We start from the raw sequence: 57,416 nt of genomic DNA on the forward strand, positions 1-57,416 counted from the left end.
GCACTGTGCCAAGCTTCGTTCACAAGCGGACGACAGGCTTGCATTTCGCCATCGGACATGCCGATGTTGCGTTGCACAAATACGATCCCCGAAGACAAGGGGCACGCAAGCCCTGGGCAGACGGGGCAGGAACGTCGGAGACAACGCGGACATGACGCAGATTTCCCATTTGGGCGGGGAGGCCCTGACCGCCCACAGGCCACCAGCCGCCCCTGCGGTGGATGCCCCGTTGGCCCATCCGACAGCCAACGGCACCTTTCCCGAAGCGCGCTGGAACCCACGGCAGGGCCCGCCGGAAGCGCCCGCCGGGGCTCCCCCCCTGCCCTCCCTGCTGACGGCGATGGGGCGCGGGCTCCGCAACCGCTGCCCGGTCTGCGGCGAGGGCCGCGTCTTCCAGGGCTTCCTGGCCGTGGCGCCCGCCTGCAGTCATTGCGGCACGCCGCTGGGGCGCATCCATGCCGACGACGCCCCGCCCTATTTCACCATCTTCATCGTCGGCCATCTGCTGCTGCCGCCGGTTTTCTGGGTGGAAAAGGCCTACCACCCGCCGATGTGGTTCCACATGGCGCTTTGGCTGCCGCTCTTCGCCGTCGTGACGACGCTGCTGCTGCGGCCGGTGAAGGGGGCCACGGTGGGGCTGATGCTCAAGCTGGGCTTCGGCGGGGCCGAGGACATCCCCCTGGAGAACCAGGACCATCTCCGAAGCGGGCGGCACGATGTCTGACGGCCGGACGCCGATGGGCCACGTCACCGAGGCGTCCCAGGCCGAAAGCCAGCGCCTGGTCCGGATCGAGCTGCCGGAAGGGCTGACGCCGCACAGCCCCTATGCCGAGGCCGACCGCGCCCAGGCGGTGGCCGACCTGCTGGCCGGCAACCGCTTCGACCCGCCCGGCCTGCCGCCCGGCCCCTATGGCCTGCACCTGGACCTGCGGGAGAACCGGCTCTGGCTGGACATCCGCGGCCCCAACGGCGCGCCCCTGCACGGCTTCGCCCTGTCGCTCAGCCCCTTCCGGCGGCTGATCAAGGACTACCTGATGGTCGTCCAGGCACATGAGGAGGCGGTGACCCAGGACAGCCACGACGCCCGCATCCAGGCCATCGACATGGGCCGGCGCGGCCTGCACGACGAGGGCGCGGACCTGCTGCGGGAGCGGCTGGAGGGCAAGGTCGCGGTGGACCTCGTCACGGCCCGCCTGCTCTTCACCCTGGTCTGCGCCCTGCACAGCCGCGTGTAGCCGAAATTTCATGGGTCCCGGCGCGATCATGGGCCATATCCCGCCCCCATGAAGATCGCCGGTGTTCCCTATCGCAGCATCTGGGTGGACGAGGAGGACGGCTGGTCCGTCCGCATCTTCGACCAGACCCGCCTCCCCTGGGCGGTGGAGACCCTCCGCCTGACCGACGAGGAGCAGGTGGCCCAGGCCATCCGCTCCATGCAGACGCGCGGCGCGCCGCTGATCGGCGCCACCGCCGCCTATGGGCTCGCCCTCGCCCTGCGCCGCGACCCTTCCACGGAGAACCTGGAGCGGGTGGCCGCCATGCTGGGCGAGACCCGTCCCACGGCGATCAACCTGCGCTGGGCGCTGGAGCGGATGCTGGAGGCGCTGCGCAACCAGCCGCCGGAGCGACGTGCCGAGGCCGCCTATGCCGAGGCCAAGGCCATCTGCGACGACGACGTCGAGACCAACCGCCGCATCGGCGAGCACGGGCTGGAGCTGTTGCGCGGCATTGCCGCCCGCAAGCAGGCCGAGGGCCGCGGCGGCGAGCCGGTGAACGTGCTCACCCACTGCAATGCCGGCTGGATCGCCACGGTGGACTACGGCACCGCCCTGTCGCCGATCTACCAGGCCTTCGACGAGGGCATGAAGGTCCATGTCTGGGTGGACGAGACCCGCCCGCGCAACCAGGGCGCCGCGCTGACCGCCTGGGAGCTGGGCGCCCATGGCGTGCCGCACACGGTGGTCTCCGACAATGCCGGCGGGCACCTGATGCAGCACGGGCAGGTCGATATCGTCATCGTGGGCACCGACCGCGTCACCCGCAACGGCGACGTGGCCAACAAGATCGGCACCTACCTCAAGGCCCTGGCCGCGAAGGACAATGGCGTGCCCTTCTGGGTCGCCCTGCCGCATTCGACCTATGACCCGCGCGTGGCCGATGGCGTGCGGGAGATCCCGATCGAGGAACGCTCCGCCGCCGAGGTCACCGACATCACCGGCCGCGCCCCGGACGGCTCGCTGGTCACGGTGCGCGTCGCCGCCGAGGGCAGCGACGCCGCCAACCCGGCCTTCGACGTGACGCCGGCGCGCCTCGTCACCGGGCTGATCACCGAGCGCGGCCGCTGCGACGCCAGCGCCGAGGGCCTCGCCGGACTCTATCCCGAGCACGGGTGAACCCCTCCGGCCCCGGCCCGCCCGCTCTCCGGGGTGGGCCGGGGCCGGAATCCCCCTTTCCGCCGCTTCAGCGGACCTGCCCGCCCTCCTCCCCCACCATCCCGTCCGGCATGGCCATCAGGCCCTGCATCGCGCGGGCAGCCAGCACGGCCAGGGCCTGGGACGGAAAGGCCATGCCGTCGAAGCCCGCCGCATCGACCGTCCGCACCGGCTCCTCCAGCACCGCCGCCAGGGCCCGCCGCAGGGCGGCGTTCACCCTGCCCCGCCCGGCCAGCAGCCACTGCCGGGGCGGCCCGGGCAGATGGCGCGCGGCCTCGGCGACGCAGAGCGCGGAATAGGCCACCACCACCGCCGCGCCATCGGCGGGCGGCAGCGCCATGGCCCCGGCGCGTCGCAGGGCCCGTTCGAAGCCAGCCCGGTCGAAGCGCGCCCGGCCGGGGTCACCCTCCCCGGAACCGGCTCCTCCGGCATCGCCGCCGCCGGGCCCGCCCTGTTCCGGCGGGCCGGCCGCCCCCAGCCGCAGCCCGGGATGCGCGATCAGCCTCGCCAGCACCGCGCCATCGGCCCGCCCCGCCATGGCGAGCCGGCCGCTCATGTCCTCGCCCGAGGCTTCCAGCGACCACTCGGCCCAGCCCTCGGCGGGGCCGCCCGCCGGCCCGGCCTCGAAACGCAGCATCTCGCCGCTGTCCCACCGGTCGCCGGGGCCGAGCCAGGTCACGCGCGCCACGCCGTCCAGGTCCAGGATCGCCAGGGGCCGTGGCAGCCCCGCCGTCAGGGCCGGATAGGCCGATGGCAGGATCACCCGCCCATCCTCCCCCGCAGCCAGCCCACCACCAAAGCCGCTGGCCACCGGCAGGCCGAGGCGGCGCGCCAGGAAGCCGCCCTCCATCAGCGGCACGGGCGCCCCGTCCCGCCCGCACCCTGCCAGCCCCGGCCCGTCGAAGCCCAGGGCCACAACCCCAGGAGCGATGATCCCAGAGGTCGCCACGCCATCGGGCCCCGCCACTGCCGCCACGGCCTCGGCGCAACGCTCCACCAGACGCTCCACCGCCGGGCCGAGCCCGCCCCAGGCCTCCTCCGGCCCGGCCTCCAGCGCGGCGCGCAGCACCCGCCGCAGGGCCGGCGGATGCGGCAGCAGGCGGAAGGGACCGGCCTGGGCCACAACCGTCCCGTCGGTTTCGAGCAGAGCGGCCTCCACGCCCTCCAGCGAGGCGGGACAGCGCAGCCCGATGGTCCGCAGCCCCGTTCCTTGCAGCCTCGTTCTTCGCACCATGGTGTCACTGTGCTAACGCCCGGCCCACTGACAAGCACACTTCACTGCGGAACCCCGCCAGATGGACGATTTCCTGCATGCGGCGCGCGAGCGCGGCTTCATCCACCAGGTCACCGACGAGGAATCCCTCGTCGCGCGCCTGAAGGCGGGGCCGCTTCCCACCTATGCGGGCTTCGACCTGACGGCGGACAGCCTGCATGTCGGCCACCTGCTGCCGATCATGCTGCTGCGCCTGTTGCAGCGCTGCGGCCACAAGCCCGTCGTGCTGATGGGCGGCGGCACCACGCGCATCGGCGACCCGTCCTTCCGCGACGAGGTCCGGCCGTTGCTGAGCGACGAGACCATCGCGCACAACAAGGCCGGCATCCGCCGCGCCTTCGAAGCCTTCCTTGCCTTCGGCGATGGCCCGACCGACGCCATCGAGCTCGACAATGCCGAGTGGCTCGACAAGCTCGAATACATCCCCTTCCTGCGCGATGTGGGGCGGCACTTCTCGGTCAACCGCATGCTGACCATGGACAGCGTGCGCCTGCGCCTGGACCGCGAGCAGCCGCTCTCATTCCTCGAATTCAACTACATGCTGCTCCAGAGCTACGACTTCCTGGAGCTGAACCGCCGCTACGGCGTCGGCCTGCAGCTCGGCGGGCGCGACCAGTGGGGCAACATCATCATGGGCACCGACCTCGTCCGCCGCGTGGCGGGCCAGGAGGCCTTCGGCGTCACCACGATCCTGCTCACCACCGCCTCCGGCGCCAAGATGGGCAAGACCGCAGCCGGCGCGGTCTGGCTGAACGCCGACCGGCTTTCGCCCTATGACTACTGGCAGTTCTGGCGCAACACCGAGGATGCCGACGTGGCGCGCTTCCTGGCCCTCTTCACCGACCTGCCGATGGCGGAGGTCCGCCGCCTCGGCGCCCTCGCCGGGGCCGAGGTGAACGAGGCCAAGAAGATCCTCGCCACCGAGGCCAGCGCGATCCTGCACGGCCGCGCCGCCGCCGAGGCCGCGGCCGAGACCGCCCGCGCCACCTTCGAGGCCGGCACCCTGGCCGAGGACCTGCCTACGGTCTCTGCCCCGCTGCCCGCCGCGGTTCTGGACCTGCTGGTCGCCGCGGGCTTCGTCGCCAGCAAGGGCGAGGCCCGCCGCCTGGTGCGCGGTGGCGGCGTCCGCCTGAACGACGAACCGGTGGGCGACGAGACCCGCCAGGTCACCGGGGCCGACCTGCGCGACGGCACCGCCAAGCTTTCCGCCGGCCGCAAGAAGCACGCCCTGGTACGGGCCGGCTGAGACCGGGCGCGGCCCGCTTCCGGCGCTTCGCGTCCCGGGATCGGGGTCAGGGGCCGGCCTGACTGCCCCGCTCCAATGGCGGGCGGGGCCCGGGGGCAGCCACGGGCGCGGTGCCCCGTTCCGGGGCCGCGGCGCTTGCAGGCTGGCGGGGCGTCGCCACTTGCGGGGACCATGGCGCGGAATGGCATGCTGCCCGCTTACCTTTTCGATCCCCGGATCATCTTCCTGGAACCCGCCATACGCGAGGGCGAGAGGGGGCGCGAGATCCTGGCGCGCTTTCCGGAGGCGCGGCAGGTGGAGGTGGCCTCGCACTGGTCCATCCCGGCATTGCGGGAAGGGGCGGCGGCGGACTGGCTGGCGGCCAAGCGCGACGTGCTGGTGCTGGGGGTGAAGAAGACCCTGGCCTGCCGGCCGAACGGGCGCAGCGCGGATTTCATCGCGCCCTCGGTGTCCAACGGCTGCGCCATGGCCTGCGCCTATTGCTACGTGGCGCGGCGCAAGGGCCATGCGAACCCGGTAACCGTCTTCACCAACATCGACGCCATCACCGGCTTCATCGCCCGCCACGCGGCACGCCAGGGCATGAAGCTGGAGCCCAACCAGGTGGATGCGCGGGACTGGGTCTATGACATCGGGGAGAATGGCGACCTGTCGGTGGATGCCGCCATTTCCGGCAATGTCCGCGACCTCGTGGCCCTGTTCCGCGACCTGCCGAACGCCAAGGGCTCCTTCGCCACGAAATTCGCGAATCCGGCGATCCTGGACTACGACCCGCGCGGACGGACGCGGGTGCGGGTCTCACTGATGCCGGAAGCGCGGGCGCGGCTGCTGGACGTGCGGACCTCGCCGGTGGCGGAGCGGATCGCCTTCGCGGGCCAGGTGTTCCGCGCCGGCTACGAGCTGCACCTGAACTTCTCGCCCGTGGTGGTGCACGAGGGCTGGGAGGCGGAGTGGCGCGAGCTGTTCCGGCAGATCGACGGCCAGCTTCCGGAGGCGGCGAAGCAGGGGCTGGCGGCGGAGGTGATCATGCTGACCCACAGCGCCGAGCTGCACGGGGTGAACCTCGCCTGGCATCCGAGGGCGGAGGAGCTGCTCTGGCAGCCGCGCTGGCAGGAGGAGAAGACGAGCCAGAACGGGGCGCGCAACCTGCGCTACCGGCACGGGGTGAAGGGCAGGCTGCTGCAGCGCTTCACCGCGATCCTGGGCGAGGAGATGCCCTATTGCCGCATCCGTTACGCTTTCTGATGGCATTGTCCATTTTTTAAGATAAATCCGCGATTTGTAACTTGCTTGTTGCAGCGCGGCATGGGATGGCGGCGGACATGCTCCGCGCCCTCTACAACTGGATCATCGCCCTTTCCGCGCACCCCCGGGCCCCGGCGGCCCTGGGAGCGGTGTCCTTCGCGGAAAGCAGCTTTTTTCCCATCCCGCCCGACGCCATGCTCATTCCCATGTGCCTGGCGCGGCCCGACCGGGCCTACCACTACGCCTTCATCTGCACCGTGACCTCGGTGATCGGCGGGCTGCTGGGCTATGCCATCGGCACCTACCTCTTCGAGGCGGTGGCGCTGCCGGTGCTGGCCGCCTATGGCCATGCCGACGCGCTGCAGACCTTCGGCGCCTGGTTCGAGCGATGGGGCGCGGCGGTGATCCTGATCAAGGGGCTGACGCCGATCCCCTACAAGATCGTCACCATCGCCGCCGGCGCGGCGCATTTCTCGCTGCCGATCTTCTTCGTGTGCAGCGTCATCACCCGTGGCGCGCGCTTCTACATGCTGGCCTGGCTGCTGCGCGCCTATGGCCCGCCGGCGCGGGAGTTCATCGAGAAGCGGCTGAACCTGATCGCGGGCGCGACCGCCCTGGCGATCGTCGGCGGCGTGCTGGCGCTGCGCTACATCTGATCCGGGGACCGGGGGGACCTACGCCGCTCCCCCCGGCGGGCGCTTCACAGCGCCTCGACCGCCTTGCGTACCAGCGCCGCGTGCTCGGCCGGCTTCACCTTGCGCCAGACCTGCACGACCTTGCCGTCCGGCCCGACCAGAAAGCTCGTGCGCTCCATGCCCATGTACTTGCGCCCGTACATCGATTTCTCGACCCAGGTGCCGTAGGTCTCGGCGATGGCGTGTTCCGCGTCGGAGGCGAGCGGGAAGGTGAGGCCGTACTTCGAGGCGAACTTCTCGATCGCCTTCATCGGGTCGGGCGAGACGCCGATCACCGTCAGTCCCAGCCTGCCCAGCGCCGGCAGCGCCTCCTGGATGCCGCAGGCCTGCTGGGTGCAGCCGGAGGTGTCGGCCTTCGGGTAGAAGTAGAGCAGGAAGGGCTTCCCGCCGAGGGCCGCCTTGCTCATCGTGCGGCCGCCGCTGGCCGGCATGGTGAAGGGCGGCGCGTCCATGCCCGCTTCGATCACGTGGCGATCCTTTCCCGCTGTGCTGCGCCTCCGCCCGGCGGAGGGAGGGAGCCGAGATGGCGCTCGAAGAGGGTCCGGACCGTCTCGGCGGTTCCCTGCATCTCCGCGCGCAGGGCGCCCAGGTCAACCGGGGCGGCGGAGTCGGCGGCGCGATCCGTCATGAAGGGCGCGCAGGCACGCAGCAGCGCCGTGCCGGCGGCGGCGGGCAGCGCCTCGGTCCGCGGCCGCCCGACAGTCAGGCGCAGCATGGCCTGGATGCTGCGCCAGAACCGGTCGGCGCGGATCAGGGCGGCGGCGTCCTCGGGCGGCAGCAGCCGGGCCTTGGCCAGCCGGGCCAGGGCCTCGCGCGTCGTCGTCGCCAGGATGCGCGGATGGCTGGCGGCATGGGCGCATTGCAGGGCCTGGGCGATGAACTCAACCTCCACCAGCCCGCCGCGCATGGCCTTCACGTCCCAGGGCCCCTCGGGCGGCAGGTCGCGCAGCATCCGGGCGCGCATGTCGCGTGCATCGGAGAGCACCTTCGGCCCGGCATGCAGGGCCAGGGCGTGGCGCACGGCGGCGGCGATGTGACGGCGCAGCGCCGGCGGCCCGGCCAGCGGGCGGGCGCGGGTGAGGGCCATGCGCTCCCAGCTCCAGGCCCCTTCGGCGTGGTAACGCTCGAAACCCGCGAGACCGGTCGCCATGGGGCCCTTGTTGCCGGAGGGACGCAGCCGCATGTCCACCTCGTAGAGCTTCCCCTCCGCTCCCGGGGCGGTGATGGCGGCGATGAACTGCGCGGCCAGCCGGGCGAACCAGGTGGGCGCCGGCAGGCTGCGCGGGCCGCCGCTGCTGTCCTGCACCCCCGGCGGGTGGTCGTAGATCAGGATCAGGTCCAGGTCCGAGCCCGGCTGCATCTCCCGCCCGCCGAGCTTGCCCATGGCGACCACCGCCATGGAGCCGCCCCTGATGCGGCCATAGCGGGCCGAGAACTCGCGCAGCACTTCCGGCAGCAGGGCGCCGATGGCGGCATCGGCAAGCTCGGAGCGCGCCTGCCCGGCGGTGTCGGCGTCGATCAGCCCTTCCAGCGCATCGGCATCGATCTCGAAGCGCCCTTCGGTGACGAGCCGGCGGGCGCCCTCCAGCGCCTCCTCATAGTGCCGCGCCGCCCCGACCAGGGCTGGCAGGGCTGCGGCGGCCGAGCCGGCACCGCCGGCCAGCAGCCCCTCCAGCGCCGAGGGATGGCGGGCGAGGTGGTCGGCGAGCGCCGGGGCGGCGCCCAGGATTCCTGCCACCCGTTCCAGCAGGTGCGGATTGCGCAGGAAAAGGCTGAGCAACTGCACGCCGGTCGGCAGCTTTTCCAGCAGCGTATCGAAACGCGCCAGCGCCGCGTCGGGCTCGCGCTGCCGCGCGAAGGCGGCCAGGAGGGTCGGCATGAGGAGCGTCAGCAGCTCGCGCGCCCGTTCGCTGCGGGTGGCGCGACGATGGCCGTGGTGCCAGCCGCGGATCAGGGCGGAGATGCCGGCCGGGTTGGTGAAGCCCATCTCCCGCAGCGTGCGCGTGGTTTCGGGATCGTCCTCGGTGCCGGTGAAGACGAGGTTGCCGCCCTCCCCGCTCAGGTCGGGTGCGCTCTCGAACAGGCGGCCGTAGTGATGCGCCACGCGGTTGAAGCAGGCGGTGAGCGCGGCGGAGAAGGCATCCAGGCTGCTGAAGCCGCTGAAGGCGGCGATTCGGCGCAGCCCGTCCTCGTCCTCCGGCAGCCGGTGGGTCTGGCGGTCCGCCACCATCTGCAGCCGGTGCTCGACGGTGCGCAGGAAGGTATAGGCATCGGCCAGGTCCGCCGCCGCGCGCCGGTCGAGCCGCCCGGCCCCGGCGAGCGCCGCCAGGGCGCCCAGGGTGGTCGGGTCGCGCAGGCTGGGGTCGCGGCCGCCCCAGATCAGCTCCAGCACCTGCACCGTGAACTCGATCTCGCGGATGCCGCCACGGCCGAGCTTCACGTCATGGCCCGCGACCGCTATCTCCGTCCCCGCCCCACGATGGCCATGCGTCGCGTGGATCTGCCGCTTGATGGAATGGATGTCCGCGATCATCGCGAAATCCAGGTGCCGCCGCCACACGAAGGGACGGATCTCATCCAGGAAGCTCTGACCCAGCACCTTGTCCCCGGCCACCGGACGGGCCTTGGTCATCGCCGCGCGTTCCCAGTTCTGCCCCATGCTGCCGTAGTAGGAGACGGAGGCCGGGATGCTGACGGCGAGCGGCTGCGCGGCGCCGTCGGGGCGCAGGCGGAGATCGGTGCGGAAGACGTAGCCCTCCTCGGTGCGCTCCTCCATCAGCTTCACCAGGTCGCGGGCGAAGCGCACGGCGGTGGACTGGGCGCGGTCCGCCTCCGGCATCGCCTCCGGATCGAAGAGGATCATCAGGTCCACGTCGGAGGAATAGTTCAGCTCCCGCGCGCCCAGCTTGCCCATGCCCAGCACGGTGATGCCGGCGCCGCGGCCGTTGCGGGCGGGCCGCAGGTCGCCGCGTGCCGCGCCCTCGCGCAGCAGCTGGCTGGTCGCCGCCTCCAGCGTCGTGTCGGCGAGGCGGGACAGCGCCTCCGTCACCTGGTCGAGTCCCCAGAGCCCGGCGAGGTCGGCGGCGGCCACGATCAGCGCGCCCTGGCGCTTGGCCCGGCGCAGCGCGGCGCCGAGCTGGGCGCGCCCGGCATCGGGCAGGACACGGCCGATCGGGTCGAGCGCCGTGGCGAAGGCCGCGTCGGGGCCTCGCTCGGCCATGCGCAACAAGGTCTGCGCCTCGCGCAGCGCGAGGTCGGAGAGGAAGGGGCTGTTGCCGCCGAGCGCGGCGAGCAGGGCCTGGCCCTCGCCGGTGGCATAGGCGCGTTCCGCCGCCCCGCGTTCCGCGAAGCTGGCGATCAGCCGTTCCGCCGCCTTCGGATCGAAGGGGTCGGGGGGGCGTTTCATCCCGGGCGCTGTCATCGGCCTTTCGTCCCGTGACGCGGCGGGGCGGTCAAGTCACGACGGTTCCAGCGCGCGATGCCGCCGACCCCGCGGCGCGCGCCGGGATGCCCCCGCCCGGGCCGGGCCGCCGGCTGCGCCGCGCGCTGAGGTGGCTGTTCCGGCGGAGAATCCTGCCGCTGCTGGTGTCGCTGACCCATGCGGCGATGACGCTGGCGGCGGCAGGGGGGCTGGTGGCCTGCGCCCTGCTCTGGCGGCTGCAGGCGGGGCCGCTGCCGGTGCCGATGCTGGCCACGGCGCTGGAACAGCTGATCTCGTCCGACGGGGTGGAACTGAGGATCGGCGCCGCCGCCCTGAGCTGGCTGCCCCCGGCCGAGTCGGGCGGGTCGCCCGCCTTGTCGCTGCGGCTCTACGGGCTGCAACTGCCGGATGCCTCGGGCAAGGCGCGGCTGGAACTGCCGGAGATCGCGGCGCAGCTGCCGGCGCGGAACCTGCTGCTGCGGGGCGCCTATGTGCCCGAGACGCTGACGGTGGATGGGCCGCTGCTGGTGCTGGAGGTGGGACCGGACGGGTTGCCGGACATGCCCCGCGCCACGCGCGGCGGCGCGGCGGCCGGGGACGGCTCGCGCGGGCCGGCGCGTCCGCTGCCGGACGAGAATCCGCTGCAGTACCTGCTGCGCCGGAGCGGCGCGCGCGACCGGCTGGCGGCGCTGCACGAGGTCCGGGTGAACGCGGCGCGGCTGGAGGTCCGGGACCATGACGGTGAGCTGCGGGCGGTGATGCAGGGCGGCGACCTGCTGCTGCGCCGCGACCGCCAGGGCGAGAATGTCGGCTTCCGGGGCGGCGGCAGCCTGCGGGTCGGGGCCGCCGAGGGCACGCTGCGTTTCCTGGGGCATATCGGGGCGGAGCCCGCCACCCTGGACCTGCACATCTCGCTGCCCGCGATGCGGCCGGCCGAGATCGCCGCGGAACTGCCGGTGCTGGCGCCGCTGGCCGGGCTGGACGCGCCGGTCGCGCTGGAGGCCCGGCTCCGCTACAGCCGTGACGGGGTGCGCGGGCAGCTCGACATGCGGGCGGGCGGCGGCACGCTGTTGCTGCCGGATGGGGGAAGCGCGGTGATCGGCGGCGGCCCGGATGCGGCGAGCCTGTCGCTGCGGCTCGACGGCGTGGATGCGGAGCGCCGCCCCTGGGGGCATGTGGAGATCGGGCTGCGCCAGGGGCGGCTGGACGTGCCGGGGCTGGGCAAGGTGCAGGTGGGCGATGCCCTGCCGGTGGCGGGGGCGTCCGGAGGCCCGCCATCCGGCACCCCGCAGCCTGGCGCCCCGCAGCCTGGCGCCCCCCAGCCTGGAGCCCCGGGAGCAGCAGGGACCGCGGGCGTGGTACCGGCGCTGCGGCTCTCCGCCAGCCTCGGGGCGCCGGACGCGCAGGGGCGCTCCTCCGGCGCGGCCGAGCTGACGCTGGGGCGCCTGGCCGTGAGCGCCGCGACCGGGGAACAGGTGTCCTTCGGCGCGGCCGCACCATCCCCGCCTTCCCGCAGGAGCGGGGGCATGGCACGCCCCCCTGTCCAGGGAGAGGCGGGAAGCAAGGCGCCAGGTCCGGATGCCGGGGCCGCGAGGCCCGTGCCGCCGGCCTCCACCGCCCCGGTTCCGCCCCCGGCGGCGGGCCCGGCCGGCGGGGAAAGCAGGATCGCGCTGCGCTTCTCGGGGCTGGACCTGCTGCGGTGGAACGTGCCCAGCGCCGGGCTGGACCTCCACCTGGGCAGCGGGCAGGTGGCGCAGCCGGACGGCACGCGCATCGGCTTCCGCCGCGTCGAGGCGGCGGTGGAGGCCGCACCCGACCGCGTGGCGCTGCAGCGGCTCCGCCTGGTCCTGGCCGAAGGCGCCGGGGCGCGCGGCAACGCGCCGGTGGCCCAGGCCCAGGGCGAGGCGCTGCGCCACGCCGAGGGATGGCGCTGGCGCCTCGGCCTGGGGGTGGACCGGACCTTCCTGCCGGACCTTGCACTCTACTGGCCGGCCTCGGTGGCGCCGGGCGGCCGTTCCTGGATCGTGGAAAACCTGACCGCCGGCACGGCGCGCGACGGGCACTGGGATTTCGGCGGGCTGCTGCCGGCGAATGGCGGCACGCCGAAGCTGGAAACGATGACCGGCATGCTGACGGTGGAGGATGCGACGGTGCACTGGCTGCGCCCCGTTCCGCCCGTGGAGCATGTGAGCGGCACGATACGCTTCCTGTCCCCGGCGGAGATCCTGGTCGAAGGGCAGGGCGGGCGGCAGCAGGGCACGGCGCTCGCCGCCCAGGAAGTGCGGGTCCGGCTCTACGACCTCGATATCGGCCAGGAGAAGACGGAGATCTCGGGCCGCGTCGCCGGGCCGCTGAACGACATGCTCCGGGTGGTGGACCATCCGCGCCTGCACCTGTTGCAGACCGTACCGATCGACCTGTCGCGGGCGAGCGGCAAGGCGAATGCCACGCTGCATCTCGCCTTCCCGCTGCTGGCCGACCTGCCGGCGGAGCGCATCGCCGTGGCGGTGAAGGCGCAGGTGACGGATGCGGCCCTGCCGGACCTGCTGCTCGACCAGTCCCTCCGCAAGGGCCGGGCCTCGCTGGACCTGACCGAGGCGGGGATGCGCCTCGACGGCACCGCCGATCTCGGCCCGCTGCGCGCGGCGCGGATGGGGATGCAGGTGGATTTCCGCGACGGCCCGCCGGGGCAGCTCGTGGTGCAGGGGCAGGTCGAGGGGCCGGCGGAGCTGGCGGCGCTGCGCGGCACGCGGTTCGACATCCTGGGCGACCGGATCGGCGGGCAGGCTGCGGTCAGCGCCCGCTTCGAGCAGCACCGCGGCGCCGACACCCAGGTGGAGGCGAAGGCGGACCTGGCTCAGGCGCGGCTGTCCCTGGCGCCGCTCAACTGGCGCAAGGCACCGGGGCCGGCGGCGCGGGCGGAGATGTCGATGCGCCTGCGCGACGGGGCGCTGCGCAGCATCGACGGCCTGCGCATCGAGGCGCCGGACATGCTGCTGCGCGGCGCGGCCGAGTTCGCGCCCGGCTCCCGGATCACCCGGCTGACCCTGGCGGAAGGGCGGGCCGGCGCCTCGCGCGTCAGCGGCCAACTGGGCTTTCCCGAAGGACCGGACGGGTTCTGGCGGATCGTGGCGCGCGGCCCGGTGCTGGACCTGCGCGGCGCCGATCCGGATTTCCTGGGCGGGCCGGAGGATGAGAAGGGTTCGGCGGAGCGCAGCGCCCTGCCGGGCTTCGACGCCGATATCGCGCTGGGCCAGGTGCTGACCTCGGACGGCCCCTATGAGCGGGTCGAGGCCCTGATCCGGCACGATGCGCGGGGGGTGCTGCGGCAGATGCAGGCCTCCGGCCGCTCCGGCGGGCAGGAGGCCTTCGCCGCCGCGGTCACGCCGCGCGCCGGCGGCGGGCGGGACCTGTCGGTGCGGGTGGCGGATCTGGGACGGCTGCTGCGGCTCACCGGCACCACGGGCGACGTGCAGGACGGCCGGCTGCGCGTCCAGGGCCGCTGGGCCGCCGACACGCCATCCTCGCCGCTGCTGGGCGAGGCGGAGCTGGAGGATTTCGGCCTGCGCGGACGGGCACGGCTGGGCAAGCTGCTGCAGGCTCTGTCGCTCTACGGCATCCCGGAGGCGCTGACCGGGCCGGGGCTGCGCGTGAGCAGCCTGCACGCGCCCTTCGCCCTGACGCGGGAGGCGCTGGGGCTGGAGGATGTGCGGCTCAGCTCCGCCTCGCTCGGCGCCACCGCCAAGGGGCGGGTGATGCGCCGGGACGGACGGCTGGAGCTGGAGGGGACGATCGTGCCGTCCTACCTGCTGAACAGCCTGCCCGGGCGCCTGCCCCTGGTCGGGCGGCTGTTCAGCGCCGAGCCGGGCGGCGGGCTGCTGGCCGCGACCTTCACGGCCACCGGCACGCTGGGCGATCCGCGGATCACCGTGAACCCGCTCTCCATGCTGGCCCCGGGGATGCTGCGGAACCTGTTCGGCAGCGGCACGCCGCCCCGGGCAGGCGCCCGGGAGCGCTGACAGGGACGGTGGCCCTGCCCGCCGGCCCCTCAGACCGGCAGCGTCACCACCGCCCGCAGGCCACCCTCGGCGCGGTTCTCCAGCGTCACGTCGCCGCCATGGGCGCGCAGGATGTTGCGGGCGATGGGCAGGCCGAGCCCGGTGCCGCCGGTCTCGCGGTTGCGGCTGGTTTCCAGCCGGCGGAAGGGCTGGAACACCGCCTCCTGCGATTCCTCCGGCACGCCCGGCCCGTCATCCTCGACAAAAAGCCGCACCACCGGGTTCTGCCGGCCGCTGGGCGGCTCCAGCCGGATCCGGGCGGCCTGGCCGTATTTCAGCGCGTTGCCGACGAGGTTCGTCAGCGCCCGCTTGAGCGCTATGGGCCGGCCCCGCACCGTCAGCCGCAGCGGCCCGGCATAGGTCAGCGCCTCCTCCGCCTCCGGCCGTGCATCCGCCTCCTCGTCCAGCACGGTGCGGCAGAGCGCGGCGAGGTCGAGGGGCACCGAGGGCTCGTCCGCCGCGTCGTCGCGGGCGAAGGCCAGGGTGGCGTTCACCATGGCCTCCATCTCGTCGAGGTCGGACAGCATCCGCCGCCGCTGCTCGTCATCCTCCAGGAACTCGGCGCGCAGCCGCAGCCGGGTGATCGGCGTGCGCAGGTCATGACCGATCGCCGCCAGCATCTGCGTCCGGTCGCCGACGAAGCGCCGGATGCGCTCGGCCATGGTGTTGAAGGCATGCGCGGCGGTGGCGACCTCCAGCGGACCGGTTTCCGGCAGGGGCGGCGCGTTCACGTCGCGCCCCAGCGCCTCGGCGGCCCGCGCCAGGTCGCGCACCGGCCGGATCAGCCGCCGCGTCGCCGCGACGATCAGCAGCGCCGCCGCCACCGTCATCACCCCGAAGGCGATCAGGAAGGTGGGCGAGTGCCAGGGCCGTGGCGGCGGCACGCGCAGCCGCAGGTTCAGCCACAGGTCGCTGTTGGGCAGGCGCAGCGAGATCAGCAGCGCCTGCCCCTTGCCGGTGCCCACCACCATCTCCCGCGGCTGCAGGCGCGGCGGCAGGTTCAGGATGGCCTCGGGCGGCAGCAGGCTGAGCAGGTCCTCGCCGGGCGTGGCGAGGCTGTGCCGGGCGGTCGGCGCGTCGTCCAGGCTAGCGGTCAGGCCCTCGGGCAGGTCCACCTCGTTCACGATCATGTCGCGCCGGTCGGGCGGCGCGATGATCAGCGTGCGCCACAGCCCCATGGCGCGGCCGGAAATCTCCCGCCGCTCGACGAAGCGCTGCAGGTCCACCCGGTCCAGCGCATGGATCAGCAGGCCCGCCGCCTGCACCAGCATCAGCGCCAGCAGCAGGAAGATCGCCGTGCGCGCCGCCAGCGAACGCGGCAGCCAGCCGATGCGCCAGACCCCCCGCCCCGGCGCCGGCGCGCCGGAAGGGGCGTCGGCGCCGGGCCTGCCGGGGACCGGCATGGCGGCGGGCGGCACCGCGGGGACCGGCGGCGCGGCGGCCGGGCCGGGGCTCAAGGCACGGGCCTCACGCCGCGCGCTCGACGCTCGCCGCCAGCACGTAGCCGCCGCCGCGCACGGTCTTGATCAGCGTCGGGTTGCGCCCGTCATCCTCCAGCTTGCGCCGCAGCCGGGACACCGCCACGTCGATCGCCCGGTCGAAGGGCCCGGCCTGCCGCCCGCGCAGCAGGTCCATCAGCATGTCCCGGGTCAGCACGCGGTTCGGCCGCTCCACCAGCACGGTCAGAAGCTCGTACTCGCCGCCGGTCAGGGAGACCTCGGTGCCGGAAGGGTCGAGCAGGCGGCGCCGGGCGGGCTCCAGCGTCCAGCCGGCGAAGCGCACCGCCTTGGGCGGCGGGTCCTTGGGTGCCGCGCCTTCGCCCGAGGCACGGCGCAGCACGGCGCGGATGCGGGCCAGCAGCTCGCGCGGGTTGAAGGGCTTGGCGACATAGTCGTCGGCACCCAGCTCCAGCCCCACGATGCGGTCCGTCTCCTCGCCCATAGCGGTCAGCATCACGATCGGGACATCGGACTGGCTGCGCAGCCAGCGCGCAAAATCCAGGCCCGACTCCCCCGGCAGCATCAGGTCCAGGATCACCAGGTGATAGCGGCCAAGTGGCCAGACGCGCCGCGCCTCCCGCGCTTCCCGCGCAGCGGTGACGCGAAGCCCTTGTTTCTCCAGGAAACGGGACAAGAGATCGCGGATTTCTCGATCGTCGTCGACGATCAGGATGTGAGGGGCAGGCTCCATGGCTGTTACATAAGCCGGGTTGCCGGGATTCGCCCGCATCTCTTGCAACGATCTGTTGCGATGCGCCCGCCCGTTGCCAGCCGTTGCACTTTCGCATGCATCATGACTTGGGTTCCGGGCCCGCAACGCCCATCTTCGGGATACGCCGCTGCCCTTCCCCCCCTCACGGGGCAGTGGTGATAGCAGGCGGCGGGTGAGCCGTACTTCCCCCTCAGGCTCCCCGCCGCCTCTTCTCTGTTCCCTGTTCTCCCCATCGGGCATATGCGTTCGCAGATCCGATACGGGTCCGTCCGTGGCATGACCCTCCAAGGAGCTCTCCATGGTGGATGTTCCGGAACAGGACAGACAGCCCTGACGCCTCTCTCTCCCATCGTTCCGCCACCGGTTTCGCCCCTGCCACCCTCCGAGCAGTTCGATGCCGACGCCCCACCCGGGCTCGATGCGGCGCGCCGCCTGCTGCTGCTGGCCGATCCGGCCCTGTCGCGAGTCGAGGAGGTTGCCGGCCCGCTGCCCTGGCGCACCCGGCCGCGCGGCTTTCCGGGCCTGCTCCGGGCGATCTGCGGCCAGATGATCAGCGACCGCGCGGCCACCGCCATCTGGCTGCGCCTCGCCGCGCTGCCCGGCGCGCTGACGCCGGAAGGGCTGCTGCGCCTCGACGATGCCGCGCTCTGCGGCACCGCCGGCCTGTCGCGCCCCAAGGCGGCCCATGCGCGCGCCCTGGCCCTGGCCGTGGTGGAAAGGCGGCTCCGCCCCGAAGAACTGCCCGGCATGGGGGATGCCGAGGCGCTGGCGCACCTGACGGCCATCCCTGGCCTCGGGCGCTGGACCGCCCAGGTCCACCTGCTTTTCGCGGAGGGGCGGGAGGACATCTTTCCGGATGGCGACCTCGCCCTGGCCGCCGGCCTCGCCCATCTGCGCGGCCTGCCGGCCCGCCCCGCGCCAAGGGAGCTCGCCCGGCTCGCCGCCTCCTGGGCCCCGCAGCGTTCCCTGGCCGCCCGGCTCATCTGGCACTGGTGGCGCCACGCCACCTATCCGCCCGCCCTTCTCCGGCCTCCGGGCTGACCGGGGGCAGCGGACCGGCCCGGCACAGGCCGGCGCCCCCTCGCCACGAACCCCTTCTCCGTGAGAAGGGATAGACCATGTCCGCCGCCACTGCCCTGCCCCCGATGCTGCCTCTTTCAGCCCGGCTGCGCGCCACCGCCGCCCCGCCCATCCCCGCCGCGCGGCGCTGGGCCGCCGCCTATGACGGCGCCGCCGGGCCACTGCTGGACCTGACCCAGGCGGTGCCCGGCTATCCGCCCCCGCCCGCGCTGCTGGCGCGGCTGGCCGAGGCGGCGGGGGAGGCCTCCAGCGCCACCTATGGCCCGATCGAAGGGGACGAAGCGCTGCGGGAGGCGCTGGCCGCTGATGTCGCCGCGACCTATGCGGCGGCGGTGACGGCGGAGGATGTGGTGATCACCGCCGGCTGCAACCTCGCCTTCTCCCTGGCCATGCCGGTGATGGCGGGCAGCGGCGAGGCGGTGATGCTGCCCACCCCCTGGTACTTCAACCACCGCATGGCGCTGGAGATCGCCGGGATCGGCGCGGTGCCCCTGCCCTGCGCGGCCGCGGACGGCTTCGTGCCCGATCCGGACCGCGCCGCCGCCTTGCTAGAGGCCAACCCGCAGGTCCGCGCCCTGGTGCTGATCACGCCCAACAACCCCACCGGCGCGATCATCCCGCCGGAGACCCTGGCGCGCTTCGCCGCCCTCTGCCGCGCGCGCGGCGTCTGGCTGGTGCTGGACGAGACCTATCGCGACTTCCTGCCGGGGAAGGAAGCGCCGCACGGGCTCTTCGCCGACCCATCCTGGCGGGACGGCATCGTGCAGCTCTACTCCTTCTCCAAGTCCTATTGCGTGCCGGGCCACCGGCTGGGCGCCATCCTGGCGGGGCCCGGCTTCCGGGCGGAACTCGCCAAATCCGTGGACACTCTGCAGATCTGCCCGCCCCGCGCGGCGCAGAAGGCCATCGCCTGGGCGGTGCCCGCGTTGCGCGACTGGCGCGAGGGCAACCGCGAGCTGATGGGCCGCCGCGCCGACGCCTTCGCCCGGCTGATGGCCCCGATCGGCCATCGCTGGCGCGTGGACGCGCTGGGTGGCTACTTCGCCTATCTGCGCCTGCCCGACGGCGCGCCGGATGCGCTGGAGGCCGCGGAGACCCTGGCCTCCCGCCATGGGCTCCTCACCCTTCCCGGCCCCTTCTTCGGCCCGGGCCAGGAACGCCACCTGCGGCTCGCCTTCGCCAATGCGCCCGAGGAGGCGCTGGCCGACCTGCCGGCGCGGCTTTCCGGCCTGGGCTGAGGCAGCATGGCCCCCGGGCGGGGCGGTTCCGGGCTCTCCCGCCGCTCCCCGCCCCGACGCCATCCCCATGGCCGGGGACCGCGCCCCTATCGCGGCAAAGCGAAGGCCATCACCTCGTCGCCGTTGCGCGAGCGCAGGCCGCCATGCCCACCCGCTGCGATCACCACATACTGCCGCCCGTCCTGGCCGGTATAGGTGAGCGGCGTGGCATTGCCGCCGGCGGGCAGATGGGTCTCCCAGAGGGTGCGCCCGGCGCGGCCATCCAGGGCGCGGAAGGCCTGGTCCGTGGTCGCGCCGATGAAGACCAGCCCGCTGCGCGTCGCCACGCTGCCGCCCATGCTGAAGATTCCGAAGGGCAGGCCGACGGGCGCGCGCAGCCCGGCCGGGCCCATGTCCCGCGTCGTGCCGATCGGACGCTGCCAGACCACCTTGCGGGTCAGCAGGTCGATCGCCTGCATCTGCCCCCAGGGCGGCCGGACGCAGGGGATGCCGGCCGGGTTCAGCCAGGGCTCCACCACGATGGACCAGGGCGTGCCGTGCTGCGGGTTGTTGGCGAAGGGCGGCTGCGGATAGGGCTGCCCCCAGCCCGCCCAGGGCTTCACCAAGCCCTGCCGCACCGCCTCCTCATAGGGCAGCATCCGCAGCTTGAAGGGCATGAAGGTGGTGTTGATGTAGAGCAGCTTGCGCCCGGGATCGATGGTCGCGCCGTACCAGTCGGCCACGCCGTCGAAGGCAGGCCAGCCGATCGTCGGCCGCTGGCCCGGCGGGGTGAAGAGGCCGTCGTCGCGCATCCGGTGGAACTCGATGCGGCAGAGCAGCTGGTCGATCGGCGTGGCGCCCCAGATATCCGCCTCCCGCAGCTTCGGCGGGTTCAGCTGCGGCATGCCCACCGAGAAGGGCTGCGTCGGCGCGTAGCGCTCGCCCGGGATGGTGCCGCCCGGCACGGGCTGTTCCCGCACCTCCGCGAGCGGCTTGCCGTCCCGCCGGTCCAGCAGGAAGAGGTGCCCCTGCTTGGTGGTCTGCACCAAGGCAGGGATGGTCGCCCCGTCCGGTCCCGGCAGGTCCACCAGCGAGGGCCCGATCGGCAGGTCGAAATCCCACAGGTCGTGATGGACCGTCTGGAAGTGCCAGCGCTCCTCGCCCGTGCTCATGTCGAGCGCGACGAGGGAACTCGAATAGCGTTCGTCGAAGGGCCGCCGCTCCGCCCCGTAATAGTCGGGCGTGGCATTGCCCAGCGGTACATAGACGAGGTTCAGCGCCGGATCGGCGGTATAGACGCCCCAGCCGTTCGGTGTGCCGCGGGTATAGACCTCCCCCGGCGCCAGCGGCTTCGTCGCCGGCTCGCGCCCCATGTCCCAGGCCCAGGAAAGCTGCCCCGTCACCGCATCGAAGGCGCGGATCACGCCCGAGGGTTCGCCGACGCTCTGGTTGTCGTAGACCCAGCCGCTCAGCATGATCCGCCCGTTCATCACCAGCGGCGGGGACGAGATGAAATGGAAGCCCGGCGGCACCGGACCCATATCCTGCCGCAGGTCCACGAAGCCGCCCTCCCCGAAGCCCTGGCAGGGCTGGCCGGTCTCGGCATCGAGCGCGAAGAGGCGCGGCAGGTCGGAGGCGGTGGAGACGATCCGGTGCGGGCAGGCCGTGCCCGGCGGCGCATCGAAATAGGAGACGCCACGGCAGGCCTGGTACACGTTGTGGCTCATGTCGCCACCCGGCGTGAAGCGCCAGCGCAGTGCGCCGGTGGTCGCATCCAACGCGATCACCTCGCGATGCGGCGTGCAGAGATAGAGGCTGTTCCCGACCTTGATCGGTGTCGCCTCGAAGGAGAACTCGTGCCCGTTGCTGTTCTCCCCCTGCCGCGGCATGTCGCCGGTGGAGAAGGACCAGGCCTGCTTCAGCCCCGCGACATTCTCCGGCGTGATCTGCGTCAGCGGCGAGAAGCGGTCGCCGGCCGGGGTGCGGCCATAGAAGCGCCAGTCGTCACTGGCGGCCGCCGCTTCCGTTCCGGCGCCGGCCTGCTGCCAGCCTGTCGGATCACCGAAGGTCAGGTGGCGCTCCGCCGTGATGCGGTAGCCCGCCGCGAAGACCAGCCCGATCAGCATGGCGCAGGCGGCCATGCCACCCCAGGCATGGCGGCGGGCGGCGCGGGGCTCCATCCCGGCGGCCCGGTGCAGGCGCCCCGCGACCCAGGGACTGCAGATCCATAGCCCCAGCACGGCGGGCGCGACGAGGCGTGGGATCAGCGCCCAGCCGTCGAACCCAACCTCCCACAAGGCCCAAAGGGTGGTCCCCACGAGCAGCAGCACATAGAGCCAGAGACCGGCGACGCGGGCGGTGGCGATCAGCATGCCGCTCAACAGCATCGCCAGCCCGGCCACGAGGTAATAGGGGGAGCCACCCAGCACGAGCAGCCATCCGCCCAGGCCGCCGATCCCCAAGCCCAGCAGGCCGAGGACAATGCCGGTGACGGTCAGCAGGGCCGTGCCACGCCGGGGCGTATCGGACCTCATCGGCCGATCCCCGCATCGGCTTCCCGGGTAGGGCGCCACGATCCGGGCTGGAACGATGGGGTGGGAGGCTGGGGCATGGGAAGGTCCTGGACTGGAGCCGGCATGCGCATGCCGGCCGACCGGAGGCGGTAGCGGCGTAAGCACAAGCCCCGCCCGTGGTTTCCGGATGGACCAAATGTATGGTGGCCGGCCCCGGGGCCGGGCGAAACCACTCCGCGGCTCCTCCCTTCAGCGGAGCCGCACGCCCTCGCCGCCCGCCGCGTCGCGTTCCAGGATGACGATCCCCGCTTCCTCCAACGCCCGGCGGATGGCCGTGCCGGTGGAACGCTGGAGTTCGTGCTGCCCGCCCTCGAAGCCGCGCACGGTGCTGCGGCTGACCTCCGCCCTTTCGGCGAGGTCATCCTGCGTCCAGTCTAGCAGGGCGCGCGCGGCACGGCATTGCCCGGAGGTCAGTGTCATCCCAACTTGTAGATGGGATGCGGATTTGCCGCGTCAATATCACCCAAAAAGGTTGAAACGGCTTACAATCACTCCATCTTGTGACCATCCGCGCCATTCAACCGGAAGGGGGAGAGCCGTGCCGCACCACACGCCGCTCATCGCGACGATCAGTGTCGGCCTCGTGCTGGCCTTCGCCTTCGGCCTCCTCGCCCACCGGCTGAAGATCTCTCCGCTGGTGGGCTACCTGATGGCCGGCGTCGCCGTCGGCCCCTTCACCCCCGGCTTCGTCGCCGATGCCGAGCTGGCCGCGGAACTCGCCGAGATTGGCGTCATCCTCCTGATGTTCGCGGTGGGGCTGCATTTCTCGCTGAAGGACCTGATGTCGGTCCGCAACATCGCCGTGCCCGGCGCCGTGGTGCAGATCGCCGTCGCCACGCTGATGGGCATGGCCTTGGCCTGGGCCCTGGGCTGGAGCCTCCAGGCCGGCATGGTCTTCGGCCTCGCCCTGTCCGTCGCCAGCACCGTGGTGCTCACCCGTGCCCTGGGCGAAAGGCGCCTGCTGGAGACCGAGCGCGGGCGGATCGCGGTCGGCTGGCTGGTGGTGGAGGATCTGGTGATGGTGGTGGCGCTGGTGCTGCTGCCGGTGGTCGGCCAGATCTCCGCCGGCGGCAGCGTCTCGGCCGGCGAGGTGGCCACGATCCTCGGCATCACCCTGGCGAAGGTCTCGGCCTTCGTCGCGGTGATGCTGCTGGTGGGCCGCCGCGTCATTCCGATGATCATGCACTACGTCGCCCATACCGGCTCGCGCGAGCTGTTCCGGCTCGCCGTCTATGCGCTGGCGCTCGGCGTGGCGGCGGGCGCGGCCTCGCTCTTCGAGGTTTCCTTCGCCCTGGGTGCCTTCTTCGCCGGCATGGTGATGGCGGAAAGCCAGCTTTCCCAGCGCGCGACCGAGGAGGCGCTGCCCTTGCGCGACGCCTTCGCGGTGCTGTTCTTCGTCTCGGTCGGCATGCTGTTCGACCCGAAGGTGCTGGTGGAGGCGCCCTGGGCGGTGCTCGGCACCATCGCCATCATCGTGCTGGGCAAGTCCGCCGCCGCCTGGATGATCGTGCGCGCCTTCGGCCATCCCAACGGCACCGCCGTCACCATCTCCGCCAGCCTGGCGCAGATCGGCGAGTTCTCCTTCATCCTGGCCGGCCTGGGCGTCAGCATGAAGCTGCTGCCGGAGGAAGGGCGCGACCTGGTCCTGGCCGGCGCCATCCTCTCGATCTTCCTGAACCCCTTCATCTTCGCCCTGGCCGAGCGCCGCCCTGCCCGCCGCTATCCGAAGGAGGAGGTGGCCGTTGCCGCCCCGGCCGACGCCTCGGCGATGGAGCGGGTGCAGGAGGAGATCCCCGGCCCCGGCGAGCAGACGGCGACCACCCTGGCCGACCACGACGTGCTGATCGGCTATGGCCGCGTCGGCCGGATCGTCGGCGACGGGCTGCTGGAGGCGGGCCGGCCGGTCCTGGTCTTCGACGACCGGGAGGATTCGCTGGAGCGCGCCCGCGCCGCCGGGGCGGAGGTGATCGAGGGCAATGCCGCCGACCCGCAGGTCCTGGCCCTGGGCAACATCGCCGGTGCCCGCCGCCTCTTCGTCACCGTGCCGGAGGCCTTCGAGGCCGGCCAGGTGGTGGAACAGGCCCGCGCGCTGAACCCGCGGCTGGAGATCGTGGCCCGGGCGCATTCCGACGCCACGGTGGAGCACCTGTCCCGGCTCGGCGCGAACCTCGCCGTGATGGGCGAGCGCGAGATCGCGCGGCGCATGCTGGAGGCGGCCCTGCCGGAGGATTCCGAGCTCGCCGCCGCCGAGCAGGCGGCCGGGCTGCTCCCCGTCCCGCGCCAAGCCGTGGCCCAGACACTGGACGAGGCCCTGAACCGGGCGCCGGACCGGGATGCCGGGCCGGCCCCGGACCGCGCCGCGAACCAGACGGCCGGGTGACACGACGCGGGGTTCACATCCGCTCCTTGATGCCGCGCCGGATCAGCCACCAGTTCACCGGATAGGTTGTGGCGAAGCCCACCACCATGGCGCCCTGCATCATCAGCCAATAGGCCCAGGCGGAAGGCTCCAGCCCCGGCAGGGCCTGGGCCGCCAGCGCCATGACCGCGAACATGCCGGCCTGATAGGCCAGCAGGGACAGCGTATCGATCTTCACCGCCGCCACCAGCCCGTCCCGGAGCCCCAGCCCGCGCATCGGCGCGACGGCGAGGTACTGGAACAGGATGCCGAAGAGATAGGCCAGCACGAAGGAAAGCCCGAGTCGGCCGAACAGCAAGGAGCCGAACAGCGTCACCCCGACGGCGGCGGCCAGCCCTTCCGCCAGGATGTCGCCCAGCGCGCAGCCCGCCCCGCAATGCGTGGCGCCCTTGAACACCGCCTGCCACATCGGGCTTCGAGAGGCCCCGTGAGAGCCGTGCCGCATGGCGTGGTGGTCCATCGGGCGGTGTTCCGCCCGTGACCCACCCGGGGAATGATGCGCGGCGGCCTCCCCGCCCCGGGCCTCTCCCTGCGGCCGCGCCCGCCCGAACCAGCCGTAGAAGACCAGCCCCAAGGGACCCCAGTAGAGCATGGTGAGCGGCCAGACCGCCTCCATCACCCCCATGGGCTGGCGCCGACCGAGGAGCAGGATGTCCAAGAGAACCGCCAGCGCGGCCAGCACCGACAGGCCGATATGGAGTGCGGCGAGGGTATTCAGCCAGTCCGGGACCACGATGCCTCCTTGGCGTGCCGGAATCTGGCCGTTAGCTCCCACCCCCCAGGGGAAGGTTTCAGGAAGGCTTCAGGAAGGTTCCGGGGAGGGTCGCGCGGGGTGGAGCCGCACGGGTGGCCCGGCTGCCCACGAAATGACCGATCTGGCCATGCCGGCGGCGTATGGGCGGCGGGAAGGGCGTGTTCAGTAGCCCTGGATCATCAGCGCCAGTTCCGCCAGACCCCAGGATGCCAGCAGGCCGAGCAGCCCGGCCATGACGGCCTCCTGGAACACCAGCGGCAAGGGGCGGCGGCGGGTCGCCGAGACACAGGGGGGAAGAGGCTGGGCCATGCCCCGATCATGCACGAACAAAACGTGAACACAATGGAAAAATGCCGGAAGGGCACCTGGCCTCCAGCCCGGTTCCCGGCTCCGGAAGCGGCGCCGGGCCGATGATGATGCGAAATATCGTGCTGCCGGCCAGGAACACGCACCGTCCCACTTTTCCGGCACGTGCCTTGCTGTACGCTCATACCATGGTCGCCAAAGCCTTCGACGAAATGAACGCTGACGGGGAGATCAGGCCGCCCTATGCGGGCCTGGCTCGCTACCTCGACAAGCACGGGCCCGGAGCCCTGGACGCCAAGAGACGGGAAGCCGAGGTGCTGTTCCGCCGCATCGGCGTCACCTTCGCCGTCTATTCGGACGGCGGCGACCCCGAGCGGCTGATCCCCTTTGACGTCCTGCCGCGCATCCTCGCCCGCGCCGAGTGGGACCGGCTTGCAGCCGGGCTGGAACAGCGGGTCAAGGCGCTGAACGCCTTCCTGCAGGACATCTACAACGGGCAGCGCATTCTGGAGGAAGGCGTGATCCCCTCCGCGCTGGTGCTGGAGAACGAGGGCTACCGGAAGGAGATGACGGGCTTCACCCCGCCTGCCGGGGTCTGGACGGTGATCTCCGGCATCGACCTCGTGCGCACCGGCCCGGACGCCTTCTTCGTACTGGAGGACAACTGCCGCATCCCCTCCGGCGTCTCCTACATGCTGGAGAACCGGGAGGCGATGATGCGCCTCCTGCCGCAGCTCTGCGCCGCGCACCGCATCGCGCCGGTGAGCCACTACCCCGAGGAGCTGCTGGAAACGCTCAAGGCCATCGCCCCGGAGGATGCCGGCGACAGCCCGACCGTGGTGGTTCTCACCCCCGGCCCCTACAACAGCGCCTATTACGAGCACTCCTTCCTGGCCGACGAGATGGGCGTGGAACTGGTCGAGGGCCACGACCTCTTCGTCAAGGACGACACGGTCTTCATGCGCACCACCGCCGGGCCGCAGCGGGTGGACGTGATCTACCGCCGCGTGGACGACGAGTGGATCGACCCCGAGGTCTTCCGCCCCGACAGCGCGCTGGGCGTGCCCGGGCTGATGCGCGCCTACCGCGCCGGCACGGTGGCGCTGGCCAACGCCCCCGGAGCCGGGGTGGCCGACGACAAGGCCGTCTATCCCTATGTGCCGGAGATGATCCGCTTCTACCTGAACGAGGAGCCGATCCTGCAGAACGTGCAGACCTTCATGTGCTCCCGCGACGATGACCGCGCCCATGTGCTGACCAACCTCGACAAGCTGGTGGTCAAGCTCGCCCGCGGCTCCGGTGGCTACGGCATGCTGGTCGGCCCGCATGCGACCGAGGCGGAGCGCGAGGAGTTCGCCGCGCGCATCCGCGCCCGGCCGGAGGACTACATCGCCCAGCCGACGCTCGCGCTGTCCACCGTGCCGACGGTGACGGAGGATGGCCAGCTCGCTCCCCGCCATGTCGATCTCCGCCCCTTCGTCCTGATGGGCAAGGAGGTCCGCATGGTGCCCGGCGGCCTGACCCGCGTGGCGCTGCGCGAAGGCTCGCTCGTGGTCAATTCCTCCCAGGGCGGTGGCACCAAGGACACCTGGGTGGTCGAGGACCGGATGGTGCAGCAGATGGGGCCGCGCGGCATGACCCAGTCGATGGGAGGCATGACGCAGTCCATGGCGCCGATGCCACCGCTCTTCCCGCCGCCCGCGCCTCCGGGCGCGACGGAGGATCAGGCCTGATGCTCGCCCGCACCGCCGACAGCCTCTTCTGGCTGGCCCGCTACAACGAGCGCGCCGGCAACCTCGCCCGGGCGCTCGCCTCCAGCCTGCGCATGGCCTCGCTCACCACCATGGACGGGGAGGACGGCGAATGGCGGCACCTCCTCGTCGCCTCCGGCACCGACACCAGCTTTCGCGGCCGCTACGAGGAATGCTCCGGCCGCGCGGCGGTGGAGTGGCTCACCCTCGACACCGGCAACCCCTCCTCCATCGCCTCCTGCCTGGAGGCCGCCCGCCGCAACGCCCGCACCGTCCGCACGGCGCTGACCGTGGACATGTGGGAAGCGGTGAACGACACCTGGATCGCGCTGCACCGCCTGGGCTCGGACGCCGTGCAGGACGACCAGCTCCCCGGATTCCTGGACTGGGTGAAGTCCCGCACCCTGGCCTTCAACGGCGCCGCGGCGGACACCATGCTGCGCGACGACGCCTGGCGCTTCACCCATCTCGGCACCATGCTGGAACGCGCCGACAACACCGCGCGCCTGCTGGACACCCGCCACATCCTCTTCGGCCCACAGCATCCGGAACACCACCTGCAATGCCAGGCGGTGCTGCGCTCGCTCTCCGCGCTGCGCGCCTACCAGTACATGTACCGCTCGCGGATCGAGCCTTCCCGCGTCGCCGAGCTCCTGCTGCTGCGGCGGGAGATGCCGCGCTCGCTGCGCTTCTGCTACATGCGGCTCGACCGCACGCTGGCGGATATCGAGGCGGAGGAGACGCTGATCTGCGGCGATTGCCGCACCATCTCCTCGGGCCTTCTCGCCCGCGTCAGCGGCAGGCCGGTCGCGGACATCCTGACGCCCGGACTGCACGGCTTCCTGACCGCCGCGATCAACGAGCACACCCGTCTCGGCGCCGAGATCAGCCGCTGCTTCCTCAACGGCTGATCAGGAAGGACGCGGGAGCATGACCTATTGCGTCGGGCTTTTCCTCCGCCAGGGGCTGGTCATGCTCTCGGACACCCGCACCAATGCGGGCGTCGATAACATCGCCACCTTCTGCAAGAACTACGCGGTCAGCGTGCCGGGGGAGCGCATGCTCTGCCTGCTTTCCTCCGGCAACCTCGCCATCACCCAGGCGGTCTGGAACCGGCTGCAGGAAGGCGTCTTCCTGGAGGGCCAGCGCCAGACCCTGCTCACCGTCTCCTCCATGTTCCAGGCGGTGCAACTGGTCGGCGCCGCCGTCCGCGCCATCTACGCGACGGACGGGCCCAGCCTCTCGGCGCACCGGGTGGGCTTCTCCGTCTCCCTGATGCTGGGCGGGCAGATCGCGGGCGGGCCGATGCGGCTCTACCTCGTCTATGCCGCCGGCAACTTCGTCGAGGCCACGCCCGACACGCCCTTCCTGCAGATCGGCGAGACCAAGTACGGCAAACCCATGCTGGACCGGGTGCTGACGCACGAGACCGGGCTGGTGGACGGCATCAAGCTGACCCTGATCAGCATGGACGACACGCTGCGCTCCAACCTCACCGTCGGCCTGCCGCTGGACCTGTTGGTCTATGCGGAAGGCAGCCTGCGGATCGGGCTGCAACGCCGGATCAACGAAGACGACCCCTATTTCCGTGCCCTGCGCGAGAACTGGTCAAGCCGCCTGCGGGACACCTATGCCAGCCTGCCGGTGCCGGACTGGCTTCCAACCGGCGAGCCGCCGCCCATCCCGAGCTGAGGCGCCACGAGGCTCCCCGGGCGCGCGGCAGCTTTTCTTCTTTGTTTCGCAACCACCGGCTGCTAGGGCGAAAGGTGATGACGCCCGCGAGCAGCCAGCCGACGCCTCCGCGCCGGCGACGAGACGCGGCGTTCCCGAGCGGTATGCCGCGGAGCGCCCATCACGCCAGGATCGAGGGACGATCCCTGGCCCACCGAGGCAGCGGCCTGAAGGCCCGCGGTGCCCTGGCGCTTGCCAGCGGATTGCTGCTGGCCGCGCCGGCCGCCCTGGCCAGGCCGGCGGAAAGCAAGCCGCCCCGGTCGGAACGCCCGGTGCGGGAAACCGGAGGCAGCCCGCGCGCCGCCTGCCTGTCGGCGGCACGGGAGGCGGAGGCCCGGAACGGCCTTCCTCAGGGCCTGCTGGTGGCAGTGGCGCTGGCGGAGTCCGGGCTGCACGCCTATGCGCTGAATATCGGCGGCCGCTCCTATTTTCCCGATACCTCCGAGGCCGCCCGGCGCCTCGTGGCCGGCGCCCGCCCCGGCCAGCCCATCATGGCCGGCTGCGTGCAGGTGAATGCCCGGGTCCATGCCGCGCGCTCCGACTGGCCGCTCGACCCGGCCCGCGCCACCGACTGGGCGGCCCGGCATTTACGCGCCAAGTACGACAGCACCGGCGACTGGGGTGATGCGATCCGGGCCTGGAACGGCGGCAGCCCCCGTACCCGGGACGAGCTGGTCTGCCGCGTCCAGGCGAAGCTGCAGGTGGCGAACCCGGCCTCCCGCCTGCTGGAGCGGGAGCAGTGCGGCACGCGTTTCGCCCGGGACCGCCGCAGCGGTGCGGCGCTGCTGGAGGTAGCCGAGGCGGGGGATCGCTGAACCCACGGCCGCCTTGCGGGAAGATTACGAAAACCACCAAGGATTTTCTCGCATAAAGTGTTAATCATGCCCTTTCAGACAACCTGGAATGGGCAAGATACCCGAATGCATGATTCCAGTTGGATCCTGTCGCTCTTCGGCGCCTTTGTGCTCGGCTGGCTGGCGCTGCTGGGTTTGCGTATCCGACGCCCTGTCACGCTGAAAGCCGATGGCCAGGGCAGCATGGTTTCCGGTGGCCGCCTGCGCACGACCGCGACGCCCTTCGACGATTCCGAGCCCCAGGGCACGCTTCTGGCCGACCATCTCGAACTGCCCGTCGTGCTGCACTATGCGCGCCCCTCCGGGGCCGTGGATGTGGTGGAAGCGCGGATCGGGCGGCTCTTCGGCCATCACGATGGCAAGGGCCTCCGGATCGGCAGCCTGCAGACCCTGCCCGACCAGCCGAAGGGCTTCCGCCGCAACCTGCAGTTCTACCGGCTGCGAGGGCTGGAGGACCCGGCCACCGGGGTGGTGATGGTCGGCGATGCCGACAAGGCACACTGGCTGGCGCAGAAGGCAGGGCTGCTGAAGCCTGCCCGGGAGGCGGCTGCGGTCCGGCCGGGATAGGGCCGCCTTCGCGCATCGCCGCCTCGTTCCGGCATCCCCACCGGGCGCGACCGCGCCCCGGCCCTCCCTTCCTCCTGGCATCGCCCGGCCCGCTGTGGCGTTGTCCCCTCTCTGCCAGGACGGGCCGCCGCGTGAATTCCCCACCCCACCCCGAAAGCTGGATGCGCGTTACCCCGCTGGGCCTCTATTGCGAGCCCGGCGATTTCCATATCGACCCGTCACGCCCCGTCCCCCGCGCGGTGGTCAGCCACGGCCATGCCGACCATGCGCGCCCCGGCCATGGTGCCGTGCTTGCCACACCGGAAACCTTGGCGATCATGGAATCCCGCTTCGGCGAGGGGAATGCGGGACGCGAGCAGCAGGCGCTGGGCTATGGCGAAGCCCTGACCCATCGCGGCGTGCGCGTCACCCTGGTCCCGGCCGGTCATGTGCTGGGCTCGGCGCAGATCGTGCTGGAATGGCAGGGCAGCCGCATCGTCGTCTCCGGCGACTACAAGCGCCGCCACGACCCGACCTGCGCGGGCTTCGAGCCGGTGACCTGCGACGTCTTCGTCACCGAGGCCACCTTCGCGCTGCCGGTCTTTCGCCATCCCGACGCCTCGCACGAGGTCGCCCGGCTGCTGAAGAGCCTCGCCCTCTTTCCGGAGCGCGCGCATGTCGTCGGTGCCTATGCGCTGGGCAAGACGCAGCGGATCATCGCCCTGCTGCGCCAGGCGGGCTACGACCGGCCCATCCACCTGCATGGCGCGCTGTGGAACCTCTGCGCCCTTTACGAGCGCCTTGGCATCCCGCTCGGCCCGCTGGAGCCGGTGCCCAAGGGGCTCAAGCGTGGCCATCCGCCGATCCTGGCCGGCGAGATCGTTCTGGCCCCTCCCTCGGCCGAGGCCACGCCCTGGTCGCGCCGCATGGCCGATCCGGTGACCTGCGCCGCCTCGGGCTGGATGACGGTGCGCCAGCGCGCCCGGCTGCGCGGCGTGGAACTGCCGCTGATCATCAGCGACCACGCCGACTGGGATGAATTGCTGGCCACCTGCGCCGAGGTCCAGGCTCCCGAGGTCTGGGTCACCCATGGGCGCGACGACGCGCTGATCCATGCCCTGTCGCTGCGCGGCGTGCGGGGTCGCGCCCTGCACCTGATCGGCCGCGAGGAGGATGACGACGCCCTGGAGGCTGCCCCGCCGGAGGAAGGCGCGCCGTTGGAAGGCGCCCCGGAAACGGTCCCGCCGGAGACAGCTCCACTGCCCGCGGGTGGCGGCTTCGGCACGGATGCCTCGCCTAGGGATGTGGCCCGATGAGCCTGCCCGCCTTCGCCGAGCTGCTGGAGCGCCTGGTCTTCACCCCGGGCCGTCTCGCCAAGCTCGCCCTGATCCGCCGCTGGTTCGACGAGCAGCCCGATCCCGAGCGCGGCGTCGGCCTCGCCGCCCTGACCGGGGAACTGGTCTTCAGCGCCGCCAAGCCCTCGGTGATCCGCGCCCTGGTGGCGGAGCGCACCGATCCCGTGCTCCTCGCCCTGTCGCAGGACTATGTCGGCGACTTCGCGGAGACGGTGGCGCTGATCTGGCCCGAAAGGCCCGGCACCAACGCGCCGCCGCCGATGCTGAGCGAGGTGGTGGAGGGGCTGGAGCTCGCCACCCGCGCCGAGGTTCCGGCGCTGATCGAGACCTGGCTCGACAGCCTCGACAGCAACGGGCGCTTCGCCCTGATCAAGCTCGTCACCGGCGCCCTGCGGGTCGGCGTCAGCGCCCGCCTCGCCCGCGTGGCGCTGGCCGAGTGGGCCGGCCGGGGCGTGGAGGAGATCGAGGAGGTCTGGCACGGCGTCGCCCCGCCCTACATCCCGATCTTCCGCTGGCTGGAAGGGCGCGAGCCGAGGCCGGATCCTCGGGATGCCCCGGTCTTCCGCCCGCTGATGCTGGCCCATCCCCTGGAGGAGGCCGATCTCGGCGCCATCGAGGCCGCGCCGGAGGACTGGCGCGCCGAGTGGAAATGGGACGGCATCCGCGTGCAGCTCGCCGCCAGCCCAGGCGGCGTCCGGCTCTGGTCCCGCACCGGCGAGGATGTCTCGGGCGCCTTTCCGGAACTGCTGGAGGGCCTGCCTTTCCACGCCACGCTGGATGGCGAGCTGCTGGTGGTGCGCGACGGCGTCGTCGCCCCCTTCGCCGACCTGCAGCAGCGGCTGAACCGCAAGGTGATCACGCCGAAGATGCAGCGCGACTTCCCGGTCGCCGTGCGCCTCTACGACCTGCTCGTGGATGGCGCGGAGGACCTGCGCCCCCTGCCCTTCGCCACGCGGCGCGGCCGGCTGGAGGAATGGTTCACCCGGCACCGGCCGCCAGGGATGGACCTGTCGCCGCTGGTCGCCTTCTCCTCCCTGCGCCACCTGGCCGAGCTGCGCGAGGGCGCCCGCGCCGCCTCGATCGAGGGGCTGATGCTCAAGCGCGCCGACAGCCCCTATGTCGCCGGCCGCGTGAAGGGGCTGTGGTGGAAGTGGAAGCGCGCGCCGCTCACCGTGGATGCCGTGCTGATGTATGCCCAGCGCGGGCACGGCAAGCGGTCGAGCTACTATTCGGACTACACCTTCGGCCTCTGGCGCGCCGCGGAGGACGGGACGGAGGAGCTGGTGCCCGTCGGCAAGGCCTATTCCGGCTACACGGACCAGGAACTGGTCTGGCTCGACCGCTGGATCCGCGAACACACCACCGGACGCTTCGGCCCGGTACGGGAGGTGGAGAAGGCGCTCGTGCTGGAGGTCATCTTCGACGCTGCGCAGCTTTCGGGCCGCCACCGTTCCGGCGTCGCCATGCGCTTCCCCCGCATCGCCCGCATCCGGCGCGACAAGCCGGCCATGGAGGCGGACCGGCTGGAAACGCTGCTGGCCATGGTGGAGAACCGGACCGAGACGGTGGACTGATCCTCGCCGTGCGCTGGCGAAGCCGGGGCGTACCAGGGCGCCAGCAGGGGCTCCGGCACGCGGCCCAGGCGGATGCGGCTCAGCGCAACCCGCTCTTCTTCTCCACCACCAGCGGCACGCGCGTGCCGGTGGGCGGGTTCAGCGCCGCCGTCCCCTCGATATCATCGTCGCGGCGTTCTTCCCGCCCCGTCGGCGCGCCCAGGTCGGCAGGATCCGGCGTCCCGGCGGTGGCAGCGGCCAGGGCGGCCATTTCCGCCGGCGAAAGGCCGCCCGTTTCGCCCTGCGGCACGTAGTCCTGCCAGCCTGCGCCTCGCCACTCGCGGCGGCGGTCCTCCAGGTCCGCCGCGCCATGGTCACGCAACACCGCCATGGCATGGTCGGCCTCCGCATCCTCCAGCTCGGCGGTGAGCACGATGCCGCCACGGCGGATTCCCTCCGAATAGGCGTGGCGCTCCTCGTCCGGCATGAAGAGATGGCGCAGCGAGGCCCAGAAGCCTTCCTCCTCCGCCGCATCCGCCGCATCCGCCCCGTCGGCGGCGTGCACGGCGATGCGGCGGCGGTCCAGCCCATCCTGCTGCACCAGATGCTCGATGACCAGTTCGACATCCTCACGCCGGTCGAACAATCCCGACACGATACGGGCCATGCTGGTGTCTCCCCTGGGGCATTTCCCGGCGGTCCGGGCGTTCCGGCCGGAGGCGCGGGCGATGTTCCCCGCGCGGCCCCGTGCCACATGCCGGGGGAAACGGCCGGCCCGCGCCGTCAGTTGCGGCCCATGATCACGGCATGGCGGCCGGATGGCGGGAGCGCCTGCCATATCCGCGAACGGCGCCTGCCATATCCCATGGGGGCCTTGCCCCGGGGCGGGGCCGATGCGAATGTCCGCGCCACCCTCCCGCCCTCCCGGCAGGCCGCGGCCCCGCGCCGTGCCCCGCCCCAGGGCGGCCCGAACCCGCTGCCGGAGAGGATCCGCAATGGCCAAGATCAAGGTGAAGAACCCCGTCGTCGAGCTCGACGGGGATGAGATGACCCGCATCATCTGGGGGTTCATCAAGGACCGCCTGATCCTCCCCTATCTCGACATCGACCTGAAGTACTACGACCTCGGCATCGAGTACCGCGATCAGACCGACGATCAGGTGACGGTGGACGCCGCCAACGCCATCAAGCAGTACGGCGTCGGCGTGAAGTGCGCGACCATCACCCCGGACGAGGCGCGGGTGAAGGAGTTCGGCCTGAAGAAGATGTGGAAGTCCCCGAACGGGACCATCCGCAACATCCTCGACGGCACCATCTTCCGCGAGCCGATCATCTGCCAGAACGTGCCCCGCCTGGTGCCGCACTGGAGCAAGCCGATCGTGGTCGGCCGCCATGCCTATGGCGACATCTACCGCGCCGTCGAGATGAAGGTGCCCGGCCCCGGCAAGGTCACCATGACCTACACGCCCGAGGGCGGCCAGCCGCAGGAGATCGGCGACTTCCCGTTCAAGGGAACGGGCGTCGCGATGATGCAGCACAACCTCGGCTCCTCGATCGAGGGCTTCGCCCGCGCCTCCTTCAACTACGGCCTGGCGCGCAACTTCCCGGTCTATCTCTCGACCAAGAACACGATCCTGAAGGCCTATGACGGCACCTTCAAGGACACGTTCCAGACGATCTTCGAGAACGAGTTCAAGGCCGAGTTCGACAAGCGCGGCCTGACCTACGAGCACCGGCTGATCGACGACATGGTGGCCGCCGCGCTGAAGTGGGAAGGCGGCTATGTCTGGGCCTGCAAGAACTACGACGGCGACGTGGAGTCCGACATCGTGGCGCAGGGCTTCGGCTCGCTCGGCCTGATGACCTCGGTGCTGCTGGCGCCGGACGGCAACACCGTGGAATCCGAGGCCGCGCACGGCACGGTGACGCGCCATTTCCGCGAGCACCAGAAGGGCCGCGACACCTCCACCAACCCGATCGCCTCGATCTTCGCCTGGACGCGCGGCCTCGCCTATCGCGGCCGCTTCGACGGCACGCAGGACCTGGTGGACTTCGCCAACGCGCTGGAGCAGGTCTGCATCGAGACGGTGGAATCAGGCCACATGACCAAGGACCTCGCCATCCTGATCGGCAAGGACCAGCCCTGGCTGAACACCCAGGCCTTCCTCGCCAAGCTGGACGAGAACCTGAAGAAGAAGATGGGCTGATCCGGCCCCTCCTCGCCGGAACAGAAAGGGCGGGCGCCTCCGGGTGCCCGCCCTTTTCCGTTTCCGGGGCGGCTGCCGGGCGGGATGAAGCCTTCTTCCATCGCGTGACCGGGGCGCCCGCGCGGAAGGCGGCCCGCCACGAGGCGGGCGGGACGGGATCGGCGCTCCCCCTCCCCTGGCATGGCGGCTCTCGCCTCACAATCGGCTCAGAATCGCTCCCCTTTCCCGCCCTCGCCCGATCCCGCGGCAACAGGACGTGCCGCCAGCCGTTCATGCCCTGACGGCGCGGCCGCTCCATCGGGCCCGCGGCAGGCATCCTCGTCGGCCACGCCCTGCATCCGCGCCCCTTCCGGAAAGGACGACCAGTTCATGAGCACGAACGGCCACGATCCCTATGCGATGCGCGATCCACGCCAGCAGTATCCGCGCCCGCCCTTCCCGAAGCAGCCGCAGAACGCGCCCGGCGAGCTCCACCGCATGGAACCGATGCCCGACCATGGCGAGAACAGCTATCGCGGCAGCGGTCGCCTGCCGAACCGCAAGGCGCTGATCACCGGTGCCGATTCCGGCATCGGTCGCGCCGCCGCCATCGCCTTCGCGCGCGAGGGTGCCGATGTCGCCCTGGGCTACCTGCCCAGCGAGGAAACGGATGCGCGCGAGGTGGCGAAGCAGATCGAGGCCGCCGGCCGCAAGGCCGTCCTCCTGCCGGGCGACGTGTCCGACGAATCCTTCTGCGAGAAGCTGGTGTCCGATGCCGTCGCGCAGCTCGGCGGGCTGGACATCCTGGTCAACAATGCCGGCAAGCAGACCGCGGTGAAGGCCATCGCCGACCTGACCACCGAGCAGTTCGACGCGACCTTCAAGACCAACGTCTATGCGATGTTCTGGATCACCAAGGCAGCCCTGCCGCACATGCTGCCCGGGGCCGCCATCATCAACACGACCTCGATCCAGGCGATGAACCCCTCTCCTGCACTGCTGGACTACGCCCCCACCAAGGCCGCGATCATGAACTTCACCAAGGCCCTGGCGAAGCAGGTGGCCGAGAAGGGCATCCGCGTGAATGCCGTGGCCCCCGGCCCCTTCTGGACGCCGCTGCAACCCTCCGGCGGCCAGCCGCAGGAGAAGATTGAGGAGTTCGGCGGACAGACCGTCTTCGGCCGCCCCGGCCAGCCCGCGGAGCTCGCCCCCGCCTATGTGCTCCTGGCCTCGCAGGAAGGCAGCTTCATGACCGGCGAGGTGATCGGCGCCACGGGCGGCAGCACGCCGTTCTGATCCGGGCCACCCCGGAGGGCCGCCGCCGGTCGCGGCGACCCTCCGGAGGCATCGCCGCCGCCGGTCGCGATCTTCCGGATGCAGCCGGCGGCGTCGCCAACGGGGAAGAACCGCCGCCCCGCCCCCTTTCCTCCCTGTCAAAGCGTGGCACTGTGCGCGTCCTGCGCCGCCCGGCCGGGCGGCCCTTCCGAGCCCAGGATGATTGCCCCATGAAGCGCCGCGACCTCGCTTCCGCCTCCCTTGCCCTTCTGGGTTCCCCGCTCCTCGCCCGCCATGCCCTGGCCCAGGGGGCTGCTGGCTCCGGCGAGGGCAAGCCGCTGGTCATGGCCATCGGTGGCGCGATCAACTCGATCGACCCGCATTTCTTCTCTGCCACGCCCAACCACACCGTCGCGAACCACATCTTCAGCCGCCTGATGGAACGCGACCGCAAGGGCAACCCGGTCCCCGGCCTGGCCCTGTCCTGGACGCCGGTCTCGGAGACCGAGTGGGAGTTCAAGCTCCGCCCTGGAGTGAAGTGGCATGACGGGCGGGATTTCACGGCCGACGACGCGATCTTCACCTTCGCCCGCGCCCGGGACGTGCCCAACAGTCCCGGTGGCCTGGGCCCCTACCTCTCCTCCATCGCCGAGGCGAAGGCGCCAGACCCGCTGACGCTGCGCGTCACCACCAGGGGTCCGGCACCGCTCCTGCCGCGCCAGTTGCAGCAGGTCCATATCGTTTCCCGCCATGTCGGGGAGGGCGCGACCACGGACCAGTACAACAGCGGCAAGGCCGCCATCGGCACCGGTCCCTACAAGTTCGTCCGCTACGTGCCCGGGGACCGGCTGGAGCTGGTGCGCAACGAGGAATACTGGGGCCCGAAGCCGGAATGGACCCAGGTGACCCTGCGGCAGATCACCAATCCCGGCGCCCGCGTCGCGGCGCTGCTGTCGGGCGACGTCGGCATCATCGACACGCCGCCGGCCAGCGACCTGCCGCGCCTGCGCAACTCGCCCCAGGTGACGGTGGAAACGGCGCCCGGCCTGCGCCTGATCTACCTGGGCCCCGACTTCTCCCACGCCACCAACCCGCCCGAGGTGACGACCAAGGACGGCAAGCCCTTCGAGAAGAGCCCGCTCCTCGACCTGCGGGTGCGGCGGGCGCTGAACATCGCCATCAACCGCCAGGCCCTGGCCGAGCGGGTGATGCAGGGCATGGCTGCCCCCACCGGGCAATGGATGCCGCAGGGCAGCTTCGGCTACGCTCCCGGCGTGCCGGTGCCGCCCTATGCGCCGGACGAGGCGCGGAAGCTGCTGGCCGAGGCTGGCTTCCCCGAAGGCTTCCGCATCGCCCTGCGCACGCCCAACGACCGCTACCCGAACGATGCCGAAACGGCGCAGGCGGTGGCGCAGATGTGGACGCGGATCGGGGTGCAGACCCGCATCGAGGCCATGCCCTGGAGCGCCTATGTCCCCCGCGCCACGCGGCAGGAATACTCCATGTGCCTGTGGGGCTGGTCGAGCAGCACCGGCGAGGGCAGCAACGTCATGAACAGCGTGCTCAGCACCTACAACAAGGAGAAGGGCCGCGGCTCCTCCAATGACGGCCGCTACTCCAATCCGGAGTTCGACGCCCTGACCGATGCGGCGCTGTCCACCATCGACGACACGAAGCGTGAGGCCCTGATCCAGAAGGGCGTGGCCATGGCGATGGGCGACGTGGCGTTGATCCCGCTCTTCATCCTCACCAATGCCTGGGCGACGCGGAAAGGCCTGGCCTATGCGGCCGGGTCCAGCGAGATGACCCTGGCCATGGATGTGCGCTCCGCCTGATCGACAGGGAGGGGCCTCCCGGCCCCTGCCCTCTTCTTGGTGCTGATTTTCGATTGCAAATCACAGCAAATACACAACCTGTGATTTATTTTATCGCAGTTTGATGCCCGCCCACCTGTTCATGCGCTTTTTTGATCCTGTCTTGTAAAATAAAGCTAACATCGTAATATCGGCTCCGGGGGAAGGATCAAAAGCATGAACTCTTCGCTGTTGCTGGTCGCCGTCCACTTCTTGCCGGAAATTTCCCGCGCCGTGGCACACGCCCAAGGGAGCGAGACAGCCCGCCAGGTGACGCGCGTGGTCTGCGCCGTCGCCGGCACGCGCAATCCTTTCCTGGCGCTGCGAAGGATCGAGGCCGATATGGGCCGGGCCGCCGCCCTGCGGATCCGCCTCGCCTCGATCGCCTGCGACCGCGAGATCGCTCTCGCCGAGAGTCGTCACCGGGCCCGGAAGGGCCAGGCCGACACGCGCCGTTCCTTCCCGGGCCGTGCCCATGCCGTCGGACTGGCGCTGACCCTCGGCGCCGGCTTCCTGTCGATCTTCGCGCTCGGCCTCGGGCGGAGCCAGGCGGCGCTCGCCGCCCCGCGCCTGGCCGGGCCTGTCGCCAGCAGCCTGTTGCTCGCCGCCATGCTGATCGCCGCCCTCGGGATCACGACGCATCCCGATGGTTCCGAGGAGATGGCGGTGCTCGCCCCGGCATCACAACCGGCCGACGCGCTGATCCTGCAATCGGAGCCGGCGCCGAAGGCCGAGATCATGCGCCCGGCCTGATCCGGCCCGCCGCGCCATCCACCGGGCGGCTCCACGATACCGGGCAGCTTGTCGCCACCGGCATCCACGCAACGAAACTTGTCTCCCTCCGTATCGACGGATGAGCCAGGGCGATATTGTCCGCGCGGCGGCCTTTCCCGTCGTCGGCCCCACCGCCGGGCCACCCGGATCTGGAGTAGCTTCATGCGCGTGATTGTCGTCGGGGCTGGCATCCTGGGCTCCAGCCTGGCCTATCACGCGGCGCGCGAGGGTGCCGAGGTGATCCTCCTCGACCCCATGGTGGAGGGCCGCGCCACCGCGGCGGGCGCCGGCATCATCTGCCCCTGGGCCAGCCGCGTCACCGATCCGGACTGGTACCGGCTCTCGGGCGGCGGGGCACGCTACTATCCCGCGCTGGTGGAGCGGCTGGCCGAGGATGGCGAGACCCAGCTCAGCTATCGCCGCGTCGGCGCGCTCTGCGTGCCCGGCGACGAGGGCGGCCTGGACGAGGCCGAGGCCCGCACCCGCATCCGCGCCGAGGACGCCCCGGAAGCGGGAGAGATCACCCGCCTGATGCCGGACGAGGCGCGCGCCCTCTTTCCGCCACTGCGCCCTGGCCTCGCCGCCCTGCATGTCGGCGGCGCGGCGCGGGTGGATGGCCGGCTGCTCGCCACCGCCATGCTGCGCGCCGCGGAACGGCACGGGGCGCAGATCCACCGCTTTCCCGTGGCGGCGCTCCAGGCCCGGGACGGTGCCGTGCGCGGCGTGACGCTGGAGAACGGCATGGCGCTGGAGGCGGACGAGACCGTGCTCGCCGCCGGGGCCTGGGCGCCGCCGCTGCTGGCCCCGCTGGGGCTGGAGTTGGCGGTGCAGCCGCAGCGCGGCCAGATCCTGCACCTGCGCTTGCCGGGGGTGGACACGCGGCACTGGCCGGTGCTGCTGCCGATGAGCAGCCATTACCTGCTGGCCTTCGACGACAGCCGCGTGGTGGTCGGCGCGACGCGCGAGACCGGCTCGGGCTTCGACCACCGCTTCACCGCCGCCGGCATCCGGCAGGTGCTGGACAATGCGCTGGGCGTCGCCCCCGGCCTCGCCGACGCCACCTTGCACGAGATGCGGATCGGCTTCCGCCCCATGGGGCCGGATATCCGTCCCCTGCTTGGCCGGGCGGCGGGGTTGGAGGGCCTCGTCATCGCCAACGGGCTCGGCGCGGGCGGGCTGACCATGGGCCCCTATGCCGGCGCCCTGCTGGCGCAGCTCGTCCTGACCGGCCGGACGGAGATCCCGCTGGAGCCCTACGACCCGCTGCGTCGCTGATCCCGCCCCGGCGTCCCGGTCCGGTGGGGAAACCCGCCTCGCCGGCCTCGCGTTTCCTGGGCTGGAAGGCTGGGAGAACCCGCAGATGATCGACGAGAAGTTCGCCAACCGTGAGGACCGCCCCTTCCCCACGGACGACCCGATCCAGCAGGACCCGACGATCCGCCGTCAGGCCCATAGCCGCAAGGCCGCGAAGCGTGGCGACGATCCCGCTGCCGGCACCGCCGCCGAGCCGGTCTCGCCGGGCGAGTACCAGGCCGGGGATACCAGTGAGCTGGCCCAGGCTCTCGGCGGCCCGGTGGACATCTCGCCCATCCGCGGCCGCCGGATGATCGAGCGCGAAGAGGAGTAGTCCCCTACAGGCCCCGTTCCGCCCGCCAGAGCAGCCAGGGTGTGAGTTCCGGCACGCGCTTCGGCGCGGCGGCAGGGCCGGCCAACCGCAGCCGCACCTCCGGCCCGTCCGGGATGCGGAGGCTCACCCCCAGGTCCAGCATCCGCCGCGTCAGGTCGATCTCGCCCCCCAGACCCAGCAGCAGGTCCGTGGCCGAGATCTCGCCCGACACGATCCGGGCGCGCCCGTCCTGCAGCCGCAGGGCCATGGTCAGACGGCTGAAGGGCGTCTCACCCCCGGCCAGTGCCTGACGCAGCCTCGCCTCCGCCTGGGCGCCCGGGGCCCTGGCCGCCTGAAGGGCCGCCTCGCCATCGATCCCCAGCAGCACCCCCTGGCGCAGTTCCAGGCTGCCCTCGCCGCCCAGCGTGGCCAGCATCGCCGAGGGGCTGCGGCCCTGGGCGGATAGGCGGAAGACCGCATCCCCCATCCCGTCCCGCAGGTCGAGCGGCCAGCCCGTCAGCGTCCCTTCCAGCGTGGTGCCGGCGACCCGCCCCTGGAGCTCCACCTGCGGCACATCCTCCGCCGCATGCAGCACCAGCCGGCCCGAGGCATCGCCGCCCCGCAGCCGGCCGCGCGCGACATCGACTTCCAGCAGGCCGTCCAGCAGCCGCACCGTGCTCTCGCTGTCCTCCAACAGGGGGCCACCCCAGGGACCGATCCGGCCGGCGGCCACGGCCACATCCAGGTCCAGCAGCCGCAGAGGGTCCAGCGGCAGCGGCCGCGCATCCAGCACTGGCGCCGGCAAAGGCAGGTCCTCCGCCACAAGGCGACCTGTCAGGCGCGGGCGGATGGCCCCCGCCTCGCCACCCGCGAGGGCCAGGGAAAGCTGCCCGCCCGTGCGCAGGGTGCCCGCCACCAGGTCGAAGCGGTCGCTCGACACGCCCTGTGGCCCGGCGGTGAAATTCGCGATCAGCGACATAGAGCCCTGGCCCAGCCAGCCCTCCGCGCCCTCCCAGCCGGTGAGGTCGCGCACCAGCCGTGGCACCCCGGGATGCCGCAGGGTGACATAGCCGGCCAGCTTCCGCTCCGGCAGGTCCAGCACCCCGCTGCTGTCCAGCCGCAGGTCGGACCAGTCGCCCTCCAGCCGCAGGCCCAGCGCATCCAGCGGGCCGCCGCCGGAAAGGCGCAGCGTCAGCGGCGCCCCGGCCAGCCGCGTCCCATCCGGCCAGCTGCCGGGCAGCGCCGCGAAGAGCGGGCGCGGGTCCGGCGCCGCCACCTCCAGCATCAGGTCCGACAGGCGCGGCTGCGCGCCCAGCATCGCCACGCCGGAGGCCGTGACATCCGCCCCCGCCACCCGGCCGGTGAACTGGCGCAAGGTCAGCCGCCCGGCCTCCAGCGCCGCGTCGAGCCCGGCGCGTTCCGCCGTCACCCCGCGCAGCCGCACCCGGTCGGCGGCAAGGCGCAGATTGGCGTCGAAGCCGCCCAGCTCGGCCGAGAGCGCCTCCCAGCTCCGCCCCGGCGCCAGCAGCCCATCCAGGTCGAGGTGATCCAGCGTCACCCCCAGGCCGAAGGAGGGCCGCGGCGCCCCCGGCGCCTGGACCACGCCGCCGGCGGGTGTCGCCATGCCCCCCGGCCCCGCACCGGCCGTGGCGGAGGGAGCCTGCCCGGCCCCCGCCTGGGTTCCTCCGCCCGGCGTCCCGGTGGCCTGGGTCCCGGCCGCCGGGGTTCCGCCAGCCTGGGGCGCGTTGGCCTGTGGTGCATTGGTCTGGGATGCGCTGGGGGATGCGCTGGGGGATGCGCTGGGCTGGGTCTGAGCCCCGCCCGCCGCCCCGCCGCCCGGCCCCGCACCCTGGCCCGTGCCGGTCCTGCCGCCCGCGCCCTGCGGTGCGCCACCCGGGCCGCCCCCAGGCTGGGCCGCGCCGCCCTGGCCGGCGGCGGAACCCGCCCCTGGCGGCGATGCGAAGCCCTGCCGGAACACGCCCGCGCCGGACAGGCGCGTGCCGTCCACCGTGGCGCTCAGCTCCGGCACGGCCACCTGCCCGTCCTCGATCACCAGCCGGGCACGGCCATCCGCGTGTTGCAGCCGGTCCGGCGCCAGGCTCGGCAACGGCCAGCCCAGCGCCGCCAGCGTCGCCCGCAGCTCCTCGCTGCGGAAATCCAGCACCGTCTCCAGCCGCTTGCCGGCGGTCGCGCCGTTCATCGTCACCTGGGTCTCGCCCGGCAAAACGGCGGAGGCATCGGTCAGGCTCAGCCGGTCCCCGTCGCGGAAGACGGAGGCACGCAGGCGCCGCAGCGGCACGCCGCGCAGGGTCGCCGCCTCCACCGAGAAATCCAGGCCGAAGGGCAGGCCGCCGCCGGCGCGCAGGCTGTTCTGCCAGGGATCGAGGTTCAGCCGCCCGGCCGCCAGCGACAGGTCCAGCCGGGGCTGCGGTCGCAGCCGCAGCGTCATCGCCCCGCGCGCCGGGTTGCCGTTGAAATCGAGGTCCAGCCCATCCGCGATGATCAGGTCGGCCGAGGCGGAAAGCCGCCCCTGCGCACGGAAGGGCCCCGGCGGCCCCGGCAGCATCAGCGAGAGATCCGGCCCCGAGGCCTCGATCCGCCCCTCCAGCCCGCCCTCGGGTGGCAGGGTGCCGCGCGCCGCGAGCGTGGTGCCGCCGGAAGACAGCGTCAGGTCCAGCGGCATGGTGCCGTCGAAGCCCGCCCGGCCCAGCGTGGCGTCGAAGCGCACCTCCCTCCCGGCCCAGACCTCCATGGGCACGAAGCTGCCGGTGGCGCGCATCGCCTCGGAATAGGAGCCGGCGGAGAGCTTCGCCCGCACCCGTTCGAAGACCATGCTGCCGATGGTGAGACGGCTGTCCACCACCTCCGCCTGGAAGGAGGCCAGCGAGGCGGAGAAGGCGAAGCTCGGCACCGGCGGCCAGGGCAGGCGGATATCCGCCCCGACCAGCGTCAGCTCGCGCGGCGCCATGCGCCCGGCCAGCAGGGACCAGCCATCCAGCTTCAGGTTCAGCGCCCGTGCGCCGAAGCCCAGCGAGGCTTCCGGCAACCCGACCGTGACGCCCTCGGCCTCCAGCATCGGCTCCGGCAGCAGGGTCAGATGGACCGGGCCGGACAGCGTCACCGCCATGCCCAGCCGCTGCGCCGCCAGGCTGGCGAGCTGGCCGCGCCAGGCGGTCCAGTCGAGCAGGCGTGGCGCGAACCAGAGGCCGGCCAGCGCCAGGGCGAGCACCGCCGCCGCCGCCGCGCCGAGGCGGCGTGGGGTGGTCATCGCGGCAGGTCCTCCCGTCCCGTCAGGGCTCAGCCCCTCCCCTTCACGTCACCCCAGCCGCCGCCGCCCGGCGTTTCCAGGCCGAGGATGTCGCCCGCCTCCAGCGCCGCACGGTCGCAGCCGCGCATCGGCTCGACCCGGCCGTCGCGGCGCTCGACCCATTGCCTGCCGGGCGCGCCCGGGGCGCCGCCCTCCATGCCATGCGGCGCGACCTCGCGGCGGGAGGCGACGATCACCGCCTCCATCGGCTCCAGGAAGCGGATGCGGCGGCGCGCGCCGTCTCCGCCATGCCACCGCCCGACGCCGCCCGAGCCGCGGCGGATGGAGAATTCCTCCAGCCGCACCGGGTAGCGCATCTCCAGGATCTCCGGATCCGTCATGCGCGTGTTGGTCATGTGGGTCTGCACCGCACTCGCCCCATCGAAGCCCGGCCCGGCGCCGACTCCGCCGCAGACCGTCTCGTAGTACTGGTAGCGCGCGTTTCCGAACAGAAGGTTGTTCATCGTCGCCTGGGCGCAGGCGCAGGCCCGCAGTGCACCCAGCAGCGCATTGGCCACGGCCTGCGACACCTCGGTGTTCCCGGCCACGACGGCGGCTCCCCCTCCTGCCCCGCCGGGATGCGGCGACAGGAAGCTGCCCTCCGGCACCACGATGTCGATGGGCACGAGGCAGCCGTCGTTGAGCGGGATCTCCTCCCCCACCAGGCAGCGGAAGCCGTAGAGCACCACCGCCCGCGTCACCGCCGGCGGCGCGTTGAAGTTGTCGCCGCGCTGCTTCCCGGTGCCGGTGAAGTCCACCACCGCGCGCCGTGCCGCCCGGTCCACCCGCACCGCGACGCGCAAGGGCGAGCCGTCGTCCATGGTATAGGCGAAGGCCCCGTCGCCCAGTCGGTCGAGCACGCGGCGCACGCTTTCCTCGGCATTGTCCATCACGTGGCGCATATAGGCGCGCACCGTGCCGAGCCCGTGCTCGCGCACGGCGCGGCGCAGCTCCTGCACCCCGGTCTCGTTGGCTGCGACCTGCGCCTTGATGTCGGCAACGTTCACGTCCGGCGAGCGCGCCGGGTACTTCGCGGCGCCCAGCAGGGCACGGAACTCCGCCTCGCGGAAGCGTCCCTGCTCGACCAGGAGGAAGTCGTCGATCACCACCCCCTCCTCCTCCAGCACCCGGGAATCCGGCGGCGTGGAGCCCGGCGTCAGCCCGCCGATATCCGCGTGGTGGCCGCGCGAGCCGACGAAGAACAGGATCTCCTTCTCGTCCTCGTCGAAGACCGGCGTGATCACCGTGACATCCGGCAGGTGCGTGCCGCCGTTGTACGGGTTGTTCAGCGCCACCACGTCGCCTGGCCGCAGCGTGGCGCCGCGCGAGCGGATCACCGTCCGCACGCTCTCCCCCATCGCGCCCAGATGCACCGGCACATGCGGCGCATTGGCCACCAGCCGCCCCTCGGCGTCGAAGACGGCGCAGGAGAAGTCGAGCCGCTCCTTGATGTTCACGGAAAGCGAGGTGTTCTGCAGCACCGTGCCGGTCTGTTCGGCGATGCTCATGAACAGCGCGCCGAACAGCTCCAGCATCACCGGGTCGGGCTTCGACGCATCGGCCAGCACCGCGTTCGCCCGCGCCTCCACCCGGCGGAGGATCATGTGGTTCAGCGCCGTCACCTCGGCCTGCCAGCCGGGCTCCACCACCGTGGTCGCATTCGCCTCGCGGATCAGCGCCGGCCCGCGCACCGTGTCGCCGGCCAGCAGCGCCTCGCGGTCCAGCACGGGGGCGCGGTGCTCCCGCCCGCCAGTCCAGAGCGCGACCCCGTCGATCACCGGCACGGCCTCGCCGGCGGGGCGGGCGGCGAGCCTCGGCTCCTCCACCGTCTCGCCCGCCGCGATCGCCTCGGCGATGCAGGCTTCCACGATCACCGCCCGCTCCGGCGAGGCGAAGCCGAAGCGGCGGCGATGCGCCTCGGTGAAGCTCGCCAGCACTGCCTCGTGGTCCCCGAACTCCACCGGCAGGAAGGCATCCGTCCCGGCATAGCGCAGATGCAGGCGCCGCTGCACCGAGAGCCGCGCCGCCGCATTGCCCTGGCGCAGCAGCTCCGCGCGCCCTTCCTCCGCCAGCGCGTCGAGCCGCGCCGCCAGATCCGCCATGTCCTCCGGCGACAGCGGCTTCTCCACCGCCGCCTCGCGGATCACGCTGGCATCGGCCAGCCCCATGCCATAGGCCGAGAGCACCCCGGCGAAGGGATGCACGAAGACCGTCTCCATCCCCAGCTCGTCCGCCACCAGGCAGGCATGCTGCCCGCCCGCCCCGCCGAAGCACTGGAGCGTGTAGCGCGAGGCATCGTGCCCCTTCTGGATGCTCACCTGCCGGATCGCATGCGCCATGTTGGCCACCGCGACGCGCAGGAAGCCCTCGGCCACGGCGCGCGGGTCCATCTCCGCCTCGCCGGTCGCCGCCGCGATCTCAGCGGCCAGCGCAGCGAACTTCTCCCGCACCACCCCGGCATCCAGCGGCTGGCCGCCATCCGGCCCGAAGATCGCCGGGAAGTGCTTCGGCTGCACCTTGCCGGTCATGACATTCGCATCGGTGACGGTGAGCGGTCCGCCGCGCCGGTAGCAGGCCGGCCCCGGCACCGCCCCCGCGCTTTCCGGCCCGACGCGGAAGCGCGCGCCGTCGAAGCCCAGCCGCGAGCCGCCGCCCGCCGCCACCGTGTTGATCGCCATCATCGGCGCGCGCATCCGCACGCCCGCCACCTCGGTTTCGAAGGCGCGCTCGAACTGCCCCGCATAGAGCGCCACATCCGTGCTGGTGCCGCCCATGTCGAAGCCGATGATGCGGTCGAAGCCCGCCATGGCGGCGGTGCGCGCCGCGCCGACGATGCCGCCCGCCGGGCCGGACAGGATCGCGTCCTTGCCCTCGAAGCCAGCCGCATCGGCCAGCCCGCCGGAGGAGCGCATGAAGGAGAGCCGCGCGCGGTCCTGCTCCGCCCGCCCTTCCGGGTTCAGCTCCCCCGCCACCTGCGCGACATAGCGGCGCAGGATCGGCGAGAGATAGGCATCCACCACCGCCGTGTCGGCGCGCGGCACGAGGCGCGGCAGCGGCGAGGCCCGGTGCGACAGCGAGACCTGGGCGAAGCCTTCCTCGCGCGCCAGGACGCCGATGCGCTCCTCGTGCGCCGGATTGGCCCAGGCATGCAGCAGCGCCACCGCCACGGCGGGGATGCCGTCCGCCTTCGCCGCCCGCAGCGCCGCGCGCGCCGCATCCTCGTCCAGGGGCTCGATCTCCCGCCCCTGGGCGTCGAGCCTGCCGCCGATCTCGGCCACGCGCTCATGCAGCAGCGAGGGCAGGCGCACATCCAGGTCGAAGAGGCGCGGCCGCGCCTGGTTGCCGATGCGCGGCAGGTCGGCGAAGCCCCGGTTCAGGATCAGCAGCACCCGCTCGCCCTTGCGCTCCAGCAGCGCATTGGTGGCGACCGTGGTGCCCATCTTCACCGCCTCGACCGCCCCGGGCGGCAGCGCCTCGCCCGGCGCCAGCCCGAGGATCGCCCGGATGCCCGCCACCGCCGCGTCCCGATAGGCCCCGGGATTCTCGGACAGCAGCTTGCGCGTGCTCAGCCGCCCTTCCGGGTCGCGCGCCACGATGTCGGTGAAGGTCCCGCCGCGATCCACCCAGAACTGCCAGCCCGCCATCGTCCGATCCCCATCCTGCGGCCTCCGGGGCCGGAAGCCCCGGGTCGCCTCGCGGCGCACGATGCGCAGCGCCCCGCCGCGCGGCAACCCGCCCCGGCCCCCGGAAAGGGCCGGAAGCGGCAGCGCATGCCGCGCGTTTGCCTTCCACGCAAGCTCAGGAGCACCGCATGACGCAGCAATCCGCCTACGAACTGTTCTATTGGCCCGGCCTGCCCGGGCGCGGCGAGTTCGTCCGGCTGGCGCTGGAGGCGGCGGGGGCGCCCTATATCGACCATGCCCAGCAGCCCGGCGGCATGGCGGCGATGCAGGCGCTGCTGGAGGACCCGGCCCTGCCGCGCCCGCCCTTCGCGCCGCCCTTCCTGCGCGACGGCAGGCTGCTGATCGGCCAGACCGCGGCCATCCTGCTGCATCTCGGCCAAAGGCACGGGCTGGCGCCGGCGGAAGAGGAAGGCCGCCTCTGGTGCCACCAGATCCAGCTCACCATCGCCGACCTGGTGGCGGAGACGCACGACACCCACCACCCGGTCGCCTCCGCCCTCTACTACGAGGACCAGAAGCCCGAGGCCGCCCGCCGCGCGAAGGATTTCCGCGACAACCGGATCCCGAAGTTCCTCGGCTGGTTCGAGCGCATCCTGGCCGCCAACCCCGCCGGTCCTGCCCATCTGGTGGGCCATGCCCGGAGCTATGCCGACCTCTCGCTGTTCCAGACCGTGGAGGGGCTCCGCTATGCCTTCCCCCGCGCCAGCGCCCGGGCGCTGCAACAGACCCCGCATGTCGCGGCCCTGGCCGCCTCGGTGGCGGAATGGCCGCGCATCGCCGCCTACCTCGCCAGCCCACGCCGCCAGCCCTTCAGCCAGAACGGCATCTTCCGCCACTACCCCGAGCTGGACGGATAGGGTCGGCGGCCGGTTCCCGGACCGGAAACACCGCTGACGGATTGCCTCGCAAGGCACGTCGCCCAGGGAGCGGCCCCGTGCTATGTACCATGGCGAGAGCTGGGATCGCACAGGTCGTCGGATTTGAGTTTCTGGGGCAAGATCATTGGCAGTGCGCTCGGCTTCGCGGTCGGCGGCCCCTTCGGCGCCATGCTCGGCGCTTCGCTGGGCCATGCTGCCGACGAAGGCGCGCTGCGCGGCGCCCTGCCGGGTGGCGCCAACCTCGCGGGGCTGCTCGGCTCGCGCGAGACGGTCTTCGCCATTGCCGTCGTGGTGCTTTCCGCCAAGCTCGCCAAATGCGACGGCCCTGTGCGGCGCGCCGAGATCGCCGCCTTCAAGACGCAGTTCCGCATCCCGCCCGAGAACATGAAGGAGGTGGGCGAGCTCTTCGACCGCGCCCGCGACAGCGCCGAGGGCTACGAGCCCTATGCCCAGAAGCTCGCCGAGGCCTTTGCCGGCGAGAAGGGCATGCTGGAGGACGTGCTGGCCGCCCTGTTCCGGATCGCCACCGCGGATGGGCCGCTGAACCAGGCGGAATACCGCTTCCTGGGCAATGTCCACCGCCTCCTCGCCCTCGACCTGCCGGCCTGGGAAAGAGCCAGCCAGGGCCGCCCGCGCGAGCACGCCCATGCGGAATACGGCCGCGGCAGCGCCAACACCCCCGCCGTCAGCGAGGGGCCGGACCCCTATGCCACGCTGGGCCTGGCCCCCGGTGCCAGCAACGAGGCGGCGCGTGCCGCCTGGCGCGGCCTGATCCGCGAGAACCACCCGGACGCCCTCGCCGCCCGCGGCATGCCCGCGGAGCTGGTGCGGCGCGCCAGCAGCCGCATGGCCGAGATCAACGCGGCCTGGGACCGGATCAAGCGGGAGCGCGGCCTTTGACGACCAGCCACCTGTCCATCCGGGACCTGCCGAGCCCGAACCAGGACGACCGGCCGGACGGCATGCCGGTGGACATGCTGATCCTCCACTATACGGACATGGAAAGCGGCGCGGCCGCCATCGCGCGGCTGCGCGACCCGGTGGCCAGGGTCTCCTCCCACTATGTGGTGGAGGAGGACGGAAGCATCTTCCGCCTGGTGCCGGAACATCGTCGCGCCTTCCATGCCGGCATCTCGCACTGGCGCGGGCACGATACGCTGAACGGCCGCTCGATCGGGGTCGAGGTGGTCAACCCCGGCCATTCCTGCGGCTACCGCCCCTTCCCCGCGCTCCAGATGGCCGCCCTCTGCGACCTCTGCCTGGACATCCTCGCTCGCTGGCCCATCCCGGCCCGCAACGTGGTCGGCCATTCCGACGTGGCGCCGGACCGCAAGATCGACCCGGGCGAGCTTTTCGACTGGCAGGGCCTCGCGGCCAACGGCGTCGGCCTCTGGCCCGCCGGCGTATACGGCCATTCCACCCGGCCAGCCGGCGACGGCATCGCCCGCGCCCTGCCGCTCCTCCAGGCCATCGGCTATCCGGTGGACCCGGGACGCCCGGAGATCGTCCTCTCCGCCTTCCAGCGCCATTGGCGGCAGGAAACCGTTTCGGGGGAGGCCGACTCGGGCACCCTCGCCCGCATCGAGGCCGTCGCGGCACTCTGCGGCATCGCGTCCGGGAACTGACCGCCCGAAGCTGGAGCGGAAGAGGCCGGACGGTGAAAGCCGTCCCGGATTGCGTCGCCACTCCCGCTTGCTTCGATTCGCCGGAAGCCCCATACCCCGCCCCGCCAGATGGTCGGACGGCCGCGGTTCGGGCGCAGCCCGAATCGAGGAAAGTCCGGGCTCCACGGAAAAGCGGTGCCGGCTAACGGCCGGCGGGGGTCAAACCCCAGGGAAAGTGCCACAGAAAACAGACCGCTCGGCCGGATCGGCACCCCCGTGGTGCCGCAACCCTGCCGGGTAAGGGTGAAAGGGTGCGGTAAGAGCGCACCGCGCCCCCGGCAACGGGGGCGGCACGGTAAACCCCACCGGGAGCAAGACCGAATAGGGGCGGCCGGCGAGCGCGGCGGATTCGTCCGTTCCGCGTCGGCGCAGAGGTTTTTCCGCCTCGCCGCCCGGGTTGGTCGCGTGAGGCGCGTCGCGAGGCGCGTCCCAGAGGAATGGTCGTCCATCGTCCGAGAGGGCGGTGACAGAACCCGGCTTACAGACCATCTGGCGCCCTCCTCCCTTCAATCACCCGCATAAGTTGTTGTTTCGCTGGGTCGGAGCTTGAAGCAAGCTCCGCAAACCCCTGTTTTTTCATGTGTCACGCCTGCAACACTACCCCTTAACCACGCACCATCTCGTGCAGGGCTCGTCTTCGTCCTTGGCGGGACTCCATCGCCCATGATATCCCGTGTCATCCCGTGAGGCTCAGATCCTGAGGGGGGCTGAGGGGCCTGCGGGTGGTCGGGCGAGCCGGTGGGATCGGGGGGTCCCGCCGGCCGCTGTCCCGATCGGATCAGGGGGATGGCCGGTTCGCGCCTGCGCCGTTCCTGGAACCCTTGGGGGAGGGGGATGATCGACGCGCATGTCCCTCTTCCTGGGCACCATCACCAACAAGCTGGACAAGAAGGGGCGCGTCTCCATTCCGGCCCCGTACCGCTCGTTGATGGCCCGGCTGGGCGTCGAGGAGCTGATCCTGCGCCCCTATCACCTAGACCCCTGCGTCGAGGGCTGGCCGCAGAGCGCCTTCGAGCAGTATTCCGCCGACGCACAGCCGGCCGATCCCTTCGAGGACCCGCAGGACGACCTGTTGCTGACCCTTTTTTCCCAGGCCGAGAGCATTCGACCGGATTCCGAGGGGCGCGTGGTGCTGAGCGAGGCACTGATCGCCTATGCCAACCTCAGCGAGAGCGTGGCCTTCGCCGGGCTGGGCAAGAAGTTCCAGATCTGGGAGCCCAACACGCTGAAGGAACGCCAGACCGCCGCCATGAAGGCGCGGCAGGAGAAGCAGCGCGCCCGCGAGGCCCTGCAGACCGCCCTGGGCATCGACGGCCGCCGCGCCGGCAGGGACGAGGCATGAGCGACGGCCTCGACTTCACCCGGCGCCAGGGCCATGCCCCGGTGATGCTGCGGGAGGTGCTGGACAGCCTCGCCCCGCGCGATGGCGGCCACTATCTCGACGGCACCTTCGGCGGCGGCGGCTACACCGCCGCGATCCTGGAGTCCGCGGACTGCACCGTCTGGGCAGTGGACCGCGACCCGGACGCGATCGCCCGCGGCGCCGCCCTGGCGGAGCGCTTCGCCGGCCGCCTGCGCCTGATCCCCGGCCGCTTCGGCGACCTCGCCGCGCTGGCCACGGAGCATGGCATCCCGCCGCTGGACGGCGTGGTCTTCGACCTCGGCGTCTCCTCCTTCCAGCTCGACGAGGCCGGGCGCGGCTTCTCCTTCCGCGCCGAGGGGCCGCTCGACATGCGGATGGAGCGCGAAGGCCCCTCGGCCGCCGATCTCGTGAACACCCTGCCGGAGCGCGAGCTGGCCGACATCCTCTGGCAGCTCGGCGAGGAGCGGCATTCCCGCCGCGTCGCCCGCGCCATCGTCGCCGCCCGGGCCGAGGCGCCCATCGCCACCACGCTGCGCCTGGCCGAGATCGTGCGCGGCGCCGTGCCGCGCGATCCGTCGGGGATCGATGGCGCCACCCGCTCCTTCCAGGCGCTGCGCCTGAAGGTGAACGACGAGCTGGGCGAGGTGGAGCGCGGCCTGGCCGCCGGTGCCGAGGCCCTGGCCCCGGGCGGGCGTCTCGTCGTCGTCGCCTTCCACTCGCTGGAGGACCGGATCGTGAAGCGCTTCCTGCGCGACGCCAGCGGCCGCACGCCCGCCGCCTCCCGGCACGATCCCGCCGCCCTCCGCCCCCGGACGGAGGCCCAGCGCTTCCGGCTGCTGACCAATTCCGCCCTCCGCCCCGAGGCGGAGGAGACCCGTTCCAACCCGCGCGCGCGCTCCGCGAGGCTGCGCGCCATGGAGAGGCTTGCCCCATGATACGCCCGCTGACGCTGCTCACTCTTCTCGCCGCCAGCGGGGCGGGACTGCATCTGTACAAGGTGAAGCACGAGGTCGCCCTGCTCGACCGCGAGCTGGCCCAGATCCAGGCGCAGACCGAGGCCGCCAAGGCCCGCACCGGCATCCTGAAGGCGGAGTGGCAGCTCCTGAACGAGCCCGAGCGCCTGCGCCGGAACGTCGAGCAGTACCTGCCGCTCGAAACCATGCAGCCCGGCCAGTTCATCCGCGCCGCCGACATCGACAAGCGCCTGCCGCAGGCCGTGGCCTTCGCCGGGCCGCGCAACCTCTTCGCCGTGCCGGCCGACACCGCTGTGGCGGCCGCCGAGACGGCCGGGCAGGACGAGGCGGCGCCGGCCGCCGCCGCTTCCGCCGCGCCAGTCGCGTTGGCCTCCGCCGCGGCCACGGCCGCCCTGGCGGTGCGCGCCGCCGAGGCCACGCCATCCGCCCGGAGCAGCGAGCCCGCCTCGCCGGTCAAGACGGCCGAGAGCCCGGCCCGCACCAGCCCGCGCAAGACCGAGACGGCCGAACGCCCCGCGCGCCGCGAGACGGAACCCGCGCGCCGCGAGCTGGCGCGCCATGCCGAGCCCGCGCCCCGCGTCCTGGAAGCGGTGGAGCGCCGCGAGCAGACGCCGCGCGCCGTGCCGGTGGCCGCCCGGCCCGCTCCGGTTCCGCCGCCCCGTCCGGTCGCGCCGCAGATCGCCCAGGCCGCTCCCATCCCGAGCCAGGGCCGCCCGCTCTACCGCCCCGCCATGGCTGCGCCGGCGGCCCCTGTCCCCGGTGCCTCCGCCCTGGGCGGCGTGCGCAGCATGCTCGCCCCGCCGGTGCCGCTGGCGCCGCCCGTGCCCGTCGCCTCCGCCGCCACGCGATGAACCCGCCCCGCGCCCCGAAGGCCTACGACGCCCCGCCGCTGCTCCATACCCGTGCGCGGGTGGAAGGCCGGAACCCCGGCGGGCATGGCGGCACGGGTGGCCGCGGGCGCGGCTCGCAGCCGGACCTCGCCCGCCGTGCCGCGCTGGAACGCTCGCGCGGCCGGCTGGTGATCACCGCGCTGGGCTTCGGCCTGCTCTTCGCGGCGGTGGGCGCCAAGCTCACCCTGGCCACGCTGATCGACCCGCGCGAGCCGCGGCGGATCGCCATGCGCCCCAATACCGGCGCACCCGTGGCCACCGCCGCCTCGCGCGCCCCGATCACTGACCGCAACGGGGAGATCCTGGCCGTCTCCCTGCCGGTGACGGAGCTGGTCGCCAACCCGAGGGTGATCGACAACCCGGCCGATGTCGCCGACAAGCTGATCAGGATCCTGCCGCAGATGGAGCGCGACAAGCTGGTCGCGCGGCTGTCGGGCGACCGCCAGTTCGTCTACATCGCCCGCGCCCTGACGCCGCGGCAGACCCAGGCGGTGAACGACCTCGGCGTGGCCGGGCTGGAGTTCCACACCTCCGAGCGCCGCTACTATCCGCAGGGACGCGCCGCCGTGCACGTGCTCGGCAACGTGGACGTGGACAACGAGGGCGTCTCCGGCGTCGAGCGCTTCTTCAACGAGCGGCTGCGCCTGAAGCCCGAGGAGGAGCTGCGCCTTTCCCTCGACGTGCGCGCCCAGGTGGCGATGCGCGATTCGCTGCAGCAGGCGATCAACGACTTCAACGGCATCGGCGGCACCGCGATCCTGGAGGATGTCCGCACCGGCGAGATCATCACCATGATCTCGCTGCCGGACTACGATGCCGGCGACATCGGCGGCGCCACGCCGGAGCAGCGCTTCAACCGCGCGACCGTCGGCACCTACGAGCCCGGCTCGACCTTCAAGCTGCTCACCGCTTCGATGGCGCTGGAAAGCGGCACGAGCAACATCTACAGCAGCTTCGACGCCAGGAACCCGCTTCGCATCGGCCGCTTCACGATCCGGGACTTCCAGGGCAAGAACCGCGTCCTCTCCTTTCCCGAGGTCCTCGCCTACTCCTCCAACCTCGGCGCCGCCCGCATGGCCTGGGCCGCCGGGCCGCAGCGGCAGCGCGACTTCCTGCTGCGCATGAACATGCTCTCGAAGCTGCACCTGGAGTTGCCCGAGCTCGCCACGCCGCTGGCGCCCCCGGCCTCGCTGTGGAAGGAGGCGAGCACCTACACCATCGCTTTCGGCCAGGGCATCAGCGTCACGCCGCTGCACGTGGTCAACGCCATCTCCACCATCGCCAATGGCGGCATCCTGCGGCAGCCGACCCTCGTGGCGCAGCCGCCGGGGGTGGAGCGCCCGGGCACGCGCGTGATCTCGGAAGCCACCACCGCCATCGTGCGCAAGCTGATGCGCCTCGTGGTGACGGACGGCTTCGGCAAGACCGCCGAGGTCCCCGGCTACTTCCCCGGCGGCAAGACCGGCACGGCGCAGAAGGCCGGCGCGCATGGCGGCTACGTCCAGGGCAAGCGCATCGCCGCCTTCGTCGCCGCCTTCCCGATGCAGGCGCCGCGCTACGCGATCTACATGATGATCGACGAGCCGAAGCCGAACGCGAAGAGCTACGGCTACGCCACCGCCGGCTGGGTCGCAGCGCCCGCCGCCGGCCGCGCCATCGCCCGCGTCGCGCCGATCCTGGGCATGGTGCCGGACGATCCCAAGGACCCGGCGATCAACCAGGCGCTCTACATCCCGCTGCAGCCCGGCCGTGGTCCTGCGCCTTCCGCGCCGGCGGCGAGCAAGCCCGCCCAGGCTTCCGTGCCCGCCACCACCCGCCCGGCCTCGACCCCGATGCGCGCCACGCCGCCGCCGGCCACCACCACGCCGCCCGGCACGCCGGAACACCCCGCGCGCGGCCCGCTGCGCGTCACCGATGCCAGCGACTGGCGCAACGCGGAGGCGTCGCCGCCACGATGACGACCGCGACCGCCCCAGGGCATGGGGATGCCGCGATCGCTCTCGACCGGCTCGCGCACACCATCGGCCTTTCCCTGCCGCCAGGCATATCCGGGACCACTGCCCGCATCGCCGGGGTGACCGCCGACAGCCGCGCCGTGGCGCCGGGCTTCCTGTTCGCCGCCCTGCCCGGCTCGCGCAGCGACGGGCGCGCCCATATCGGCGATGCGGTGGCGCGCGGCGCCGTTGCCGTGTTGGCGCCGGAAGGCACTGCCTGGCCGGAGGGCGTGCCCGCCCGCCCGCTCCTCGCCGCTCCGGACGCCCGCCGCGCCCTGTCGCTGGCCGCCGCCGCCTTCCACGGCGCGCAGCCGGAGGTGCTGGTCGCCGTCACCGGCACCAACGGCAAGACCAGCACGGTCGATTTCCTCCGCCAGACCTGGACCCTGGCCGGCCGCCGCGCCGCCTCGCTCGGCACGCTGGGCCTTGTCGCGGAGGGCTTCCCGCCCGGCCCCTCGCTGACCACGCCGGACCCGGTGACGCTGCACGCCACGCTGGCGGAACTCGCCCGGAACGGCGTCACCCATGCGGCGATGGAGGCATCCTCGCACGGGCTCGACCAGCGGCGCCTGGACGGGGTCCGCCTCGCCGCGGCGGGCTTTTCCAACCTGACGCGCGACCATCTCGACTACCACGGCGGCATGGCGGGCTATCGCGCCGCCAAGCTGCGCCTCTTCGGGACCGTCCTGCCACCCGGCGCCCCGGCCGTGGCCAATGCCGACATGGAGCCGGAGACGCTGGCGGCCCTGCGGAACATCGCCCGCGACCGGGGCCTGCGCCTGCTCACCGTGGGCGAGGCCGGGCTGGACATCCGCCTGCTGCGCCACGCCCCCCTGCCCGAGGGCCAGGCGCTGGAGATCGACGTCTTCGGCCGCCGCGCCAACCTCACCCTGCCCCTTCCGGGCCGCTACCAGGCCGACAACCTGCTGATGGCCCTCGCCCTCGCCGTGGCCACCGGGATCGATGCGGAACGGGCCATGCCGCTGCTGGAACGGCTGCGCGGCGTGCGCGGCCGCATGGAGCTCGCCGCCCGCCTCGCCAACGGCGCCGCCGTCTATGTGGACTATGCCCATACCCCGGACGCGCTGGAGCGCCTGCTCGCCGCGCTGCGCCCGCATGTCGGACCGGGCGGGCGGCTGCATGTGGTCTTCGGCGCCGGCGGCGACCGCGACCCGGGCAAGCGCCCGCTGATGGGCGCGGCCTGCGCCCGCTTCGCCGACCGCTGCTGGGTGACCGACGACAATCCCCGCTCCGAGAACCCCGCCGCCATCCGCGCCGCCGTGCTCGCCGCCTGTCCCGGCGGCATCGACGCGGGCGACCGCGCCGCGGCCATCGCGGCCGCCCTGGAGGACCTGCGCCCTGGCGACGTGCTGGCCGTGGCCGGCAAGGGACACGAGAGCGGACAGACCATCGCGGGCGTGACCACGCCCTTCGACGATGCCGGGGTGGTGCGCCGCCTCGCGGGGGCGGCGGCATGACCGGCACCCCACTCTGGAGCAGCGAGGAGCTGCGCGAGGCCACCGGGGGCAGCATCCCCGAGGGCATCGCCGCCACCGGCCTGTCGATCGACACCCGCAGCCTGCAGCCCGGCGACCTCTTCATCGCGCTGCGCGACCAGCGCGACGGGCATGACTTCGTGGCCGCGGCCCTGGATTCCGGCGCCGCCGCCGCGATGGTGGACCGCCTGCCGCCGGAGGTGCCGGAGCAGGCGCCGCTGCTGCGCGTCGCGGACACGCTGGCCGGGCTCGCCGCCCTGGGCGCCGCCGCGCGGGCGCGCTCCACGGCCCGCTTCGCCGCTGTCACGGGAAGCGTGGGCAAGACCACGACCAAGGAGATGCTGCGCCAGGGCCTCGCCGCCCTGGCCCCCACCCATGCGGCAGTGGCCAGCTACAACAACCACTGGGGCGTGCCGCTCACCCTGGCCCGCCAGCCGCGCGACGCCGCCTATGCGGTGATCGAGATCGGCATGAACAACCGGGGCGAGATCGCCCCCCTCGCCCGCCTCGCCCGGCCCGAGGTGGCGGTGATCACCATCATCGCCGCCGCCCATGTCGGGCATCTGGGCTCCGAAGCGGAGATCGCCGAGGAGAAGGCCGACATCCTGGCCGGCATCGCCCCCGGCGGCACCGCCGTCTTCCCCGCCGACGGCCCGCATGCCGCGCGGCTGGCCGAACGCGCGCGCGAGGCCGGTGCCCGGCTGGTCAGCTTCGGCGAGGCGGAGAGGGCGGATATCCGCCTGCTCGACTGGC

Annotated in this window: 44 protein-coding genes and 1 other RNA gene (1 of these 45 cut by a window edge); 33 read left to right on the forward strand and 12 right to left on the reverse strand. The window is 72.4% G+C overall.

The genetic code is table 11. The features are described 5' to 3' along the window. The first annotated feature begins 229 nt into the window (after positions 1–229). The 3 genes from BT98_RS0109175 to mtnA are packed head-to-tail and all read left to right on the forward strand — an operon-like array spanning position 230 to position 2,393. Entirely contained in the window at positions 230–724 is a 495-nt protein-coding gene (locus BT98_RS0109175) for a DUF983 domain-containing protein (RefSeq protein WP_019459367.1), read from the forward strand. Continuing rightward, positions 717–1,235, forward strand: a complete 519-nt coding sequence (locus BT98_RS0109180; RefSeq protein ID WP_226946040.1) for a UPF0262 family protein — start codon at positions 717–719, stop codon at positions 1,233–1,235. The genes BT98_RS0109175 and BT98_RS0109180 overlap by 8 nt, the downstream gene beginning before the upstream one ends. A 48-nt stretch (positions 1,236–1,283) precedes the next feature. Continuing rightward, on the forward strand, positions 1,284–2,393 hold the full coding sequence (gene mtnA, locus BT98_RS0109185; protein ID WP_019459369.1) for an S-methyl-5-thioribose-1-phosphate isomerase: 1,110 nt from the start codon (positions 1,284–1,286) through the stop codon (positions 2,391–2,393). A gap of 67 nt (positions 2,394–2,460) precedes the next feature. Here mtnA and BT98_RS23835 read toward each other — a convergent pair whose 3' ends face one another. After that, entirely contained in the window at positions 2,461–3,666 is a 1,206-nt protein-coding gene (locus tag BT98_RS23835) for an anhydro-N-acetylmuramic acid kinase (RefSeq protein ID WP_051004715.1), read from the reverse strand. Positions 3,667–3,727: 61 nt separating this feature from the next. On the opposite strand from BT98_RS23835, the gene tyrS reads away from it, so the two are divergent. The 3 genes from tyrS to BT98_RS0109205 all read left to right on the forward strand — a co-directional run bounded on the left by tyrS (position 3,728) and on the right by BT98_RS0109205 (position 6,852). Then, positions 3,728–4,951, forward strand: coding sequence for a tyrosine--tRNA ligase (tyrS, locus tag BT98_RS0109195; protein WP_019459371.1), 1,224 nt, complete (start codon positions 3,728–3,730; stop codon positions 4,949–4,951). A 186-nt stretch (positions 4,952–5,137) separates the two neighbouring features. Next, positions 5,138–6,196, forward strand: coding sequence for a spore photoproduct lyase family protein (locus tag BT98_RS0109200; RefSeq protein WP_019459372.1), 1,059 nt, complete (start codon positions 5,138–5,140; stop codon positions 6,194–6,196). Between the two features lie 77 nt (positions 6,197–6,273). Then, entirely contained in the window at positions 6,274–6,852 is a 579-nt protein-coding gene (locus tag BT98_RS0109205; RefSeq protein ID WP_026032905.1) for a YqaA family protein, read from the forward strand. Positions 6,853–6,896: 44 nt separating this feature from the next. Here the strand turns inward: BT98_RS0109205 and BT98_RS0109210 are convergent, their stop codons facing one another. Both BT98_RS0109210 and BT98_RS0109215 read right to left on the reverse strand, forming a co-directional pair. Beyond that, positions 6,897–7,343 (reverse strand): peroxiredoxin, encoded by a 447-nt coding sequence (locus tag BT98_RS0109210; RefSeq protein ID WP_037250327.1) that lies wholly within the window; start codon positions 7,341–7,343, stop codon positions 6,897–6,899. Between the two features lie 11 nt (positions 7,344–7,354). Next, positions 7,355–10,297, reverse strand: a complete 2,943-nt coding sequence (locus tag BT98_RS0109215) for a bifunctional [glutamine synthetase] adenylyltransferase/[glutamine synthetase]-adenylyl-L-tyrosine phosphorylase (protein WP_019459375.1) — start codon at positions 10,295–10,297, stop codon at positions 7,355–7,357. A 101-nt stretch (positions 10,298–10,398) separates the two neighbouring features. Here BT98_RS0109215 and BT98_RS23840 point away from each other — a divergent pair, with 101 nt between their 5' ends. Beyond that, positions 10,399–14,331, forward strand: coding sequence for a YhdP family protein (locus tag BT98_RS23840; RefSeq protein ID WP_019459376.1), 3,933 nt, complete (start codon positions 10,399–10,401; stop codon positions 14,329–14,331). Positions 14,332–14,360: 29 nt separating this feature from the next. On the opposite strand, the gene BT98_RS0109225 is transcribed toward BT98_RS23840, so the two are convergent. Both BT98_RS0109225 and BT98_RS0109230 read right to left on the reverse strand, forming a co-directional pair. Beyond that, positions 14,361–15,827 (reverse strand): HAMP domain-containing histidine kinase, encoded by a 1,467-nt coding sequence (locus BT98_RS0109225; RefSeq protein WP_019459377.1) that lies wholly within the window; start codon positions 15,825–15,827, stop codon positions 14,361–14,363. A 10-nt stretch (positions 15,828–15,837) separates the two neighbouring features. Further along, positions 15,838–16,560 (reverse strand): response regulator, encoded by a 723-nt coding sequence (locus BT98_RS0109230; RefSeq protein WP_019459378.1) that lies wholly within the window; start codon positions 16,558–16,560, stop codon positions 15,838–15,840. A gap of 297 nt (positions 16,561–16,857) precedes the next feature. On the opposite strand from BT98_RS0109230, the gene BT98_RS23845 reads away from it, so the two are divergent. Then, entirely contained in the window at positions 16,858–17,622 is a 765-nt protein-coding gene (locus BT98_RS23845) for a DNA-3-methyladenine glycosylase family protein (protein WP_019459379.1), read from the forward strand. A gap of 77 nt (positions 17,623–17,699) precedes the next feature. Then, entirely contained in the window at positions 17,700–18,899 is a 1,200-nt protein-coding gene (locus BT98_RS0109240) for an aminotransferase (protein WP_019459380.1), read from the forward strand. Between the two features lie 86 nt (positions 18,900–18,985). Here BT98_RS0109240 and BT98_RS0109245 read toward each other — a convergent pair whose 3' ends face one another. Next, complete coding sequence (locus tag BT98_RS0109245) at positions 18,986–21,412, reverse strand: membrane-bound PQQ-dependent dehydrogenase, glucose/quinate/shikimate family (protein ID WP_019459381.1); 2,427 nt, start codon at positions 21,410–21,412, stop codon at positions 18,986–18,988. A gap of 228 nt (positions 21,413–21,640) precedes the next feature. Continuing rightward, positions 21,641–21,871 (reverse strand): helix-turn-helix transcriptional regulator, encoded by a 231-nt coding sequence (locus BT98_RS0109250; protein ID WP_019459382.1) that lies wholly within the window; start codon positions 21,869–21,871, stop codon positions 21,641–21,643. Positions 21,872–21,989: 118 nt separating this feature from the next. On the opposite strand from BT98_RS0109250, the gene ybaL reads away from it, so the two are divergent. Beyond that, positions 21,990–23,831, forward strand: coding sequence for a YbaL family putative K(+) efflux transporter (ybaL, locus tag BT98_RS0109255; RefSeq protein WP_019459383.1), 1,842 nt, complete (start codon positions 21,990–21,992; stop codon positions 23,829–23,831). A gap of 13 nt (positions 23,832–23,844) precedes the next feature. On the opposite strand, the gene BT98_RS0109260 is transcribed toward ybaL, so the two are convergent. Together BT98_RS0109260 and BT98_RS27195 are read right to left on the reverse strand one after the other, a co-directional pair. Continuing rightward, positions 23,845–24,603 (reverse strand): DUF4396 domain-containing protein, encoded by a 759-nt coding sequence (locus BT98_RS0109260; RefSeq protein ID WP_019459384.1) that lies wholly within the window; start codon positions 24,601–24,603, stop codon positions 23,845–23,847. A gap of 183 nt (positions 24,604–24,786) precedes the next feature. Beyond that, positions 24,787–24,933 (reverse strand): hypothetical protein, encoded by a 147-nt coding sequence (locus BT98_RS27195; RefSeq protein WP_019459385.1) that lies wholly within the window; start codon positions 24,931–24,933, stop codon positions 24,787–24,789. Between the two features lie 167 nt (positions 24,934–25,100). On the opposite strand from BT98_RS27195, the gene BT98_RS23850 reads away from it, so the two are divergent. The 7 genes from BT98_RS23850 to BT98_RS0109300 all read left to right on the forward strand — a co-directional run bounded on the left by BT98_RS23850 (position 25,101) and on the right by BT98_RS0109300 (position 32,741). Next, positions 25,101–26,663, forward strand: coding sequence for a circularly permuted type 2 ATP-grasp protein (locus tag BT98_RS23850; RefSeq protein WP_455710565.1), 1,563 nt, complete (start codon positions 25,101–25,103; stop codon positions 26,661–26,663). Next, positions 26,663–27,592 (forward strand): alpha-E domain-containing protein, encoded by a 930-nt coding sequence (locus tag BT98_RS0109275; RefSeq protein ID WP_019459387.1) that lies wholly within the window; start codon positions 26,663–26,665, stop codon positions 27,590–27,592. The genes BT98_RS23850 and BT98_RS0109275 overlap by 1 nt, the downstream gene beginning before the upstream one ends. 19 nt (positions 27,593–27,611) lie before the next feature. Then, positions 27,612–28,373, forward strand: coding sequence for a peptidase (locus tag BT98_RS0109280; RefSeq protein ID WP_019459388.1), 762 nt, complete (start codon positions 27,612–27,614; stop codon positions 28,371–28,373). A gap of 143 nt (positions 28,374–28,516) precedes the next feature. Continuing rightward, positions 28,517–29,227, forward strand: coding sequence for a transglycosylase SLT domain-containing protein (locus tag BT98_RS0109285; RefSeq protein ID WP_115359161.1), 711 nt, complete (start codon positions 28,517–28,519; stop codon positions 29,225–29,227). A gap of 105 nt (positions 29,228–29,332) precedes the next feature. Beyond that, on the forward strand, positions 29,333–29,833 hold the full coding sequence (locus BT98_RS0109290) for a hypothetical protein (protein ID WP_019459390.1): 501 nt from the start codon (positions 29,333–29,335) through the stop codon (positions 29,831–29,833). 161 nt (positions 29,834–29,994) lie between these two features. Further along, positions 29,995–31,128: a ligase-associated DNA damage response exonuclease gene (locus tag BT98_RS23855; RefSeq protein WP_019459391.1), complete on the forward strand. Its 1,134-nt coding sequence runs from the start codon at positions 29,995–29,997 to the stop codon at positions 31,126–31,128. Next, positions 31,125–32,741, forward strand: a complete 1,617-nt coding sequence (locus BT98_RS0109300) for a cisplatin damage response ATP-dependent DNA ligase (RefSeq protein ID WP_019459392.1) — start codon at positions 31,125–31,127, stop codon at positions 32,739–32,741. The genes BT98_RS23855 and BT98_RS0109300 overlap by 4 nt, the downstream gene beginning before the upstream one ends. 79 nt (positions 32,742–32,820) lie before the next feature. On the opposite strand, the gene BT98_RS23860 is transcribed toward BT98_RS0109300, so the two are convergent. Then, the gene (locus BT98_RS23860) at positions 32,821–33,387 is read right to left on the reverse strand and encodes a hypothetical protein (protein ID WP_019459393.1); all 567 of its coding nucleotides are present in this window, start codon (positions 33,385–33,387) and stop codon (positions 32,821–32,823) included. Between the two features lie 328 nt (positions 33,388–33,715). Here BT98_RS23860 and BT98_RS0109310 point away from each other — a divergent pair, with 328 nt between their 5' ends. From BT98_RS0109310 to BT98_RS23865, 6 genes are all read left to right on the forward strand, one after another. Continuing rightward, positions 33,716–34,927 carry an NADP-dependent isocitrate dehydrogenase gene (locus tag BT98_RS0109310; RefSeq protein WP_019459394.1) on the forward strand — a complete coding sequence of 404 codons (1,212 nt, stop codon included), beginning with the start codon at positions 33,716–33,718 and terminating at the stop codon, positions 34,925–34,927. A 369-nt stretch (positions 34,928–35,296) separates the two neighbouring features. Further along, a complete protein-coding gene (locus tag BT98_RS0109315) occupies positions 35,297–36,202 on the forward strand; it encodes an SDR family oxidoreductase (protein ID WP_019459395.1) in 906 nt (301 codons plus the stop codon). Between the two features lie 209 nt (positions 36,203–36,411). Beyond that, a complete protein-coding gene (locus BT98_RS0109320) occupies positions 36,412–38,016 on the forward strand; it encodes an ABC transporter substrate-binding protein (protein ID WP_019459396.1) in 1,605 nt (534 codons plus the stop codon). 195 nt (positions 38,017–38,211) lie between these two features. Further along, positions 38,212–38,787 (forward strand): hypothetical protein, encoded by a 576-nt coding sequence (locus tag BT98_RS0109325; RefSeq protein WP_019459397.1) that lies wholly within the window; start codon positions 38,212–38,214, stop codon positions 38,785–38,787. Between the two features lie 183 nt (positions 38,788–38,970). Continuing rightward, positions 38,971–40,083 carry an NAD(P)/FAD-dependent oxidoreductase gene (locus BT98_RS0109330; RefSeq protein ID WP_019459398.1) on the forward strand — a complete coding sequence of 371 codons (1,113 nt, stop codon included), beginning with the start codon at positions 38,971–38,973 and terminating at the stop codon, positions 40,081–40,083. An 85-nt stretch (positions 40,084–40,168) separates the two neighbouring features. Further along, entirely contained in the window at positions 40,169–40,435 is a 267-nt protein-coding gene (locus tag BT98_RS23865) for a hypothetical protein (protein ID WP_019459399.1), read from the forward strand. Between the two features lie 4 nt (positions 40,436–40,439). Here the strand turns inward: BT98_RS23865 and BT98_RS0109340 are convergent, their stop codons facing one another. After that, the gene (locus BT98_RS0109340) at positions 40,440–43,682 is read right to left on the reverse strand and encodes an AsmA family protein (protein ID WP_027297199.1); all 3,243 of its coding nucleotides are present in this window, start codon (positions 43,680–43,682) and stop codon (positions 40,440–40,442) included. A gap of 29 nt (positions 43,683–43,711) precedes the next feature. Next, complete coding sequence (locus BT98_RS0109345; protein WP_019459401.1) at positions 43,712–47,365, reverse strand: hydantoinase B/oxoprolinase family protein; 3,654 nt, start codon at positions 47,363–47,365, stop codon at positions 43,712–43,714. A gap of 167 nt (positions 47,366–47,532) precedes the next feature. Here BT98_RS0109345 and BT98_RS0109350 point away from each other — a divergent pair, with 167 nt between their 5' ends. The 10 genes from BT98_RS0109350 to murF all read left to right on the forward strand — a co-directional run. Beyond that, positions 47,533–48,261 carry a glutathione S-transferase gene (locus tag BT98_RS0109350; protein WP_019459402.1) on the forward strand — a complete coding sequence of 243 codons (729 nt, stop codon included), beginning with the start codon at positions 47,533–47,535 and terminating at the stop codon, positions 48,259–48,261. A gap of 123 nt (positions 48,262–48,384) precedes the next feature. Beyond that, complete coding sequence (locus BT98_RS0109355; RefSeq protein WP_019459403.1) at positions 48,385–49,182, forward strand: TerB family tellurite resistance protein; 798 nt, start codon at positions 48,385–48,387, stop codon at positions 49,180–49,182. Next, positions 49,179–49,907, forward strand: coding sequence for an N-acetylmuramoyl-L-alanine amidase (locus BT98_RS0109360; RefSeq protein ID WP_019459404.1), 729 nt, complete (start codon positions 49,179–49,181; stop codon positions 49,905–49,907). The genes BT98_RS0109355 and BT98_RS0109360 overlap by 4 nt, the downstream gene beginning before the upstream one ends. A gap of 104 nt (positions 49,908–50,011) precedes the next feature. Next, positions 50,012–50,443: RNase P RNA component class A (rnpB, locus tag BT98_RS26095), an RNA gene on the forward strand. A gap of 350 nt (positions 50,444–50,793) precedes the next feature. Next, positions 50,794–51,288, forward strand: coding sequence for a division/cell wall cluster transcriptional repressor MraZ (locus BT98_RS0109365; protein WP_019459405.1), 495 nt, complete (start codon positions 50,794–50,796; stop codon positions 51,286–51,288). Further along, positions 51,285–52,244, forward strand: coding sequence for a 16S rRNA (cytosine(1402)-N(4))-methyltransferase RsmH (gene rsmH / locus BT98_RS0109370; RefSeq protein ID WP_019459406.1), 960 nt, complete (start codon positions 51,285–51,287; stop codon positions 52,242–52,244). Before BT98_RS0109365 ends, rsmH begins: the two co-directional genes overlap by 4 nt. Beyond that, complete coding sequence (gene ftsL / locus BT98_RS26080) at positions 52,241–53,134, forward strand: cell division protein FtsL (protein WP_019459407.1); 894 nt, start codon at positions 52,241–52,243, stop codon at positions 53,132–53,134. Before rsmH ends, ftsL begins: the two co-directional genes overlap by 4 nt. Further along, complete coding sequence (locus BT98_RS23875; RefSeq protein WP_051004717.1) at positions 53,131–55,131, forward strand: peptidoglycan D,D-transpeptidase FtsI family protein; 2,001 nt, start codon at positions 53,131–53,133, stop codon at positions 55,129–55,131. Before ftsL ends, BT98_RS23875 begins: the two co-directional genes overlap by 4 nt. Further along, positions 55,128–56,645 carry a UDP-N-acetylmuramoyl-L-alanyl-D-glutamate--2,6-diaminopimelate ligase gene (locus BT98_RS0109385; protein ID WP_019459408.1) on the forward strand — a complete coding sequence of 506 codons (1,518 nt, stop codon included), beginning with the start codon at positions 55,128–55,130 and terminating at the stop codon, positions 56,643–56,645. Before BT98_RS23875 ends, BT98_RS0109385 begins: the two co-directional genes overlap by 4 nt. Further along, positions 56,642–57,416 carry the 5' portion of a UDP-N-acetylmuramoyl-tripeptide--D-alanyl-D-alanine ligase gene (gene murF, locus BT98_RS0109390; RefSeq protein ID WP_019459409.1) on the forward strand. The gene runs 632 nt beyond the window's last position, so 775 of the gene's 1,407 nt are visible here — the first part of the coding sequence; it begins with the start codon at positions 56,642–56,644; the stop codon falls past the right edge of the window. The genes BT98_RS0109385 and murF overlap by 4 nt, the downstream gene beginning before the upstream one ends.

Source organism: Roseomonas mucosa ATCC BAA-692 (genome assembly GCF_000622225.1).
Taxonomy (GTDB): Bacteria; Pseudomonadota; Alphaproteobacteria; order Acetobacterales; family Acetobacteraceae; genus Roseomonas; species Roseomonas mucosa.

What these genes read in the sequence shown, in the direction of transcription:
- BT98_RS0109290 (WP_019459390.1), top strand. Translation starts at nt 29,333, where the DNA reads ATGCATGATTCCAGTTGGATCCTGTCGCTCTTCGGCGCCTTTGTGCTC.
- BT98_RS23855 (WP_019459391.1), top strand. Translation starts at nt 29,995, where the DNA reads ATGCGCGTTACCCCGCTGGGCCTCTATTGCGAGCCCGGCGATTTCCAT.
- BT98_RS27195 (WP_019459385.1), bottom strand. Translation starts at nt 24,933, where the DNA reads ATGGCCCAGCCTCTTCCCCCCTGTGTCTCGGCGACCCGCCGCCGCCCC.
- BT98_RS0109285 (WP_115359161.1), top strand. Translation starts at nt 28,517, where the DNA reads ATGCCGCGGAGCGCCCATCACGCCAGGATCGAGGGACGATCCCTGGCC.
- BT98_RS0109275 (WP_019459387.1), top strand. Translation starts at nt 26,663, where the DNA reads ATGCTCGCCCGCACCGCCGACAGCCTCTTCTGGCTGGCCCGCTACAAC.
- rsmH (WP_019459406.1), top strand. Translation starts at nt 51,285, where the DNA reads ATGAGCGACGGCCTCGACTTCACCCGGCGCCAGGGCCATGCCCCGGTG.
- BT98_RS0109280 (WP_019459388.1), top strand. Translation starts at nt 27,612, where the DNA reads ATGACCTATTGCGTCGGGCTTTTCCTCCGCCAGGGGCTGGTCATGCTC.
- BT98_RS0109215 (WP_019459375.1), bottom strand. Translation starts at nt 10,297, where the DNA reads ATGAAACGCCCCCCCGACCCCTTCGATCCGAAGGCGGCGGAACGGCTG.
- BT98_RS0109385 (WP_019459408.1), top strand. Translation starts at nt 55,128, where the DNA reads ATGACGACCGCGACCGCCCCAGGGCATGGGGATGCCGCGATCGCTCTC.
- BT98_RS0109245 (WP_019459381.1), bottom strand. Translation starts at nt 21,412, where the DNA reads ATGAGGTCCGATACGCCCCGGCGTGGCACGGCCCTGCTGACCGTCACC.
- BT98_RS0109200 (WP_019459372.1), top strand. Translation starts at nt 5,138, where the DNA reads ATGCTGCCCGCTTACCTTTTCGATCCCCGGATCATCTTCCTGGAACCC.
- BT98_RS23835 (WP_051004715.1), bottom strand. Translation starts at nt 3,666, where the DNA reads ATGGTGCGAAGAACGAGGCTGCAAGGAACGGGGCTGCGGACCATCGGG.
- BT98_RS23840 (WP_019459376.1), top strand. Translation starts at nt 10,399, where the DNA reads ATGCCCCCGCCCGGGCCGGGCCGCCGGCTGCGCCGCGCGCTGAGGTGG.
- BT98_RS0109350 (WP_019459402.1), top strand. Translation starts at nt 47,533, where the DNA reads ATGACGCAGCAATCCGCCTACGAACTGTTCTATTGGCCCGGCCTGCCC.
- ftsL (WP_019459407.1), top strand. Translation starts at nt 52,241, where the DNA reads ATGATACGCCCGCTGACGCTGCTCACTCTTCTCGCCGCCAGCGGGGCG.
- BT98_RS0109340 (WP_027297199.1), bottom strand. Translation starts at nt 43,682, where the DNA reads ATGACCACCCCACGCCGCCTCGGCGCGGCGGCGGCGGCGGTGCTCGCC.
- tyrS (WP_019459371.1), top strand. Translation starts at nt 3,728, where the DNA reads ATGGACGATTTCCTGCATGCGGCGCGCGAGCGCGGCTTCATCCACCAG.
- BT98_RS0109365 (WP_019459405.1), top strand. Translation starts at nt 50,794, where the DNA reads ATGTCCCTCTTCCTGGGCACCATCACCAACAAGCTGGACAAGAAGGGG.
- BT98_RS0109310 (WP_019459394.1), top strand. Translation starts at nt 33,716, where the DNA reads ATGGCCAAGATCAAGGTGAAGAACCCCGTCGTCGAGCTCGACGGGGAT.
- mtnA (WP_019459369.1), top strand. Translation starts at nt 1,284, where the DNA reads ATGAAGATCGCCGGTGTTCCCTATCGCAGCATCTGGGTGGACGAGGAG.
- BT98_RS0109320 (WP_019459396.1), top strand. Translation starts at nt 36,412, where the DNA reads ATGAAGCGCCGCGACCTCGCTTCCGCCTCCCTTGCCCTTCTGGGTTCC.
- BT98_RS0109210 (WP_037250327.1), bottom strand. Translation starts at nt 7,343, where the DNA reads ATGGACGCGCCGCCCTTCACCATGCCGGCCAGCGGCGGCCGCACGATG.
- BT98_RS0109325 (WP_019459397.1), top strand. Translation starts at nt 38,212, where the DNA reads ATGAACTCTTCGCTGTTGCTGGTCGCCGTCCACTTCTTGCCGGAAATT.
- BT98_RS0109230 (WP_019459378.1), bottom strand. Translation starts at nt 16,560, where the DNA reads ATGGAGCCTGCCCCTCACATCCTGATCGTCGACGACGATCGAGAAATC.
- BT98_RS0109315 (WP_019459395.1), top strand. Translation starts at nt 35,297, where the DNA reads ATGAGCACGAACGGCCACGATCCCTATGCGATGCGCGATCCACGCCAG.
- BT98_RS23875 (WP_051004717.1), top strand. Translation starts at nt 53,131, where the DNA reads ATGAACCCGCCCCGCGCCCCGAAGGCCTACGACGCCCCGCCGCTGCTC.
- BT98_RS0109180 (WP_226946040.1), top strand. Translation starts at nt 717, where the DNA reads ATGTCTGACGGCCGGACGCCGATGGGCCACGTCACCGAGGCGTCCCAG.
- BT98_RS23865 (WP_019459399.1), top strand. Translation starts at nt 40,169, where the DNA reads ATGATCGACGAGAAGTTCGCCAACCGTGAGGACCGCCCCTTCCCCACG.
- BT98_RS23860 (WP_019459393.1), bottom strand. Translation starts at nt 33,387, where the DNA reads ATGGCCCGTATCGTGTCGGGATTGTTCGACCGGCGTGAGGATGTCGAA.
- BT98_RS0109205 (WP_026032905.1), top strand. Translation starts at nt 6,274, where the DNA reads ATGCTCCGCGCCCTCTACAACTGGATCATCGCCCTTTCCGCGCACCCC.
- BT98_RS0109300 (WP_019459392.1), top strand. Translation starts at nt 31,125, where the DNA reads ATGAGCCTGCCCGCCTTCGCCGAGCTGCTGGAGCGCCTGGTCTTCACC.
- BT98_RS0109330 (WP_019459398.1), top strand. Translation starts at nt 38,971, where the DNA reads ATGCGCGTGATTGTCGTCGGGGCTGGCATCCTGGGCTCCAGCCTGGCC.
- BT98_RS23845 (WP_019459379.1), top strand. Translation starts at nt 16,858, where the DNA reads ATGACCCTCCAAGGAGCTCTCCATGGTGGATGTTCCGGAACAGGACAG.
- BT98_RS0109250 (WP_019459382.1), bottom strand. Translation starts at nt 21,871, where the DNA reads ATGACACTGACCTCCGGGCAATGCCGTGCCGCGCGCGCCCTGCTAGAC.
- BT98_RS0109345 (WP_019459401.1), bottom strand. Translation starts at nt 47,365, where the DNA reads ATGGCGGGCTGGCAGTTCTGGGTGGATCGCGGCGGGACCTTCACCGAC.
- BT98_RS0109240 (WP_019459380.1), top strand. Translation starts at nt 17,700, where the DNA reads ATGTCCGCCGCCACTGCCCTGCCCCCGATGCTGCCTCTTTCAGCCCGG.